This is a genomic window from Alteromonas sp. KUL150 (genome assembly GCF_009811475.1).
Lineage (GTDB): Bacteria > Pseudomonadota > Gammaproteobacteria > Enterobacterales > Alteromonadaceae > Alteromonas > Alteromonas gracilis.
The window spans coordinates 1-57,671 of sequence record NZ_BLIJ01000064.1 but is presented as its reverse complement, the minus strand read 5'-3'; the positions used below and the strand labels follow the sequence as shown (position 1 = coordinate 57,671).

Annotated in this window: 30 protein-coding genes and 1 pseudogene (1 of these 31 running past the window's edge); 22 read left to right on the top strand and 9 right to left on the bottom strand. The window is 42.6% G+C overall.

All coding sequences use genetic code 11. From position 1 onward, the window contains the following. The 6 genes from GVO62_RS14875 to GVO62_RS14850 form a co-directional block, all read left to right on the top strand. Positions 1-2,386 carry the 3' portion of an alpha-L-rhamnosidase gene (locus GVO62_RS14875; RefSeq protein ID WP_236547187.1) on the top strand. It extends 458 nt beyond the left edge of the window, so 2,386 of the gene's 2,844 nt are visible here — the last part of the coding sequence; the start codon falls outside the window, past its left edge; its stop codon occupies positions 2,384-2,386. Positions 2,387-2,440: 54 nt separating this feature from the next. After that, positions 2,441-4,798 carry an alpha-L-rhamnosidase-related protein gene (locus tag GVO62_RS14870; protein WP_159119897.1) on the top strand — a complete coding sequence of 786 codons (2,358 nt, stop codon included), beginning with the start codon at positions 2,441-2,443 and terminating at the stop codon, positions 4,796-4,798. Between the two features lie 15 nt (positions 4,799-4,813). Then, a complete protein-coding gene (locus GVO62_RS14865) occupies positions 4,814-7,855 on the top strand; it encodes a sulfatase-like hydrolase/transferase (protein WP_159119896.1) in 3,042 nt (1,013 codons plus the stop codon). A 294-nt stretch (positions 7,856-8,149) separates the two neighbouring features. Beyond that, the gene (locus tag GVO62_RS14860) at positions 8,150-8,623 is read left to right on the top strand and encodes a nuclear transport factor 2 family protein (RefSeq protein WP_159119895.1); all 474 of its coding nucleotides are present in this window, start codon (positions 8,150-8,152) and stop codon (positions 8,621-8,623) included. A 271-nt stretch (positions 8,624-8,894) separates the two neighbouring features. Continuing rightward, positions 8,895-10,154, top strand: a complete 1,260-nt coding sequence (locus GVO62_RS14855; RefSeq protein WP_159119894.1) for a glycoside hydrolase family 88 protein — start codon at positions 8,895-8,897, stop codon at positions 10,152-10,154. Between the two features lie 721 nt (positions 10,155-10,875). Then, complete coding sequence (locus GVO62_RS14850; RefSeq protein WP_159119893.1) at positions 10,876-11,112, top strand: hypothetical protein; 237 nt, start codon at positions 10,876-10,878, stop codon at positions 11,110-11,112. A gap of 176 nt (positions 11,113-11,288) precedes the next feature. Here GVO62_RS14850 and GVO62_RS14845 read toward each other — a convergent pair whose 3' ends face one another. Next, positions 11,289-11,804 carry a hypothetical protein gene (locus GVO62_RS14845; protein ID WP_159119892.1) on the bottom strand — a complete coding sequence of 172 codons (516 nt, stop codon included), beginning with the start codon at positions 11,802-11,804 and terminating at the stop codon, positions 11,289-11,291. 398 nt (positions 11,805-12,202) lie between these two features. Here GVO62_RS14845 and GVO62_RS19510 point away from each other — a divergent pair, with 398 nt between their 5' ends. From GVO62_RS19510 to GVO62_RS14820, 6 genes are all read left to right on the top strand, one after another. After that, a complete protein-coding gene (locus GVO62_RS19510) occupies positions 12,203-12,721 on the top strand; it encodes an efflux RND transporter permease subunit (protein WP_236547186.1) in 519 nt (172 codons plus the stop codon). Positions 12,722-12,723: 2 nt separating this feature from the next. Further along, positions 12,724-13,266 carry an efflux RND transporter permease subunit gene (locus GVO62_RS19505; RefSeq protein WP_236547185.1) on the top strand — a complete coding sequence of 181 codons (543 nt, stop codon included), beginning with the start codon at positions 12,724-12,726 and terminating at the stop codon, positions 13,264-13,266. Beyond that, entirely contained in the window at positions 13,235-13,684 is a 450-nt protein-coding gene (locus GVO62_RS14835; RefSeq protein ID WP_159119891.1) for an HlyD family efflux transporter periplasmic adaptor subunit, read from the top strand. The genes GVO62_RS19505 and GVO62_RS14835 overlap by 32 nt, the downstream gene beginning before the upstream one ends. Before the next feature lie 116 nt (positions 13,685-13,800). After that, a complete protein-coding gene (locus tag GVO62_RS19685) occupies positions 13,801-14,049 on the top strand; it encodes an Lrp/AsnC ligand binding domain-containing protein (protein WP_159119890.1) in 249 nt (82 codons plus the stop codon). Between the two features lie 294 nt (positions 14,050-14,343). Next, positions 14,344-18,975 (top strand): S8 family peptidase, encoded by a 4,632-nt coding sequence (locus GVO62_RS19655; RefSeq protein ID WP_159119889.1) that lies wholly within the window; start codon positions 14,344-14,346, stop codon positions 18,973-18,975. A 237-nt stretch (positions 18,976-19,212) separates the two neighbouring features. Continuing rightward, a complete protein-coding gene (locus tag GVO62_RS14820; protein WP_159119888.1) occupies positions 19,213-19,506 on the top strand; it encodes a hypothetical protein in 294 nt (97 codons plus the stop codon). Positions 19,507-20,109: 603 nt separating this feature from the next. Here GVO62_RS14820 and GVO62_RS14815 read toward each other — a convergent pair. The 5 genes and pseudogenes from GVO62_RS14815 to GVO62_RS14795 form a co-directional block, all read right to left on the bottom strand. Next, a pseudogene (locus tag GVO62_RS14815) lies at positions 20,110-21,260 on the bottom strand (IS30 family transposase). Between the two features lie 139 nt (positions 21,261-21,399). Further along, complete coding sequence (locus GVO62_RS14810; RefSeq protein WP_159119887.1) at positions 21,400-22,569, bottom strand: hypothetical protein; 1,170 nt, start codon at positions 22,567-22,569, stop codon at positions 21,400-21,402. Between the two features lie 98 nt (positions 22,570-22,667). Beyond that, entirely contained in the window at positions 22,668-23,573 is a 906-nt protein-coding gene (locus GVO62_RS14805) for a hypothetical protein (RefSeq protein ID WP_159119886.1), read from the bottom strand. A 512-nt stretch (positions 23,574-24,085) separates the two neighbouring features. After that, complete coding sequence (locus tag GVO62_RS14800; RefSeq protein ID WP_236547184.1) at positions 24,086-25,510, bottom strand: cellulase family glycosylhydrolase; 1,425 nt, start codon at positions 25,508-25,510, stop codon at positions 24,086-24,088. Between the two features lie 170 nt (positions 25,511-25,680). Beyond that, a complete protein-coding gene (locus GVO62_RS14795) occupies positions 25,681-27,165 on the bottom strand; it encodes a BNR-4 repeat-containing protein (RefSeq protein WP_236547183.1) in 1,485 nt (494 codons plus the stop codon). Positions 27,166-27,472: 307 nt separating this feature from the next. Here GVO62_RS14795 and GVO62_RS14790 point away from each other — a divergent pair, with 307 nt between their 5' ends. The 4 genes from GVO62_RS14790 to GVO62_RS14775 all read left to right on the top strand — a co-directional run bounded on the left by GVO62_RS14790 (position 27,473) and on the right by GVO62_RS14775 (position 34,653). After that, positions 27,473-28,936 (top strand): BNR-4 repeat-containing protein, encoded by a 1,464-nt coding sequence (locus GVO62_RS14790; protein WP_373996024.1) that lies wholly within the window; start codon positions 27,473-27,475, stop codon positions 28,934-28,936. A gap of 257 nt (positions 28,937-29,193) precedes the next feature. Further along, the gene (locus GVO62_RS14785; RefSeq protein ID WP_159119885.1) at positions 29,194-30,084 is read left to right on the top strand and encodes a DUF1961 family protein; all 891 of its coding nucleotides are present in this window, start codon (positions 29,194-29,196) and stop codon (positions 30,082-30,084) included. Between the two features lie 105 nt (positions 30,085-30,189). Further along, the gene (locus GVO62_RS14780) at positions 30,190-33,060 is read left to right on the top strand and encodes an alpha-L-rhamnosidase (protein WP_159119884.1); all 2,871 of its coding nucleotides are present in this window, start codon (positions 30,190-30,192) and stop codon (positions 33,058-33,060) included. A 132-nt stretch (positions 33,061-33,192) separates the two neighbouring features. Continuing rightward, the gene (locus GVO62_RS14775; protein ID WP_159119883.1) at positions 33,193-34,653 is read left to right on the top strand and encodes a tetratricopeptide repeat protein; all 1,461 of its coding nucleotides are present in this window, start codon (positions 33,193-33,195) and stop codon (positions 34,651-34,653) included. 138 nt (positions 34,654-34,791) lie between these two features. Here the strand turns inward: GVO62_RS14775 and GVO62_RS14770 are convergent, their stop codons facing one another. The 3 genes from GVO62_RS14770 to GVO62_RS14760 all read right to left on the bottom strand — a co-directional run bounded on the left by GVO62_RS14770 (position 34,792) and on the right by GVO62_RS14760 (position 42,130). Beyond that, positions 34,792-36,249: a sulfatase gene (locus GVO62_RS14770; RefSeq protein WP_159119882.1), complete on the bottom strand. Its 1,458-nt coding sequence runs from the start codon at positions 36,247-36,249 to the stop codon at positions 34,792-34,794. Between the two features lie 198 nt (positions 36,250-36,447). Next, entirely contained in the window at positions 36,448-39,540 is a 3,093-nt protein-coding gene (locus GVO62_RS14765; RefSeq protein ID WP_236547182.1) for a glycoside hydrolase family 2 TIM barrel-domain containing protein, read from the bottom strand. A 52-nt stretch (positions 39,541-39,592) separates the two neighbouring features. Then, on the bottom strand, positions 39,593-42,130 hold the full coding sequence (locus tag GVO62_RS14760; RefSeq protein ID WP_236547181.1) for a heparin lyase I family protein: 2,538 nt from the start codon (positions 42,128-42,130) through the stop codon (positions 39,593-39,595). A 246-nt stretch (positions 42,131-42,376) separates the two neighbouring features. Between GVO62_RS14760 and GVO62_RS14755 the strand changes: the two genes are divergently transcribed. The 6 genes from GVO62_RS14755 (at position 42,377) to GVO62_RS14730 (ending at position 57,241) form a co-directional block, all read left to right on the top strand. After that, positions 42,377-45,580 (top strand): glycosyl hydrolase, encoded by a 3,204-nt coding sequence (locus GVO62_RS14755; RefSeq protein WP_236547180.1) that lies wholly within the window; start codon positions 42,377-42,379, stop codon positions 45,578-45,580. Next, positions 45,573-49,166, top strand: a complete 3,594-nt coding sequence (locus tag GVO62_RS14750) for a glycosyl hydrolase (protein ID WP_159119880.1) — start codon at positions 45,573-45,575, stop codon at positions 49,164-49,166. Before GVO62_RS14755 ends, GVO62_RS14750 begins: the two co-directional genes overlap by 8 nt. A gap of 97 nt (positions 49,167-49,263) precedes the next feature. Then, entirely contained in the window at positions 49,264-50,691 is a 1,428-nt protein-coding gene (locus GVO62_RS14745) for a BNR-4 repeat-containing protein (protein ID WP_236547179.1), read from the top strand. A 905-nt stretch (positions 50,692-51,596) separates the two neighbouring features. Beyond that, complete coding sequence (locus GVO62_RS14740) at positions 51,597-53,615, top strand: PAS domain S-box protein (protein WP_159119878.1); 2,019 nt, start codon at positions 51,597-51,599, stop codon at positions 53,613-53,615. Positions 53,616-54,110: 495 nt separating this feature from the next. Further along, complete coding sequence (locus tag GVO62_RS14735; protein WP_159119877.1) at positions 54,111-56,225, top strand: EAL domain-containing response regulator; 2,115 nt, start codon at positions 54,111-54,113, stop codon at positions 56,223-56,225. Between the two features lie 47 nt (positions 56,226-56,272). Further along, positions 56,273-57,241: a GGDEF domain-containing response regulator gene (locus tag GVO62_RS14730; RefSeq protein ID WP_159119876.1), complete on the top strand. Its 969-nt coding sequence runs from the start codon at positions 56,273-56,275 to the stop codon at positions 57,239-57,241. The last annotated feature ends 430 nt before the right edge of the window (positions 57,242-57,671 follow it).

Below are 57,671 nucleotides of genomic sequence, written 5' to 3'. Positions count from 1 at the left end.
TCAATGGATAGGGCATCCAGACACCAATGAGCGTACGCAAGTGCTAAGTCCCAACGCTATTGAGCAACCAGATAACCAATACTACCCGCCACAGTATTTACGCAAAAACTTTGAACTTCATAAACCCATTAAACGTGCCCGACTTTATATCACGGCAAAGGGCGTTTTTAAGCCCTTCATTAATGGTAAGGCGGTGAGTGAAGATGTCATGACTCCGGGGTGGACGCCATATCATAAACGTATTGAGACGCTGACTTACGATGTTACTAACCTACTACAGTCAGGCGCTAATGCCATTGGTGCTGCATTGGCAGAAGGGTGGCAAGGTCGTATCTTCCATCCTACAAAGCAGGATTACGTAACACCACTGCGTCTTATTGCGCAGCTTGAAGTCACCTTTGAAGACGGCACAAGCTCGCGAATTGTAACGGATGATAGCTGGCTATCAACGGACCAAGGCCCCATTCGCACTGCGGGTAATTACGATGGTGAGCGCTATGATGCGAATTATGAGATGCCTGGTTGGAATACTCCAGAGTTTGATAGTGAGGGCTGGAAACGTGTTTACTCTGAGCCCCCTGAAACTGTGGTTAAGCTGCGGCCGAAACGTCATGCGCCAGTAAGAGTAACAAAAACAATTCCTGCTATCACACTTGTGAGCGTAAAAGATGGTGTAGCCATTTTCGACATGGGTCAAAACATGGTAGGCGTGCCCGAAGTATCGCTACCGGTGAAAAAGGGCCAACCCGTGAAAATTCGTTTTTCTGAAGCACTGCAAGGAGAGGAATTCTATGTTAAAAATCTGCGCTCGGCCAAAAGTACCGATTGGTATATTCCTAACTCTGACGGCCTAATCACCTATCAACCAACATTTACGTTTCATGGCTACCGTTACGTAGAAGTGTCTGGTTATGACAAAACAGCAACGCCAGCGCTGGATTGGCTTACAGGAAAGGTGCTTCATTCTGATTTTGATGTATATGACAATTTTTCCAGCAACCATAGCAAACTTAATAAGTTATCAAGCAACGTGTCGTGGGGGCTAAGGGGTAACTTTCTTGATATTCCAACCGACTGTCCCCAGCGCGATGAGCGGTTAGGCTGGACGGGTGACGCTCAAGTTTTTGTACGCACATCCTTATACAAAGCAGACGTTTACGCATTCTGGGCATCATGGCTAGAGAGCATGCGAGAAGAGCAGGGCATTGACGGAATGATCCCCAAATTTGTGCCGTTTCGGCCGTTTCTTACTGAGGGAACCGCCGCTGCTTGGGGTGATGCGGCAACCATAGTTCCATGGGAGTTATATCAGCATACAGGCGATTTAACAGTTCTTTCGGAAAATTACTCAATGATGAAGCGGTGGGTAAAATTCACCGAGTTTAATAGCTTTGACTATATCTCAAATATCGGTACGTACGGTGACTGGCTACAGCCTTTTACAGAAAACGGGCGTGCATCAGGTGACACGCACCCAGATTTGATAGCTACAGCCTATTACGCGCGCTCCGTCGACATCTTGGCCAAAACTGCACAGGCGCTAGGCTATGAATCTGACGCTCATCAATATCGACGTTTATTTAATAACATTAAGCAAAAATTCAGAACGTTCTTTTTCGATGATGCCCTTAATGTTGTAAGCACAACGACTAAGCAAATTAAGAGAGAAAAAGGGAAACGGCTTAAATCACCAAAAACTGTTGAACTTAACCTCAAAACTACTCAAACAAGTTATTTACTGCCGCTGGCGTTTGGTTTGTTCTCCGAGGACCAACAAGCCACTGCCGTTGAGAAGTTATTAGACTTGCTAGAGAAAAGCGATCGGCATTTACGTACCGGTTTTCTCGGCACGCCCATGCTGCATCAAGTTCTTCAGCAATATGGCCATAGCGAACTGATGTACGATATTTTGCTGCAGGAAACCTATCCGTCATGGTTCTACTCAATCAACAACGGCGCCACCACCACTTGGGAGCGATGGGACTCGTACTCTATTGAAGACGGTTTTAACAAAGCCAATATGAATTCATTAAACCATTATGCTTACGGCGCTGTGGCTGAGTGGTTTTATACCGGTATGCTTGGAATTAGGGCACTAGAGCCAGGGTTCAAAACCTTTCAAATTAATCCGCAGTTCACAAGTAAGCTGAATAACTTAAAGGGCACTGTGCCAACCATAAATGGCAATATTAGCGTGGCTTGGTCTACTGCCTCCAGTCAATTATCAATGAGTATCACCATACCTAAAAACACCCGAGCTGAATTGAAACTCCCGTTGGTTGAGGGGTTGATACTGACCCGAGATGGCAAGGAGTTGGAAGATACAGACTTATGGCTTGAGCCAGGCTCTTATCGTATCTCGGGCGAAATTACGACAACCAAGTAACGTGCTGTTGGTTAATCAATCATGCCGTTGTAACCGTTTTATGGAAAACAAATTATGCGTATAAAAGAAATTATTATTACCGGTATTGTGCTACTTGGTTCGGTTTTACCGCATTCTGCGCTTGCTGTTGAATGGACCGCTGAGTGGATTTGGGTAAAAGAACGATTTACCGATCCGAATACCTGGATGACATTTCGTAAAGAAATTAGCCTAGATGAACAACCTCAGGAAAGCTTTGCTTATATCAGCGCAGATACCAAATATTGGTTGTGGATCAACGGTGAACTTGTGGTCTTCGAGGGAAGTTACACCGGGGGGCCGTCCCCCGTAACACCTGCGCCGCGAACGGATTTCTTTCCTATTGCATCTAACAAGTACTATGACCAAGTTGATATTAGCCCATATCTCACTGAAGGCACTAATACTATTGCAGTATTGGTATGGTATTACGGTGACAACGGGCAAAAAGGCACCCATATTTCGTCTAATAAAGGGGGCTTTATCTTTCAAGCTGATATAGGTAATACTCATGTTATCTCTGACGACTCATGGAAAGTAAACCCACATCCAGCCTACGCAACTAAAGTGACAAAGCAATCTCCTTACCGCGTGGCAGCATGGAACATTGACTACGATGCTAATAACAGCATGGGAGACTGGACCGACAATGCTTGGTATAAGCCAGGGTACGACGACACACATTGGCAACAAGCAAAAAGTCTACATCGTCCGCCACGCGCGCCTTTTAATGCGCTTTTCCCCAGTGAAATACCTATTCTTAATAACTATGGATTAGCTTACTGCGAGAATTTCCCAGCCAGTGAGTTTCCCTTTGTGAGTAACGGAGAAACCATTAAATGCGTACTCGACTTTAATAAAAATGTAACGCCTTATTTTGATATTGAAGCCAAGCAGGGCCAAGTGGTCCATATCGATTCTAATATGCGACTTAACACCATTGAGACCGAGTATACGACAAAAGAAGGTCGGCAGCAGTTTGAGTCGTATTCATGGTTTAACGCCCGCACTATAGAATATACCTTCCCAAAAGGTGTCATCGTGCACGGCTTAAAGTATCGCTGGACTGGGGTTGGCTCAACGCCTGGACATTTTGAAGCAGACGATGCTTGGTTTACGCGCATTTGGCAGATGGCTGAAAATACCTTATATATTTGTGCTCGCGATAACTTTATGGATACCCCTGACAGGGAACGTGGCTTATGGATTGGCGATGTAGCCGACCAAGCAAGCTATCTGTTTTACTCAATGGATAAGCCGGGGCGAGATTTGCTTAAAAAAGCGATTAAAGTAACGCTGGCCTTCAGCGATAGTGAAACCGGTATTTTCGCAGGTTTAGGTCCTGGTCGATTTAGAGAATTGCCAGCACAGAGCTTGCAGTTTATAGAACAAGGTATTTGGCACTACTACTACAATACCGGCGATCGGGAAACGTTGGAATTTGCCTATCCATATGTGCACAACTACCTTACGTTGTGGGGAGCGCAAGAAGATGGTCTTGCCACGTTTAGAAGCGGCGCATGGAAATGGACAGACTGGGGACCACAAGACACCATAGACTACGACGTTATTCAAAATGCGCTTTACTACAGCGCACTGGTATCTGCCCGCAAAATGGCCAAAGCGCTAGGGGACGATACTCACCTGGATTTTTACAATAGCCGCATCACAGCACTCAAAAAGGCCTTTAGGGCAGAGTTTTGGCAAAATGGGTTTTACAGCAGTAACCCTCAGCAGTTTAAAGACGATCGAGCCAACGCAGTTGCTATTTTGTTCGGTTTAGCTGACGAATCACAATACAACTCAATAGTCGACAATGTATTAGTCCCCAACCACTTTTCCAGTCCGCACTTTGAATGGATGGTGTATAACGCTATGGCAATAGCTGGGCGTTATGATGATGCACTCTCAAGAATGAAAACACGTTACGGCAAACAGGTAGACAATCCGGTTCGCTCTACATTAACCGAATACATGAATGGCGGGGGAACAGAAAACCACGCATGGAATGCACCTAGCACAGTGCTTAGCAAATATATTGCCGGCATAGCGCCAACTTCTGTGGCATGGAATACGTATGAGATTATGCCTAACATGGCGCATATGAAACGCATTGAACAGCACGTGCCTAGTGTGCAAGGCGATATCGATTTTGTAATCAGCCGCACCTCGGAAAACCTTACGCTTGAACTCACTTCCCCTGTTAATACGGTGGCTACGCTCGGGGTGCCTAAAGCGTATTTTGATATCAGCAAAATATCCGTAAATGGCAGAGTTTTATGGCAAAACGGGCAAGCTAGAAACAATGTAAGCGGTGTAAAGTTTGTGTCAGAGACATCAAAATACATCAATTTTGAAGTTGAACCAGGTACCTGGCAAATAGACGCACTTTAGGTTCAAGAGGTCGAAATGAAATTTGTACTTAAATACTTAACTGCGCTTATGCTCGTGTTTACAGGTATATTATTCAGCGCAATGACTTATGCAAGTCAATCTGATAAAACTCCTAACATTGTGGTGTTCTTGATTGATGATCTTCGCCCTGACTTGGGCGTTTATGGTCATAATAAGGTGCACAGCCCCAATATCGACCAGCTGGCCAGTGAGGGCGTGAAGTTTACTCGAGCCTATGCACAACAAGCAATATGCGGCCCTTCTCGGGTTAGCATTATGACAGGCTTGCGGCCTGAAACCACGGGGCTGTATACGATTAGGCGAGACGGCCGACTTAGACCTAATCAACCTAATGTGATGTCGATGCCCCAATTGTTTAAAGCCAATGGCTACAAGACCATTAGTATTGGAAAGGTTTACCACAGTACAACAGACGATGCAGAAAACTGGTCTACTCATATCAAAAAGCTCGATAACTTTTACGCCATTGACGGAAATAAAGAGAAGCGATTTGCGTATGAAGCGGGCGAGGTAGATGACGACTTTTACAAAGACGGTAAAGTGGCCAGCGATGCCATAGATACATTGAAAGCGTTAAAAGACGATAAGTTTTTGATGTTCGTTGGCCTCAGTAAGCCTCACCTTCCTTTTAATGCTCCGAAACGTTACTGGGACTTGTATAACAGCAACGATTTTGCCGTGCCAAGCCGGAATAAGCCTGAAAACATGTACCGCCTTGCACTTACGAACTGGGGGGAACTTCGTATGTACGGTGGCATTCCTAAAGAAGGTAATGTTGATGATGAACTCACGAAAAAGCTCATACACGGATATTACGCATCGGTAAGTTATATGGATGCCCAAGTAGGCAGGGTAATGCAGGCTCTTGAAGAAATGAGCCTGCGACAAAATACCATGGTTGTGTTGATGAGCGACCATGGTTACAAGCTAGGTGAGTATGGCGCGTGGAACAAGCATACCAACATGGAGCTAGATACCCGCGTACCTTTGATTATCAGTCGAGAGCTTTCTCATAGCGCTCGCGTAGCGAACCGAACCTCGTCTGCACTGGTTGAAAATATCGATATTTTTCCGACGCTCGCCGAGGCGGCAGGTCTTAATATGCCTGAAGTAGATGGGAAAAGTATGCTGTCTCTTATCGACAATCCCGACCATTCATTCAAGCCAGCTGCCTATAGCTTGTTTAATCGCGGCAAGATTATGGGGGTAACAGTAACGGACGGTCAATGGCGATATACCCAGTGGCGAGATGCTGCTACGCAGGAAATAAAGTTCACGGAGTTATACGATCACACAGATTCCGAAATTGCACGGGTTAATGAGTCTGGACAGCCAGCTTTGCAAAAAATAGAGGAAAAGTTACGTGAACTACTGCAGGCTAAGTTTCCTCTCGATGCCTCATCGTTTTATCAAAAGCGAATCGTCAATAATACGAATATACCAGTAACGTTGGCTGCGGATTTCACGGACGATCTTTCACAAGTAGGCGAAGTGTATGATTTTTTCGATGTTGCTGTGAGAACAGAGAGAGGGAGCCCAAATTCAAAACCGGCAACGTTTGGACGCAGGCCTAAGGTGAATTCAGTTAGAATGTTAGGTGGCTGGTTTAACCAAGATTTATCGGGCGATACCTATTTATGGGACGGTGAGAAGTATATTTATAACTTTGAGGCTGCATTCGCTAAGCTTGATAGTTGGTTGAAGGGCGATTGGGATATCTTTCAGATTGTATTAGATAATCCACCCTGGGCCTTTCAGCGTGGCTATAAATTTGTAGAAGAGCCCGATGGTGAGCACTATTTATTGAAAGACAAAGTGGGTGTGTATGGAAATGGACTACCGCCGAACGATGCAACAGCATGGAACAATTACATTCGCGCCTTTATTACCGAACTGGTTGAACGTTATGGCAAAGAGCGAGTGCTTAACTGGCGATTTAGAGTGGGATCTGAAATAGATACCCGGCCACAGCACTGGGCTGCTACGCGAGAGGAATTTTTTGATCACTACCGCAATACAGTAACAGCAATTAAGACTGTGCTACCTAGTGCAAAGGTAGGCGCTCACTTCAGAGAAGCCTCTCATAAAAGCCGGTATATTGATTACACTGGTAACAAAGAAGATGCCTATGCACCGCATTTTGTCTCTTGGGCAAAAGAAAATAACGTGCCCTATGATTTCTTAGCGATTTCTTACTACCCCCATATAACCCATCCTCACGAAATGGATATGGAAAAGGTATATGCTAATCAGATAGCTCCCATTTTGGAGCACGTAGATTATAACCCAGAAGCTAGCTTTGAAATTCATGAGTATAAATTCATTGTCAAAATGAAGCGGGCAGGTTTCGTTAGTGTCGCAACGTCACATAACTCAGCGTTTTTTGCCATGCTCGCCAAAATGATGCTAACCCACAACATCAAAGAGGTGTTTCAGTGGGGGAATGTGCAAGAAGGGTCTTATAGTCCTGAAGCAATGACACAGCTTGCACTGTTTTCAATGGTGGGTAATACGCTCTACGAAAATACCTCAAGTGTTTCTAAAACGCATCAGGGAAATACGGTGAACGGAATATTCACAAAAAGAGAGGCTGATGAAGGAATTGACGTGCTTACCTTCAGCTTTAATAACGAAAACATGGTAAACCTGGCTCCAGAGTTACTTCAAATAGATGTTCGCGTTGACAAGCCTACTGGCACAAGGTTTCGATATCGTGCAGCACAAATCGATAGCGAAACAAATATTGAACAGCAGTTTTTCAAGGATTTTCCTAACGCTACTATTTTAGAGAGCAACGGCGGGTGGCGTAAAGCCGATGCTCATTCTACGGCATCTATACGCGATGCTTTAAACGAAGTAGGGCGGGACGTTTTTCGTAAGCAAAAGGAAAGATATGGAAAAGTCACTTCCTTGAAGTGGAGTGACTGGATTGAGAGAAGCACTCAAGGGAATGATCGCGCTTCAATTGTTTCTATTGATGCGTCTATCCCTTCCTTTTCAGTTCAAACATATCAAGTGCGATGGGTAAAAGAATAGATAAAACGGTTTCAACTGTGAGACGGGCGATAAAGTGCTACCTGACTACATTCAAGCCAGGTAGTTCCGTAGACAAAAAGCGCATAGAGCTTTGCTTTTTAGATTGTTTTTGCGGTGACTTAATTTAAAAGGTTGATTGGGATTAAAATATCACTGCGCGACAAGCTTTCTCCCATGCGGATCCTTCATTAAACTTCTAAATCATGCCGTTCAAAGATAATAACTATCAATCATTTCTATTCTCAGTATACCTTTGTTGTAGACACACTAAAAAGATAATGCGAGAGAAAATATATGAAACTTAAATACTATTCATTTTTGGTCATTTCATTCGTTCTGATGTCCAAACAATCATTTGCTACAGAGAATTTAATAAAGGCACCTTTCACAAACTCCTCCGAGAGTTTTGCACAAATTGAAAAGGTGATATTTGACAAATATATTGGCGGACAAATCGCTGGAGACGCAAGCTTGATTAAAGATTCTTTCAGTGAAGATGCTGTCATGTTAACTCCAGCTTTACCACATAGCCCTGACAGTGCTCTTACAAAGTGGTTAGACATGCACAGTGAGGCAGATATGTGGGGGGCTATCCCTAATACAAACCTCAATGTTAATGAAATTAAGATTCTCAAATTGGATGTTATTGATGATCGACTTGCTACTGCGCAAATAAAAATGGAAGATCGTGTGTATGAGGTTGTTACTTTGGTGAAAATTAATGACCACTGGAAAATTGCTTCAAAGGTGTTTATTCCTCAACGCTAGAGGCACTTTCAGTACTATTTGTTGTTAAAACAAATAGTGATTTCGGATTTAGTCTTAAGTTGCCGTTTAAAAAAATTAACGCTATTTCTGACCTAATTCAACTGAATAAGCGAAGTAAAGTTGATGTTTGACGTAAAGCCGATACGACAGAAGTTGACTCACTGCTTATTCAAGGAGGATTGGTGCTGACGTAATATGATTGTTTTTGATGAAATTTGTTGGATTATTGTTTATGCTGTTAAGCTAAATTAGTTATAACGGTATATATTGTATGAACAAAAAACTGCAAATGATTACCTCCATTTTGGCTGCTTGTCTTTTATATGCGTGCAGCGCAACAGATGAGCAAGCCAGCGCTACCGTAGTAAAAGAAAAAGTACCTAACACTGTCACTTATTCTAAGAAAATTGATTGGCCGGAAAATAATGCTAAGTTTTGCGAGGCAGCATTGGATCACGCAACTATTCAGTATGACGGATTCAGAAAAGCGTATACCGACCCTAAGAAAGTTCCTAGGTCTTATAGCCAAGGTAAGCCAAGGCTAGAACCCATGCTAGGTTGGACTACCGGTTTTGTTGCTGGCAGTTTCTGGAATCTATACGAGCATAACCAAAATCAAAGTTGGTTAGATACGGCCACCGAGTGGACGCTCGCATTAGAAAAAAATCAATTTAACCGTAAAACCCATGATATTGGGTTTATTATCTACGACAGTTTCGGAAACGGGCTGCGATTAACCGACAATAAAGATTATGAGGTTGTTATTGTAAACGCGGCTAAAACGTTGATGGAACGTTACAACCCCAAAATTGGTGTTACCTATTCTTGGAGCTGGGGAACATGGGAATTTCCAGTCATTATTGACAACATGATGAATCTGGAGTTGTTGTATCGTGCATCTGAAATAACCGGTGACCCAGTTTACCGCAAAGCTGCCATCAGCCATGCGACTGTCACTATGGAGCATCACTTCCGTGAAGACTACAGTTCTTTTCACTTGGTGAATTACAATAGAGATACGGGTAAACCTAATTGGAAGCAAACTTTCCAAGGTATTGCTGACGATTCTTCATGGTCGCGCGGACAGGGGTGGGGATTATATGGTTACACCATGTCATATCGATTTAGCCAAGAAGAGAAGTTCTTAGATCATGCTCGCGGCATCGCAAACTACATCCTCAGCCACCCCAATATGCCCGATGATTTAATACCTTATTTTGACTACGATGCACCGAAACATGAAGGTACGACGTTGTACCGAGATTCGTCTGCGGCTTCGTTGGTTGCAAGTGCGCTACTAGAGCTATCGACGTTTGTTGAAGGGGCCGAGTCAGAGCGTTATTACGATGCCGCTATGAAAATGCTGCGGACACTATCTTCACCTGCTTATTTGGCTGATATAGGCGAAAACGGCCACTTCTTGTTAAAACAGGCTACAGGGAACTTCCCGGCAAATGATGAGTTAAATGCCTCGTTAAATTATGGCGATTACTATTATCTGCAGGCATTAAATCGCTGTAAGGCAATCTAATACTACGAGCATCAACGAATGTCACTAAACCCGTGCTTTTGGCACGGGTTATGCAATTAAAATCAAGTGGTGAGCGTGAGCTTTCGCTCGATATTTCAGAACTGATTATAAGAACTTAAGCATAGCTGGCATGCACTAATAGAACTCAATGCGTAAAGCAGCATTTGAAGTGTGTTGAATCGACCAAACTTTGCTAGCCAGATTGGCTGATCCAACGTGACATGGACAACAACTTTCTAAACTTGCCAATCTATCACGAAGATAGTTTATTGCCCTTACAGGCCTCATCAGTCAACTATCGCATGGCAGTATGGAAGGGTCTTGGTAAGAAATTATTGCACCTTGAAAAAATTGCAAGCCAAAGACCGCAAAACTTTGACTAACTAGCAAATATAGCTTACATGCAGAGTTTTTACTGATACCCACCAAAAAGATAAACTAGAGTGATTGTATAGATATATAGCGAGGCCAGCTGTGAGTGAAAACGCTTAAGCCTAGCTACCACAGGCAACGTCAGGTATGAACTCAAAATGCCATAGACAGCTGAAACAATGCGCGTATTTTATTCACCGATTGACTTTAATATTAGGCTGGCCGCCTTGTTCTACAATCCAGGCTCAATTTTATCCGTTTTTAATGGGTATTTGCGGCCGATGCCAATGCACGAGCAGAAGTCGCGGCCTCGCGGTGTGGTAAGAATTGAATAGTCCTAGCAAAGCATATGAAAGATTCAGATAAACCATACCATGCCCGCAGTATGTCGTGGGCTCAGCGCTTAAAAAGAGTATTCAACATTGATATTTCAACTTGCGATGCGTTTTACAGCAACAATGTCAAAGAAATCGCCTGCATTACAGAGCCAGACATCACCGCGAAGATATTAAAGCACTTTGATAAGAATGGCTCTTTTATTACTGCTAACACATGCAAAGCGCCACCACGAAATGAATCTATCTAATCACCGTCATTTGATGACGTTGAGGCACCAAGTTTCACAGACAAGTTTGCAATACCAATGCCCAGCAAGCTCAACTATTTGGCTAACGTTTAATTCACCGCTTCATTGCCAAATTTCAATTTGAAGTATGCAAAACAAGTCATTAGTCCAGCTGAAAAAAGGGTGCAAAACAGCGTTTATTCTTCTTGTACGTTGTTGATACTGTGTAACTCGTCTTGAAACGCTTTAATCCATTTTCCGTCTTTTAATCTAGTACCATATTCTCTGAAGCCAGTGTTTGTTTTTTCAAACGTAAGGCGATAGGTATCATTAATTTTCACGACAAATTTCTCATCTTCCATAATCCCCTCAAATTCTCCTGTGCTATTTTTAGTAAAGGGGTGGTAATAGTACTTTCCGTCTTCAACACTGTAGCGAACAACAGTTTGCAATTCTAAGGCGTTGGAACTTACTAGAAGATTAATCAGATTACCGCTCAATTGGTAAGCTATTTTTTCCCTAACTGAAATGCTTTCACTTGATCCGTCTTTTTCATAACTGATTGAGGTTCCAACCCAGTCACCAATCATAAAGGACAGTTTAGATAAGGCTTCTTTTTCTGTAGTTTGCGCTAACACTGGAAGGCTGTGCGCACCGCTTATGCCAACTAGCGCTACGAAAAACAGAGAGCGCAACCGTAAAGAGTTCATCATTTTATTTCACCATTTTTAACATTGGCTTTTAATGTATATGAATTTCGAGAGTAGATAAGCGAGTTGAGCATCAAAATACGACCGTTCATCTTATTGTGATAAACACTTTATTTTTATAATTCAGGGTGTGCACGTATGCCCTTATGCAAGTTAAAAAAAGCCTAACCATACATTTTGAATGTAACACAAACGAATCTCTACCAATTGCATATTTCCACGATAGAGCGATAAAAGAAACATTTTATACGGCCGACTATCTTGCGGTGAGTGATTGTTTTTAGGTTGTTTACTCTTAAGATGTAATTCAACTTAAAAATCAATTCAAGCATAGCACTTATCTTTCTTAAGACAGAACCAGGCTTATAACCGCCATCAACTCCCAATCTTTGTAAATAAATATGAAAGTTATTAAAAAGGCCATAGAAAATTCTTCAGTTGTATTCATCGTCGTTGCAATAGCCGCTGTATTGGGTGTTTACAGTCTATCTAATTTACCCATGCAGCTATTTCCAGATATCGAGAGTCCCCAAATATCAATTCAAACCAGTTGGCGCGCTGCTTCGCCAAAAGAAGTAGAATCTGAGCTTGTAGAGCCTCAAGAAGAGGTATTGCGTGGCATTCCCGGCTTGCAGAGATTAGATGCCACGGCTGATCAAGGCAGAGCAACGATCAATCTTATCTTTAGTTTAGAAACGGATATGCAAAAGACCTTGGTTGATGTGACAAGTAGAATGAATCGCTTGCCGCCTTTACCCAGAGATGCACTATCACCGACTATTAATTTGGCGAGTCAAGGTACTAGCTCTCAATATCTTACCGCTTTCTTTTTGCAAATCCTTCCAAGTAGTGACGCGAATATTCAAAGCTATGTATCTTACTTTGAAAATACGATTCGCCCGACAACATTGGGCAGTTAGTATTGGAATGGCGAAATGGTAATCCCATCTTACTCAGCGATATCGCAGATATCAAAGTGCAGCCTAATAACGTGTCCTCTACCAGTATACAAAACGGTAACCCAGCTTTCGCCGTATATTTCAATAAGGAAAATGATGCCAATGCTTTAGCTACACTTGAGGCAGTAAAAACAAGAGTATCTTCTCTTAACAGTACCTTATTGGCGAAAAACAACTTAATCATGGAACAATCATTCGATGCCTCGGTATTTATTTACAGAGCGATTAATTTAGTCACCAGCAATCTTGCTATCGGTGTGTTACTTGCTGTGGGAGTATTGTGGCTGTTTTTACGCCAGATTAGAGCAACGATCACTGTTGCTACGTCTATTCCCATTTGTTTATTAAGCACTGCAATAATACTGCTGATTACCGGAAGTTCTCTAAATGTTATATCACTTGCAGGACTAGCTTTTTCAGTTGGTATGGTGCTTGATGCCGCTATTGAAAAAACGACAACAGCGCTTGTTGTCTATGACTACACTGAACAACATTTCGAAAGATAATTTGGACGAAATCGCATCTCAACTAGAAGTTGCACAACAAGAATTTGCACAAGCAGAGCTGGCCGTCGAATTAACCGCCTATCACATTGAACATAGCCAATTGACCGCTCCGTTTGACGCCTTAGTCGTTGAGCAACTTCAGTCTATCGGAGAATATACGCGGTTGGGCATGCCTTTACTTAGAGTGGTCAATCCAAATAACATTGAAGTAAGTGTAAGGGCACCGCTTACCGCGATCCCTTTTATACAAGCTGGAATGACAGTAAAGGTATCTAATAAACAGCAAACACTGTCAGAAAACATTAAAGGTGTTATCCCCATTGGCAACGGCACTTCGCGTATGATGGAAGTACGAGTAGGTTTGAAATCTTGTACTTTCGCTATAGGTAGCTTTCAATTAAGCCGACACAGCGGGTAGTACATCGTTTTGATTTTTTCATACTCCGAAAGAGTCAGAAGGTTAGAACAAGAAGGTGTGATTATGGGTTATCAGCCCATCATCAACCTCGAAAAATCGCGATTCCTATTACGGCTTTGATCGAATGTGAGGTCCATCGCACAAAAGAGCGAGCATTTAAGGCTTTGCTTCTTGAGCAAGATGAAATTATTAAAATTTATAATATCACCGGCCCAACAACGTTTATTGTCAAGGTAGGTGTTACCTCTTTGTCTGCCTTAGACAGCTTAATTGAAAAACTTATTGATTACTGTGACACCAATACCAAGTTTGTCATGTGTATGCCTTTTGATGATGTAATCCCTCAGTATGTTGAAAAATATTGACTCAGTGCGACTAACTATCAAAAAAATGTAACAGTGCTAAGTCAATTTATTCGCACCGTTTATTTCCATTAAAAATCGCGAAAAGCCAAGGTATTTCTAAGGGAATTGCCTTTTTTAACTTCGTTTCATTATGTTCTACCACAAAACTTCCGCGATATTCTAGAGAGGGTTTAAGCGTGTTTCCTTGTGGCGAAGCTGCATGGAAATATACGCTAAAAAGGCATAGTGCCTTTTTAGCGTTGGCGTTAAACATTTATCTGCTGCCAAGCAGGATATATAAATAAGAGAAAAATTATGAAAAAGCACCTTTCCAAGGCAAACACGGTCGCGTTGACCGCGTCTATCGTGGCCTCCTTTTCGATAAACTATGCTGCTGCTGACACCGCAGATGATATTGAAGCTAGGAAAATTTGGTCACCTGAAAATGTCGCACCAGTTCGAATCATCGACCCAGACACGCAAATAACAGGTAACAGAACATTTAAGATTGAGCACTATGACCATGAACTAGTTGAGGGCACGCCTTATAAATACGTCGTAAGGTTTAAAGACAAACCCGTCCCTCTTTATCAAGGCTCAGTACCAGGTTTAGAAGCAACAAACCCACATATGAAACTGATGAAAATGAACAATCGTTTTTTATCAGACAGCGCTGTCCAAAAAATTGTAAAAGATGCAGGTCATATTGAATCATATGTGCGCTATTTGAAAGGCAAGCAACAGAGTATGATGGATTCCATATACAATGTTGCGCCAGCCAATCAAGTTATTGCTTCCCTCCAGTTTGCAATGAATGGCGTGGTGCTAAAGGTCACACCAGAGGAAGCCGAAAAAATAGCGAGGCTTGATGGTGTATTAGCCGTTGAGCGTGACGTAACAGTCGAAATAGAAACTGATGTTGGGCCGTCATTAATAGGCGCTCCAGCAGTATGGAGCGGCAGCGCTTCCAACGGTTTATCTGAAATGGGCGAAGGTATAGTGATTGGTATTATCGATAGTGGTATCAATACTGACCATCCTTCATTTGCCGCGGTAGGCGACGATGGATATGCGCACACAAACCCTTTAGGTAAAGGCAATTACGTTGGGGATTGCGCCAATGGTTTTCCAGAGCTTTGTAATGATAAATTGATTGGTGTGCGCAGCTACAATCTGATTACAGATAACTATAGCGACTCCTCTGTGTTTCCACCAGGCCTGCCTGCAAATGGGGAAGACTATAGTGGACATGGCAGTCACGTTGCTAGCACCGCAGGTGGAAACGTATTGTTTGATGTTCCACTTCAAGCAACTTCCAAAGTTGAGGAGAGTGATGGTATTCCACTGGGTTTAAGCCTTGACCGCCTTTCAGGTGTTGCGCCACATGCCAATATTATTTCATATCAAGTATGCAGCCCCGGTGGCACTGGTGACACATACGGTGGGTGTAGTTTAGTGGCGAGTGTCTTGGCTATTGAAGACGCTATCAAAGATGGCGTTGACGTGTTGAACTATTCTATATCGAGTCCTCCAGGAAACCCTTGGAATAACGCGGTAGAGAACGCATTTTTAGCTGCTCGAAATTCCGGTATGTTTGTTGCCACTTCGGCAGGAAATTCTGGCCGACAAGGTACAAATAAATCAGCGCCTTGGTATACATCCGTTGCAGCAACTGAACATGGACGACAGTTTACTTTGGGAAACACACTGGGCCAATTTAGTGGTGGCGCATTCGATTTATCACCTATGGCGGGTCAAGGTATAGGTGATATGACAACCGGGAGTATTGTGTATGCCGGTGATTTTACAATACCCAATGAAACCAACGAGATTGCGGCAAAATGTTTAGTACCGTTCCCTGCTGGAACATTTGAAAATAATATTGTTGTTTGCGACCGTGGAGATATTGGCATGGTCACAAAATCTCGTAATGTCGAGGCCGGTGGCGCGTCTGGGATTATCGTTGTAAATACTGCAGAAACAGCTGACACACTTATAGCCAATGAATTCTCTATTCCAGGTATCCATTTGAGGCAGTCAGATGGTGATAGCCTGAAGCAATGGCTAACTTCGGGTTCGCAGCACCAAGGTACAATATTTGCTCCAATTGCGGGCGAGCAGTTCAACCCTGATAGAGTTGATGCTATTGCCGATTTTTCATCGCGGGGTCCCAATCAAGAGATTGATACACTATCCCCTACGCTAGCAGCGCCTGGTGTATCTATATATGCAGCCAATGCAGATCAACAATTTGGAAAAGACGGTACAGGTCCTAACGCGAGCGACTTCAGATTGCTCAGTGGTACTTCTATGGCAAGCCCCCATGTTACTGGTGCTGCAGCATTGTTAAAAGGGTTACACCCAAGTTGGACGCCAGACAATATACGTTCAGCCTTATCAATGACAGCAGAACGCACTGTGACATTGGAAGATGGTAGTACACCCGCCGACGCATTAGTCATGGGTTCAGGTCGTATTCGTGTTGATTTAGCAGCTAAGGCTGGTCTTGTTATGGACGAGTTAGATGTAAATTATGCCATGGCTAACCCAGCTGACGGTGGCGATGAGAAGACACTTAACCTGCCAAGTTTAACTGACTCCAACTGTTTGATATCTTGTTCGTGGACTCGAACGGTAACGGCAACCCAAGACGGTTCGTGGGTGGTTAATACACAAACTGAATCGAACGATATAACTGTCGTAGCGTCGCCACAGACATTCGAGCTTGATGAAGGTGAGTCTCAAACAATCAATTTTGAGCTTCGTAGCAGAACCTTAGTTGGAAAAGATTGGACGTTTGGTCAAGTAGTATTGTCGTCTACTAGCAGTCCAGAACTGCATATGCCGATATTAGTGAGCCAATCGAGTATAAGTGTTCCTGATGTCGTGAATATCAATGCGAAACGTAATACTGATTCACAAGTATTTGGTGACTTTTTTATTGGTAATCCTCAAGACCTTACTATCAATACTAGTATGGCACGACCACAATCGTTTAATATTCCCGTTCCTATTGATAGTGATAACGAATCTGTTTTTGATAACCTCGAAGATGGAACACTTGTTATTCCTATTTCCACCTTTGACGTAACAACAAGAGTCGTTTTTGAAGTAACTGAAACGACAGCTTCAGAGTATAGTCTTTACCTTATTCATGATCGTAATCAAAACGGATTACCGGAAGCATTTGAGCTTATTCAGTCTTTCGATTCTGAGTTTGGTGGCGGTGCTCTTGATTTAGTTCGACCCGACAAAGGTGATTATTGGATAGTGCTACAAAATAAAAACAACTTTATCGAAGGTGCTACAAATGATTTTGGGCTCGAATTTACCTATGTAGAGAGCTTCAACGATGACGTAGTGAGTGTAGCAAATACATTAAGTGAAGATGGTATAACGTCTAACCTTCGCTTTGTTTGGTCCATAGAAGATGACCAAAATCCATCAAAATATTATGGTGTAGTTACCTTTGGTGTCGAGGGTACAGCAGGTAATGAATTTGCGGCAGTACCGATTAACTTAACGAAACTAGAAGATGACATCTCTATAACAACTGAGCAGTTTGACAGGATAAACAAGGGACAAAAAGTTGATTACAAAGTCAAAGTGGCGACTAACTTAGGTCCCAACGATAGACGTTACAATGTTGTTATTGATTTACCAAAAGGCGTTTTGCCTGACATGCGCTCATTGCCTGACAACGCTACATTCTCAATTAGTGAAAATACACTGTCATGGGACATAGTGCAGTTATCAACTATTAAGAACGCCCCTAGCTATCGTTTTACAACCAATGAAAATGATAATATGTGTCAAACGCCACTTAGCGCTGGACTAAACGGTGGTTATATTCCCTTATCTGAATTAGGTGTACCTCCCTTACTAACCAGCGAGGCATCCGATGGTATCGTTCAGTTATTGGATATTAGTCCGTCATTTTTGGGCAGAACAGAAACACCAGAGGGTATTCCATATGTGTTGTCTATCTTTGAAAACGGGCTGATTTCGATTGATGAATTTTCTAGGTCAGTTGTTTTCAATACTTCTGGTTTATCGAATAATCCTAGAGCGATGCCAGATCAATTTATACTTAATGGCCTGATAGCTCCATTTTGGCGTGATTTAGTAATCGATCGTGAAAACGGAGGCAATATGTATTTTGGCACCACATCCAATTTTCAACTAATTGTCGTTGAGTGGGATAAAATGCGCTTTAAATCCGAAGCCGCTGGTATTGAAAGAAGCAATGATACCATTAGCTTTCAAGCATTATTTAACCAAGTACCAGCTGAAGATGAGCCTAACATTATATTTGCATATCGAGATGTAGAACATGACTTAGGCAACCAAGCGCCAGTAGTTATTGGCTATGAAAATTTTGCAGGCACCGAAGGTGAGATGTTCACTTATTCTAATGGTGAAAGTGTCATTGGTGACATCACAAAAGATGTCGTAGCAGACCGTTTCATTTGCATGTATTTGGAACAACCAGGTGAAGAAAAGGAGCTACCTTTTACATTGACTGTGACTGGGTTTTTTGAAGGTAACAGCCTTACGTTTGAAGCTTCTTCTGAGGTTATCGATGATGATTTTACGCTGATTGAGCCGGTGATCCCCAATAACGCTGTTGAAATTGAGGCTGCGCCAGAAGTAAGCATTAATGGAAAGCCTATTTTCTTTAGTAGCTTCACTACTGAAATTACCTTGACTGGTGATGCAAGTGACTCAAATGGCGATGAGCTTGAATATTTGTGGACACAAACTGCAGGGCCAGACATCGTGATCGATGACAATACTAATCCGATACTTACGGTCAACGCGTCAAATGCGTCGTTTGGCAGTAGAATTGAATTGCAGCTGGAAGCATCTGATGGAAACGGTAATACGAGTACAGCAAAGGCCTTGGTGGTTGTAATGCCTAGCTTTACACAAAGACCAAGCTTTTAGCAGAAGGTAAATAAATCGATAGGGTGCAGGTTTATCTGCACTCTATCGAAGTCAGAAAAATTGTGAGGTTTGTTGATGTAAATACTTTTATTCATTCGACAAACGAAAATCTAGCTACGGTTCGGGAATCTCTCAAAAATAGTGGGTAAATGTGTCTGCTTGTGTCTGTAGTCATATGAGAGAAGCTCCATTTGTATAATGTCTTGTTTAAATCATAATCTTTGAAAGGAAAAAACAATGTTTAAAGCTTGGACAATTGTAATTGTGTGTGCTTTCTGTAGTCCGGTAATTGCTGAGGGAAAATTTGTTATTGGCTTAGAAACAGGAGTAGGCGAATTCAAAATAGATGATGGCGTTATCGACGACATTTCTACTGATGAGATAAGTGACGTAGGTACTGCAACTTCTGCTTCGATTTCTTATAGATGGTCGAATAATATTGTTATAGAAGGCAATGTAAACGGTTCTGGTAATCAAGCTTTATCTCTGGGTTTAACAGATTTGTATGGGATCGTGGAACTTAAAGCATGAGTTGGGCGTACACTTCCAATCACAAAACGCTTCAGCATTATCCCAATGATAGGTGTGAGTAACTAGAATGCTGAAATACGTAAAAGTGCTTTCCTGAACCGCGGTCCCGAGGCAGAAGGTGAGCTTGAAGGTCTAGATTTTAGTGTAAAAGTAGTCGCCGAGTTGCTTGCAAGCGATAAGATCATTGTTTCTTTGGCCTATGCCAATACATTCAGCAGCATTGGCGATATACAAGCTATTCAGGCTGGGATTAAATACCAATTCTAGGAAAGACAGTGCACCACGTACCACCTCACACCTTACAAAATCGTTGGAAGTTTTACCACATGATTATTGAAGGATTGTTCATCGCGCTTCTCTGCTTAAAAATTCACAGATGCGGAAGGAGTATAAAAGATTGAAATGACTTAGTACTCCAGTTGTTTTACTGTCATAAAGCGGCAAGCGATGTGTTAGTATAAAATCAAGGTAACGGTTTTATATTAAACAATTTAACACCAGCTTTCGCGAGGATGGGCTACGAGCTTGGGAATTACATGCTTTGAAAATTAACGCTAACGAAATTACGAGTACAGCAACATTGCTAAGCTCGCCATTGTAAGTTCAAGTGAACACCGCAACACTCCTTTCAATCATGTGTGACGGTGTTTTAAATTTCAATGTTTTCTTGGTCGTTCATTTAGTTGAGTTGTGACTTCACTGAGTCGGTCTTGAGAGTGCAGTGATAGATCCGTCTTTTTAGGGAAATATTGTCGAATAAGACTATTAGTGTTTTCATTCGTACCTCGTTGCCATGGACATCGTGGATCGCAGAAGTATACTGGCATGCCAAATTCCGCTGTTAAAACGCTATGTTTAGCCAGTTCCATACCCCTATCCCATGTAAGCGATTGGCGGTATTTAGAGGGCATTTTTTTAAACATCGCTAACAAAACCGAATTCACTGAATCTGCGTCTTTTCCTGCTAACTTCAAGATGATTGTGAAACGCGATTTCCGGTCTACTAATGTGGCAATATGAGTGTTTTTAGAGCCTGTTACTAAGTCGCCTTTCCAGTGGCCAAGGGAACGTCGATTATCAATATGTTTTGAGCGTTCGTGAATTGAAATGCCATTAACTATATTGATAGAGCCTCTATCACCTTTACGGCTATGAAACCGACTGTGCCGCATAGGCCGCTTTCTTCGTAAATGCTCAGTCAACGAGTGATGAATGATGTTCCTCGCCCTAACGTACAATGACTTATAAATGGTTTCGTGTGATACCTGCATTTTCTTACGCCGAGAATACTCGACACGTAGCCAGCCAGATATTTGCTCTGGGGACCACTTCAACTCCAGCAGCTCTATAACCAACTTTTTCAGCTCCGGGTATTGCTCTAAAACACCTGGCTTTGGCCGCTTGGAAATTCGTTTCGCACGGTTATCAGCATCAACTGCTTTGTAATATCTACGCCCTCTATTTCTGGCGATTTCACGTGATATGGTCGAAGGAGAGCGACCTAGTTGTTTAGCTATCGCTTTAATGCTCTTCTTTGCAGACAACGAAACGCGGATTTCCTCGCGTTCTGATAGCGTTAGGTGGGAAACATTACGATGCCTTGGTCTAGGTTTAATGCCACCATCTTCACGTAAAATTGTGAATACCGATCCCGGCTTTGCCTCAATGATACGACCAATATCACTGAATCCAGCACCTTGCTTCCCTAAATCAAAAACAAGTGTTCGCTCATCTTGAGTGAACGTACGTTTTATTCGCTTCATCAGCAGTCCTCATGCAAATCAGTATTTTAGTATAACTGTTGCATTGACCACTTGAGTCTACAATGACCAACTTAGCTGGCTATGAATGCTACTTACACAGATATTTTACACTCTCCGAATCGACTTTGTCTTAAGGCTCGTTTAAAGATTCGGTTTCCTGATAATTGTTAATTGCTTCTTCACCACCTTCTAGGGCCTGTTTACTAGGAGAGTTTATAAGCCATAGTCGATACTCTTCCAAAGGTAACTTCCCGCTTAATGCTCTCTCAGCAAGTGCCGCAGATGCGGCATAATGCATATGTAGCGGAATCTCTCTGAAATTACTCCATATCCAATGGTCAGCGCGCTTTACTAAACGGACTACCGCTTCTGTAAAGCTTTGTTCATTGTTTGCTATGACTTCTCTAACTTCGGTCAATAACCGAAAAGCACCTTCGGGATCTTTCTCCACTCTTGCGTTTGCCATTGCGATATAACTAGTATTTTGAACATGCACAGGTTGAGTAGCCGCCAGCCAATCAATTGTTGTAGTCAAGTCTTCTTCTGCTTGTTTGACTGCGAGTTCAGGAACGATTTGTTCAGTGTTAAAAATTCCTTCCGACTCCATCAAAACAATGAAAGCTAAATTAGGTGCATGATTGAGATAGTGCGACATGATTTTTGCGTAAGCATCATCGATTGTGGTTTTTGGCACTGAGCCTAGGGCTGCTATTTCTCTAAGCCAGACTATTGATTGTTCAGGATCGTTATTTGCCCAACCATCAGCCACAGCAACAATTACTTCTGAGTGATGTTCAGCTGAAATATATTCCTGAAGATCATAAAATACTTTCTGAGGTGAGTGTTTAGCGTAGCGCAGAAGCAAGGCTCTCATGCCAGTTTCATATTCTGACTCTGACAGAACCTCCTTTTGGGTTTGATACCAATTAAATGCATTTTCTGGCTCTGTTAAACTCCAATTCTTAACTAAAGATAAAGTAAGTGCACCTTTTGAAGTCAATTTCATGCTGTCTAAAAGAACAGCTGCTTGTCGAGGATTGGACTCAATAAGCTGATATAAGTTTTCTAATATCGTTGTGTCATCGGACTGTTCTGTTTGCGCAGTTAATGAAACGTGCTTTGGCCCTATACCTTTGCCTAAATCAGTGTTGGAGTCATGTACAGGGCCAAGAGAGACAGCGGGACGCACTGGGTCTACCGCTTGCTGAATGTTATTAGGTATAAAGCATAAAGTGATTACTACCATACCAATGCAAGCGATTAGTAAAGGAAGCATTAATTTTTCACGAGACCACTTCATATATTGACTGAGTAAGTTGTTAATATTCCAATCTTAACGTTTACATATTGCACCCTTGGTGCATGACACAACAAGGGTGAAATGTAAGCTGGTCGGAGTTAATTAACGGTCACCCTTGCTCCACTAACGAATATGATTTGGGCGTCACTTACGAGCCCGTCAAGTACGCCGTCTTCTCCACCCTGAACATAAGCGCCCCAACGTGATACAGACTTTAAGTTACCGCGATCCCACGAGTCGTCGGCCATTTCAACGTTATCAATAAACACCTTGTAGTTGCGACCATCATCGGTCACGCGGAAGTTGAAGCTATCGCCAACATTTTTGCCTGTATCGATCTTAACCCAGTCTGACTTTCTTTGTCTGCGTTTAACGATCACCACGTCACCGTCAGCCTCTACCCAGAGCGCTACTCCCCACGCCGGATCAAACCCCCCCTCTGCGGTTGCCTTTGACTGATAAATTTTGACGTCTTTACTGCCATTGTGGGCGTGAACCCGGTAACGTGCAGAGAATGTCATAGTCTTATTATCGTTAAATCGGATACCGTCGTTTGGAGCGAAAGCTTCACTACGGCCTGCACCCTCACGAGACGTAGCCAAATTCTCGTCGCCAGGAAAAACACGAAATACCTGTGTATTTCCATCTTTTTGATACCAACGACTACTCGTCGGGTTGTCAAAACCAGTACTAAAAGGATTGTGCCAGCGAAGTTTGCTATTCGACATTGGAGAGCGAGTTCCAGTACTTGTCCGCTCAACGTCTGAATTATTCACGTCAATACGAGTGCCGCGCGTATCAATTGTGCCGTCTTCTACGGCTTCCTTTAGGGCATTTCTCTCTTCGTTGGTTTGCGGACGAGAGATACCTGATGATAGAACCGACCATCTGGGATCCCAGCTTTTAAATGACTCTTGAGCGAATGCTGCAGGTGTAGTTAGGGACAAGGAAATTGCCGTTGTAAATATGGCAGTGGTATAGCCGAACATTTTTGGTGTTTTCATTTATGCTAATCTCTTTTTGCTAAACCTAGATCAAATCTGAATTACGTTAATTGACGATTAGTTTGATACTGGTAGGGCGTTAATTTAAGCAGCGGGTATGGCCGAGCTATTATCAAAAAGTAACAACAGGCTATCGTGACGTCAGAAAAACCATCATTATTCGCACTTAAAAACGATCAATATCAATCATATTCGTGTCAAAATAAATCATTAATAGCGAGTTTGCAACGTAAATTTAACAAATCTATAACGATCTGCACGCTGCATGATATTGAATCTTTATGTTGCACCACTAGTTAGGCAATGAAGAAATAGCAGCGGTCGAACAGGAGGTACTCAATTTTTAAATCGCTTACCTTTTAGATGATGTTTATTAGGCCGTCGCATTTCATTGTTACTATCCACTCGATTGTTTTGTTGTTTAAAGCCTTGTAAGCCCAATCAATCTTAATGGCAGCTTAAATTGTAACCTACTCGCCTTGGCTGTAATAATCAGGTATTTGCTACGAGGTCTAATTCTTTGCAGCCGGATCTGGTTCTCTGTAAATCCCTGGTTCTATTCTTACATTAACTAGCTCATCGTTTGAGGGCCAGGCGAGCACAACCAGCTGCTGCCTGTCTGCATCCCAGATAAAATCACTGGGCTTCGTATTGGCTTTAGACGAATACACACGAAAACCTGTTTTCATCGGACTGTGTGTTAGAATTATGTCGTCGCCGACGTGAATAGAGAATCCATCAGGGTAGTGGCGATCAGCTGCTACGAATATTCTTGATGCCCCTTTACTATTATCGGTTTTGATATTGAGATCTAGTGTGCGGGTGGCGAAATGAAACATAAAGTTTTTAATATCGCCGGCAATATACTGCGGATACGGGCGAGCAATTATATCGGTGATATATTTTCGCTCAACTGTTCCGTCGGCTTGTTTATCCGAAAAAATCGCCCAGGTCGATTCACCTCCAGGCAAAAAATTCTGATAGCTACGATTACCTAAAAACCAAGCTTTTATTGAACCGACACCCATTTGGTCAAAAATTTTCGCTGTGCGAATATAAAACTCGATGTAGTGGAGTTGTTCTTGTACAGACTTATCGGTGGTAAGTAACGTGGGAAATCCCCATTCCCCCACCAAAATTGGTGCTTGAAGTAGGTCTGCTTCTTTATCAAACCGTTCCATGGTAGGTGCGATGTAGTCGATATACTCTTGGTATATGTGTGGAGCAAAAACAATGTTTTTGCTGTTTACTCTTTTCTTAATTTCCGCGTACTGATTTTTGTTTATTGCTTCACCTTTGTTCATAAAAATAGTTTGAATCAAGAACAACTTTTCGTCGCTGTAGGGCAGTGCGGCATCGATAATTTTTTCGTAAAGCGGAATTAAATAATCGCTAGTTAGCTCGTCATAAGACTGTGTAAGTTCTTTTTTTCTCGGCTCGTTTACCAAGTCATAGCCGATAACTGCATCATTGTCTTTAAATGCATCCCAAATATGTCGCCATGCGTTAATGTACTTTTCTTGCGCTTTATTTTGATTGAAGTATAGGTCTGGCCATGAAAAACCTTTGGCGCCATAGACCGTTAACTTAAACACGGTTTTAATACCCGCTTCTCTGCCAAGGCGAACAGCACGTTTTAAACGCGCTAAGTATTCAGGTTGAAACGTTGAATTACCGAAAGTGCTTAATTTACCTAATTCTAATCTTACCACCTGTACATTGGCGCCCATTCGTACCATGCGCACATAATCTTCTTGTGAGAAGTTAACTTCTCCACCCGCATCGTTAGTGTTTACTACAAAGCCGCGCGGGATCATGTGTCGGCCTGCTTCATCGCGCAGGCCATGTTTAATGTCTTGTGCAAGTACTACATTATTTGCAAACAGTGGAAGCAGCAAAGTAAATAGCAGTGTTCTCAAAAGGGATTGTTTCATCATAAAAACCTCTTGTTGTTTCTATTAGTTGCACGATGGCAGAGCACAAATGAACAGATTGTTCTCCATCTATGTGGTGCTATCCGTAAAAAATTTACTTCTCGTCTCAAAAGATCTGTTTCTATAGTATTCACACATCTGCTGGGCGAACTTTGAAATGAGCTAACCCACCGCTATTTCAATGAAAACACTTGTAGATACAAACTACGCGTGTCGTCTGAGCCTTCCGCGTCTTTCAGGTAGTAGTAGGCCTTATTATCTTTAAAAAAGACCACGGCTTTATCAAATGTCGGGCCTTGCTTGTGTTCGTAAATAGTAGTGAAAGTTTCTGAGTTGTCCTCAGCCTTTGCGATCACAACATGCCCATTTTCCAATCCAGTAAGATAGACATCGTCCCCATTACTAAACAGTTGACCACCAAAGGGAACCCGAACAGTGGTAAAGCTTTTTTGCCCAGATTTACGAAATGTATGCAGATTTATCTCTTCGTTAAACTCAAGGTCTTCTACTTTACTTATGAAGTGCTCATCGCCACTGTTTGTTACTGTGAAGTCAAACCCGTGAACAATGGAAACCTGGTTCTTTTTCTTTGTTTTCGCCCAATTTCCAGGCTCTTCGATTTGGATTTTTTCAGAAATAGCTAAGGGAATTTTAATCGGTTCAGCGTATGCATTTTTCCAGTCCGAGACGCCATGGGGGTCTTCGGAATACGCGTAGTAAATACCGTTTTGATATAGGTATTTGTCTGAGGTGTTTTTTGACCGGCGCTGAAACGCTATACGAAATTTACCGCCGGTGAACTTGAAGTCACCATACAAACCCCAGTTGTATTCGCTACCATGCTCTGAGGCTAAAACCTGGTTGAAATCATAATATCCATGCCATTTTTTACCGTCATAACGCGCGAAAAGCATTTTTCCATTTGCTGAAAACCCGTAACGCATTTTCATAAACAAATCTCCATCCTTTCCTGTGAAAAAAGCAGGGTAGGTAAGAAGTTTTGTTGTATCGATGTCGTCAATGCCATCGAAGGCTAAATGCTTATAGTGGCCAGCGGGTGAGTTGACGAATTGTTTCAAAGTAAACTTGTCGTCTGGCACTGAGGCTGCGCCCTCAAGGGAATAAGAGTATCGCAGATAATCTTGAGAAAAGGCTTCCACTCTACCATTGCGATGCATATCGTATAACAAGTGAATGGTGTCGTTTACGGGGCTTATCCCCACTGCAATCGTGTTATGTGTTTCGCCCAACCACCATTTGCCTCTAAATCCTGTGTGCTGGTGGGGAAACTGAATAGTTTTAAGCACACCAGTTTTCGTATTGAGGCGTGAAAGCATTACATGCCGATTGTTTTTGCCGCCTTGATACCACGTCATAAACACAAAGTGTTTGTACACCTTAATACAGTCACCGTGAGGCGATAATGCATTGCCGAAGATATAATCGTAACCATCTGAGTTATTTTCTGTGTAAGAGCCTTTGACCTTATTCCCATTGAAAAAGAGTGCGTTGTCAGTGACAAGTAATTCAGTATCTAACTTTACAGAAGCGTAGATATTAATACTGAAAGATATAGAACTAATAAGAAGTAGAGGAGCAAGGTTGTTCTTTACAAAAATACCTAATTTTTTAAAGTTTTTTGCGTGATGTACTAGCAAATTTCGGCCCTCTCTTCAAAAGCTTGTGAGCGTAATAAGCTTAACGGTTTTGCGTTATATGGATAACCTTCAGTCTTTCCTATATTACATTTATTGTTTTCTGTTGACTGAATTTGGTCGTTAATGAGTGAAAATGGTTTTAATTAAATGTACACTGCTTGTAAGTGTATAGCGAGTAATTCCGATGAAATTAAAACTAAAAATACGCAGCTCAACGCAGCAAATTAGCGCTTATGTAAAAGCTGTAGTTGCGCTTTCAATGTTAACAGCCTGCACCTCGAGCGACACTGTGGATGTATCTTCTGGTATGTACAAAGAGAGTGGGGTATTTCTCGAGAGCCAGACAAAAATAACGGATGGCGCGCTCCATTTTGATGGCAAGAAGCTCAATCATAAAACCTTTGAAAACCCTTCGTCAGGGCGCGAGTACGATTATTTCTTTGGAAGAAATATCTCGGCTCATGGTGATGCCGTAAAACCTTACAAGCATTACGTTTTTATGACCTGGTACAAAGGCGGCAAGGAAGAACGCAATGTTATGCTTTCAAGGTTTAACACCAAAACTGGCGTTGTTAAGACCATCCAGTTTCCTCATCGACACACAGGTTTTCGTGGCGATCCATTGGTAGGAGAGTCTCATAACACCATCGGTTTAGCCGTGAGCCCGTTAAATGGCACCATTCATATGGTTTACGACATGCATGCCTATGTCGACGACGATGCAAATGGCAGGTTCAAGGGACGGTTTGTTAACGACTTTTTCCGCTACTCTTATTCAGTGGTCGGTGCAGCAGATGTACCGGATGACGAATTTACATTAGAACAGTTCGTAAAAGATACCAGTGAAGTGAGTCAGGGTGCCGATGACTACAAACATTTGACCATGACCGGTAACTTGGCAGACAAAGAAAATTTTTCTGCGCTGACATACCCCAAGTTCTACACAAGTGAAGATGGCGAACTTCTGCATTACATGCGTTGGGGCGGCAATAACAATGGTGCTTATTATTTCAATAAGTACGACGCCGAAAAACAAGAGTGGACTCGTTTTACACCTTTCAATCATAAAGACCAAGAAACGCATGGCAATGCTTATAACTGGGGCTTATATGGCCAGATGAAGTATATAAACGGTAAGTTACGCGTAGGCTTTCAGCAACGCAGTGCCAACAACAATGATCGCTATAAGTATCAAAATGGCGTTTATTATGCGTATTCTGATCATCCTGATGGCTTAGGTGAATGGAAAAATGTAGATGGCGAGGACATGACTTGGCCCTTGGTTAATTCTGATGAAATAAAAATCTTTGAGCCTGGCGATTACATCGGTCATAAAGAGCCAAACTCTGTACACATTGTAACGGGCTTTGACTGGACGGTTACAGAGAATGACGATATTCACTTTATAACTCACGTTCGTTCTACCGATACTAAGCGAAGTGACTACAAGGAAGTGTCGATACACGCCTTTAAAACCGCCAACGCAGAAGACTTTACTATTACAACTGACTTCACTGGGGCCGATTCTATCTATACGTCAGGTGATAGTATTTTCATAATTGGACTCAAAAACGGTTACCCGTTTATTGAAAAAGCGAAAGGTGGTACCAACGATTTTGAAGTAGTTTATCAGCAAACATCTGGCGCTAAGTTTGATCATGGAACCATTCATATTGAAAACGGCAAAGCGTACTACTATTTAATGGAAAAAGGCGCTGGAAATGCGCTGCCGCTTTATTTACAAGTCATTGATTTAGGTGTTCAAATATAACCTAAGCGCTATGCTTATGACTACGTTGCAAAAGTTAGGTGAGAGGGTGCCATCCCTCTTACCCCTGCGGTTGCGTGTTATTTAGTTGTGCGTAAAAGCCAAATTTACTTCTCGTAGCTAGAGCGAGAATATAAGAAAGCACTGCTCGACTGTCTGCCCTCATATTTCCCTTTCAATAGTAATCAAAATATGTCAAATTGTTGCATAAATGTTACGTTAACAATCAAAAATAACGTATTTTTGCAAGAGATTCTACGATGTTGAAGCTTTCAAAATGTGCTTTTTCGCTTACAGTGATTGTTGTTGCTTTATCTGGATGTGTAAGCGATAGGCATAGTTACCCTTCTCAAAATCACGCGGCCGATGCAGATACTGTTGCGTACTTTCCTGACGCTGGATTAAATAACTCTGTTTCTGATAGTTCAGAGTTTGAAGAGTTACGGAGCCTTAATTGGCAACAGGTATTTTTCGATTCAGGAACGGAAAACTGGCGAGAAAATTGGATAAAAGACGGCTTAATTGGAACCGTTGAAAATTCGCCCGAGGGTATGCATGTCAAGGCTGGGCCTGAGGCAGATAATCATGCGCACCACATGGTGTTATGGACCAAGCGTACATTTGAAGGTGATGTAAAAGTCAGTTTCGAATACACCCGCACCGACAGTGCCGAATTATACGTGACTATATTGTATTTGCTCGCATCTGGGGAAGGTACACCAGAGTTTCCCACAGACATTATGGAGTGGGCTGAATACCGCAACGAACCCTACATGCGCCACTATTTTGACAATATGGACACTTATCATATTAGTTATGCAGCATTTGGTTTAGGTGAAGAAGATGCGCCTGACGACTACATTCGAGCCCGCAGGTATCTTCCACTTGCCAACAAACGCCTAATGGGCACTGCACTGAAGGGGGATTTCACCAACACGGGCTTCTTTGAGACTGGAGTTCCGCACCAAATAACGGTTATCAAACGCGACGACACACTATGGATGAAAGTGTCTAACGAAGAGCAAACTCAACTTTATAAGTGGTCGACGGCTAGCCACCCCAATATTAAGAAGGGGCGTATAGGGCTACGTCATATGTTCACGCGAAGCGCCTTGTATAAAAACGTTCAAGTGTCGGCTCTGTCTTCATAACAAACTACATTTTACAGATCATATAAGCCGTCACTCTGGAGCCGAAACTAATGTTAAATAACGAAAGCTACAGCGGTAAAAAATGTTCGATTGAGAATTAACCCTATGTTTAAACTTCCACTATTTAAGAATTCAACATCTTTGCTGCGTGACTGGCGAACTTATTCATTTGTATGTTTGTCAACTGTGCTATTGTTTTCTTGTGCTAATAAAGAAAAATACGTTCAAACACTAGCGCAACCTGAGCAACTGACGATCAGTGAAGGCTTTGTAGAGCCAGTTGGTTTCTATGATGCTCAGCCTTCATTTTCATGGAAACTCCCCGTTGATGCTTCTGTAAAAGCGCAATCGCAATATCGGATAGTCGTTGCCTCATCGCCAGACCTTTTGCCTGGCAACCCAGATTTGTGGGACAGCGGCGTCATTAATAGTGATACAACTAATTTCGTCCATTACGAGGGCAATGAGTTAAAATCCCGGCAACGAGTTTTCTGGCAGGTTAAATATTGGAATGAGCGTGGTTTCGACTCTAATTGGAGTGCATTAGCTTCTTTTGAACTCGGGTTGTTATCTAGTAGCGACTGGAGCGCAGAATGGATTGAGATAGAGCAACCCACACCGCTTGAGCTAGATAAATTTGATACGCCTATCCATATTCCTCAATATTTGCGAACGACGTTTACAGCAGATAAGAGTATTAAATCGGCACGCTTGTATATTACTGCAAAAGGGCTATTCGAATCATTTATCAACGGCAACCGTGTTGGAAGCGATGTACTGACACCTGGCTATACCCCTTATCACAAGCGTATCGAAACCCTTACTTACGACGTAAGCAAACTGCTTGTCTCTGGTGAAAACGCTATTGGTATTACCCTCGCTGAAGGGTGGTACGCAGGGCGCTTTGGCCCAAAACGTCACTGGCACAAAAAACGGAACATCACCCCAAAAGCGTTAGCCCAGTTAGAGATTGAATATACAGACGGTACGCGCAAAATTGTAGTGACGGATAAGAATTGGCAAGCGACTCAGCAAGGCCCGTTAAGGCGTTCTAGTTTGTACGATGGTGAAATGTTTGATGCTAACTTTTCGCTTAAAAACAACAACGCTAATTGGCATGAGCCTCAATATGAAACAGAAAACGCTCCTGAAAAATGGCGTTCAGTACAATCTTCAAACATAGATAGCGATGTTCTGCTGGAGCCCAAGCGTCATTTTACCTCTAAGAATAAACAAGTGTTGGCCCCCGTTTCCCTGCATAAAGTTGATGGCAAGATTATATTTGATTTGGGGCAGAACATGGTGGGCGTCGCGCGCGTCAACCTGCCTATGATTGAAGGGGAGAAGCTCAAAATACGATTCGCTGAGGGTATTAACAGTGACGGTAGCCTATACACCAAAAACCTCGGAAGCGCTGCACAGGAAGATACGTATGTTGCGGCTAAAAGCGGTGTTGTTGACTGGCGACCTCAATTCACATTTCATGGTTTCCGATATGTTGAAGTGAGTGGCTTCGATGAAAAAGAAGCGCCCCAACTTGATTGGATAGAAGGTATCGTTCAGTACACAGATTTTGAATTAACCGGTCATTTCACCTCGTCAGATCCCGAATTGAACCAGCTACAGTCGAACATAGAATGGGGTCTTAAAGGTAACTTTTTGGATATTCCCACCGATTGTCCACAACGTTCTGAAAGATTGGGGTGGACTGGTGACGCGCTTGCTTTTGCGCCCACATCACTATTTATTGCCGATAGTCACGCATTTTGGAGCGCTTGGTTACAGTCGATAAGAGAAGAGCAGTTTGATAACCATGGTATTCCTGTCGTGGTACCTAACGAAGTAGGCGAGATTGTGCAGGCGGGTTGGTCAGACGCCGCAGTGACCATCCCATGGGACGTATACTGGCGTACGGGAGACGAACGCGTTCTCAAAGAAAACTACACGATGATGAAACGTTGGATTCTTTATCATCAAAGCCAACTTGAGAATGGCGTAAGCAAAATGTGGACAGTGGGGGACTGGTTACAACCCTATTCAACGCGCGAGGATTCGCGTCGTGGCGAAACTGATCATGGGCTTATCTCGACAGCTTTTTATGCCCGCTCCCTCGATATAGTTGCTCGCACAGCTAAGGTGTTGCAGAGAACAGATGACGCAAAGCATTACGCTTCTTTATTTGAAGAAGTTAAAGCGAACTTTCAAGCAGCCTTCTTCGATCAACAAGGCAATATCAAACAAGGTCAACCCACACAAACCTCCTATTTGCTAGCCATAGGCTTTGACTTAGTTTCTGATGAAATTTTGCAAGCTGCCGAAGCTAACCTCATGAAGCAATTTGAAATTGCCGGCGGGCACCTAAGAACGGGCTTCTTAGGAACACCTCTAATAGCGCCCGTGCTAGAAAAAATTGGCCGACAAGATTTTGCATTAGAACTCTTGTTCAAAGAGTCCTATCCATCGTGGCTTTTCCCCGTGTCTCAGGGGGCTACCACAATGTGGGAACGATGGGATGGGTATACGCATGACAAAGGCTATGTGAAAAAGGCGGGCTCGTTAAATCACTACGCTTATGGCGCTATTGGGCAATGGATGTACGACCGGTTGGCAGGTATAACTCCCTTAAGCGCTGGTTATAAAGAAGTTCGTATTTCCCCTATTGTAACGACTCATTTGTCACACGCTGGCGCGACATATCAATCACCTCATGGCGAAATCAAATCCTATTGGTTTTTGAACCAAGGTGAATTACGCATGGAAATAACAATACCGCCGAATGTCACTGCTACAATTGAAGTACCGTCGTTTGTCTACGTTAAAAATAGTGTTGAAACAACGAATAAAATTAAGAAATTGAAGGGACTACTAACCGTTAATGGTGCAGCACTTAACGTTGATTCAGGGAATGATATACAAATCAATAAAAACCCCCAATTTTCGGCTGGACACTACGTTATCAGAGTGAGTAAAAAATGAATGAGTGGCAATATTTGCTAAAAATTGTTTCTGAACTCGAAAAACTATCCGCGGCAGATGTAATGACGTATGCGCCCTATTAATTACCAGATTGATCAACCAGGTCATTCACTTTAGAAAGGAAGCATTTTTATGCGCCTCAAGAAATGTTTTGCGGTAGTACTAGTTGCATTGGTATCTCACAGTAGTCATGGAGTAAATGTCCTAAAAGCCAATACAGAGTTTAAAAAAGGGAACCATACGCAAGCATTCTCACTTTATGAAGAAGGCGCTAAATTAGGTAACGCGCATGCGCAGTATCAACTTGGCGCGATGTACTCGAAAGGACTAGGTGTAGAGCCAAGTGCGGTTTCATCCATGATTTACTTTTCTCTGGCTGCAGAAAAGGGGTATCACAATGCGCAGCTTATTTTAGAAAAGATGAAATCGTCTTTAGACGAAGCGGAACTTTCACTTCTTATGAGGACAATAGATGAGGAAAGAGCCGCTCTCACTAGTTTTCAAAAGCAATTTTTACCTGAAATTAACCAGCATACTATTGATAAAAAAGTAACGTTTAGCGGCGAAAGCAGTCTAGAACAAAGAGTGTATTTTGAAGAGTTGAGTGAGTTTCAAAACTTTGATAATGAGCTTCAGAATTTCGATAGTGGTTTTGACGATTTGGATGGTGGGGAAGTACTCGATGTTGCGATAGTGGTTAACAATCCGGGCTTTTTGGTAGTAGAAAATGATGTAGCAAGCGACGGTTCTGTGAGATACGTTCGTGTAATCCAAAAATCCGGAAACACTAAACGCTTTCTTGATGCATACAAGTTGTTTCCGCTTAAACAGCCTGAGTTAGGTCAAAAGCCGACCGAATTTATCCATCGTGCTTCCATGGGCGCAGCAATAGATGACCAATTTTATTTGAATGACAATTTACCCCTCCTTTATAAAGAAACCCGTCGCGTTCTGCGAGAAGCTAAGAACAATCCGACGCTTGAATCACTTTACCAATTCGCAATAGCGATGGTCATTTTCCCTTGGATGGAGAGTGAGGATAATGAGGCAGAAAATTTGCTCAAAGATCTTGCTGAAAAAGGGCATCCGGGCGCTATGTATGAGTACGGCTTACAGTTATATATGCAGCAAAAAGATATACCTAAAGGAATAGAATGGATAACTCAGGCGAGTAAGTATGGTCTTTCTAGGGCTGAATATCGTTTAGGCAAACTACTTCTCACAAGCCCTTGGATAATTCACGATGAGAAAAAAGCACTGTTTTGGTTTGAGTCTGCAGCAGAGAAAGGTGATGAGGCAGCCAGCCTGCATGTTGCTAAAATAAAACTTACCGCTAATGATAAATCGCTAGTGGATGTTTCTGGCGCAATAGCGCATTTAGACGCTATCTCTAGTTCGCAAAATCTAAATCCAGAATACCACTACTTGCTTTCTATTTCTTACAGACTTCGTACAGAGCGCGACTTTAAAAAGTCTGTTGAGTTGTTAGAAAAAGCGATTTCGATGGGAATGCGGAGCAATTGGGATACGTCAGAGTGGCAGGCATTATTGGCTAAAATGCTACAAGGCAATATCACGGTAACAGACTTTTAATCGAAGTAAGATGAGTGACGATCGGTTAGGCCCTTCTGAGTAGAGAGGGCCTTTTCAATATTCACGAGAATCTATTCCATGAGAGTATCCACTCGTTCATCGAAACAATGTTTTGGTGACCGCTGATAAATCAGACTGCTAGTTAACCAACACTTTATTAATTAGCTGCTGATTTAGTACAGGATCATATTCAGGGTTGAGTTCGGTAGGAATCTCTGCATCCGTTTTCTTTTGCCATGCTTTGAGTTTTGCTTTTAATTCTGCAAGCTTCTGCGGATTCCTGTTCACTAAATTATTCTTCTCTGCTAAATCATTTTCCAAATTATACAGTTCAAACTCGTTGTTTTCGAAGTATTGGATTAGCTTCCAGTCGCCACTTCTTATAGCACTCCCTGGACGTGTTCTAAATAACGGGTCTTGACCTTGGTCAGTAGATGCATGGTGTGCTTGAAGATACACTGGGAAGTGCCAAAACAAATCGCGTTCTGCAATGTTACCTTTGCCTAATAAGTATCCACTTAAATCAACACCGTCCAAGACTTGATTTGGTAAACTGGCGTTCGCTAAGTTAACCAAAGTGGGATAAAAGTCGGCATTAATTACAGGTGTATGATCAAGGCCTGGTTTGATTTTTCCTGGCCAACTCACTATAAGTGGTACGCGTATACCACCGTCATAATAAGAACCTTTACCGCCACGAAGCGGCGAAGGAAAAGACGACATACGATAACCACCGTTGTCAGATGTGAAAATAACCAAGGTGTTATCGGCTAAACCTTCAGATAATAACGTGTTAACAATTCGGCCGACATTTTCATCCATATGCTCAACCATAGCAGCGTAAGTCGCTTGTTTTGCGTCATTAATTCCCTTTTTACGATACTTGTCTATCTTATCAATAACGGCTTGATAGGGAGTGTGGACAGTATAATAGGGAACATAGGCAAAAAATGGCTGGTCTTTGCTTGATTTAACCCATTCAATCACTTCGTTTGTTAGACGCTCGGTCAAATACTCGCCTTTGGGGCCATCTTTAATGTTAGGTAAGTCATAAGGACTAAAATAATTGAAGGTCATACCTTGGTGACTACCAGCAACATTAACATCAAAACCTTGTTCATCAGGGTCGGGGCCTAAGTGCCACTTGCCAAAAGAACCCGTTGTGTAGCCAACAGTTTTTAGTGATTCTGCAATTGTAATAACATCAGTGCTTATACCACGTTTGTTTATTATTGGAATTAACTTACGTGTTTTTGCATCGCCGCGGGTAGATGGGGAGACGGTATACACACCGTGACGTGGCCCATACTGACCTGACATTAATACAGCACGACTCGGCGCACAGTTAGCGGCGCCAGCATAGGCTTGGTCAAAAACCAAACCTTGCTGCGCTAACACGTCGACATTCGGGGTTTCAAAGTAACTTGAGGTTTGGTTGTATCCTACGTCAGACCAGCCAAGATCGTCCACCACGATCATAATGATATTAGGTTTGCCATATTTTTTATTATTGGCAGCGTTCGATGGCTCAGCGCTGATAACCCAAACAGTTATTGAAAAGAAAATAAAAGCTAATAATGAATATCTAAACTGCATTGTGGTCACTCACTTTTTTACTTATATATTTATTGCATTCAAAATTATGACTGCTGTGGGTTAGCGAATACGCTGCTCGTTAAGTTAGTGAAGTCCTACGCATTATTTCTCCACTAAAACATAGGTGGTGATAAATATTGTATCCCTTGTTGAAGGCTATAGACCACCAGAACAGTTTGTGATTGTATTGGAACACGTTTACTCAAGTGTAAATTGGTCGATGTTGGGGCCGCTTTCACCGACGGTCCTAAATTCTATATGGTTGGCACCTTTTACTAGCGTAAAGCTTACGGCTTGTTCGTCCCACTTACTGTCCCAACTCCCGGTAGGTTCAAATTCAACCATGGCCGCTTTCTTATCATTTACATAGATAGCAATAGGCCGTTTTGAGCTCTCGTCGTTGTGCGTGTAACGGAAAACAGCGGTGTATACGCCCTCAGCACCGTCGTTCTCGTGATACCAATACATTGTGCCTTCTTCGTCGTTAAATGTTCCATAAGCCCCTCCGTGGACTCCATGAGCGCCGCGCACTGCAGCGGCGCCTTGGCCATATTCTGCGTCTTCGCCCTGTAATGATAAGCCGCGACCTACCCACATATCGGCTGAGTTTTCATCGCCCCAGAAAAGGCCCACACCCTGTCCGAATTGTTGCTTCATTTGAAAGGCAAGTCGGCCATTGATAACCACATTCGCGTATACTGTGTCACCATCGTTAACTGCGAAAGGGGTCAGATAAGGTTTCATTTCTTCTTCATTGGGGGTGTTCACGCTATAGCGAACTTGAATTTGTTGAGACGCGATATTTGAAATTTCAGTGATAGCAATGGTTTGGACATCAATAGCCACCTTGTTCGAGAGCCTTAACGCTTCGTCACCCACGATAGCAGCTATAGTGACAAATTCGCGAGCATCAGGATAAGCAACTTCAACAAACGCGCGGTTTTTTCCCATAAATAAATGTCTGTAATTAGATTTAACACGATTGGTGTGTTCATAAGGAGAGCCGTTTTCAAGTGCTTTTACTTTTAATCCTCCACTAAAGTGATAATAGGTCTTATGACTCCCATAGGGGTAAAAGTTGTTATCCTTATCTACGGTTTCAGTAGTGATTACTTTCGCAGTATTGAATCCGTCCTCAGCGGTATAAGTGTCGATGCTGTGTCTCAGTCCAACAGGTGAGCCAGCGGTTTTAATTTCTTTCTCTAAGACCTTTTTACCGTTCTTATAACCCACTGCGCGTATTGAACCCGGCGTCCAGGGTACGAACCATTCTGCTTGCATCTCATCGGCTTGTTTTCCCGGTTTATCACGGCCAAGGGATTTACCATTTAGAAATAGCTCGACTTCATCGAGATTAGAATAAACCCATACTGGCACCAACGTACCTTCCTTCATCGTTGGATGTGTCCAACTAGGGAGAATATGAAGTGAAGGTTCATCTAGCCATTGGCTTCGATAAAAGTGGAAAAGGTCTTTCTTAAAGCCTGCCAAATCCAGCGCGCCACCCATAAAAGCAATGTAAGGCCAACCTCCGTGGGCTAACCCAGCTTCTCCATGGTAGTCGAATCCGGTCCAACGAAAGTGCCCCGCGTGGTGAGGCAAGTCACGTGCAAGCTCCCAGTTTTTACGCGCATTAATCCGAACTGTTGCGTTATCGTAAGATGAGTTAAGGTGCTGTTTTTGATTCGACCAGTCTTTGGGATCCTTCCAATCGTAAAAGAAAATTTCCTTCTCTGTGATATTAGGTAACTCGAACGTGTCTCCCTTAGGGCCGTCTCTCCACCATGTTTGAGTACGATAGTATCCACGAGTTTGCCACGTGTGAGGGGCTTCCGTTGATACGAAAGGGCGGTCAAACCGTCGTTCGAAGAAACTTTTGCTCTCAGACCCTCCGTTAATGCCTATTACATCTAATCCTTCTTTATTGGTAGAGCCAGAGGTAACAAGTCGAGTTGGGTCATGCTTTTTCACAGCAGCAGCAAGCTCAGTGACAATTTCACCGTGAGTCTCATTACCTACACTATAAATAATGATTGAAGGGTGATTTCTATTGCGTGTAACCCACTCGGTTAAGTCTTTCTCCCACCACTCATCGAAATGATATCGGCCGTAGTCGTGACGTGCTTTTTGTTTCCATCCGTCAAATACTTCATCCATCACCATTATGCCTAGTTCATCACAAAGCTCATAAAACATGGTGGGATAGGGGTTATGCCCGGTACGAATGGCGTTAACGCCCATTTCTTTTAGAAGGTTTAGTTTCCATCGTAGAAGCGGTTTTGTCCACGCGCCTCCAACAGGGCCACCCTCATAATGTTCGGCTACGCCCTGAATCTTTACATTTTTGCCGTTTATCCAAAAGCCGGTATCTGTTTTCCATGCGATATCACGAACGCCAAATTTCACGCTCTTTCGATCAATCTCAATGTTGTCTTTAACCAGCTTTAAGTCTAAATCGTATAAATATGCGTTATGGGGCATCCACATCTGTGCGTTTTCTAAATCAAAAGCAAACGAATAAGAGGCGTTTTCTCCCGTTATCTCAAGAGGCGTCTTCTGAGATAAAAGCTGTTTACCTTCTTGATCGTAAACTCGATACTGAATCGCGTAATTGTCACTGTCGCCAGGACGCGTATTTAACTGGAAGCGGGCCTCAACCTTTGTCTGTTCGCCCACTTTTGGTGTGCGGATAAATAGAGAGTTGTGTTTTATGTGAGTAGAATTCAATATGGCAAGCTTTACTGGGGCGAAAATACCCCCTGGGTGATACCAACGCGTGGAAGGCTGCAGTTCATTATCAACGCGGACGCTTATAACATTGTTTTCTTTTTTCAGATATTTACTTAATTCATACTGAAAACTGATGTAGCCGTATGGACGTTTACCTAAAAAATGGCCGTTTATCCACACCTCGCTGTTCATATAAACGCCTTCAAATTGAAGCCAAACCTGCTTATCTTTCCATGCATCGTCAAAGGCAAAATGCTTTCTGTACCACGCCGTGCCCCCACCATGATATCCGCCAGACTGGCCTTGGGAACCGGCTTCACTAACACCTTCTTCGTAGATGTAGTCGTGCGGTACCTCCACGGTAGTCCACCCGCTGTCATTGAACGTTGTTTTCTTATAAATATCATTGTCGCCCAAAGTGAACTTCCAGCCGTCATTGAAATTTATATATTGCCTAGTCGCACTTTCAGCACGAGCGCTGGCGGCCATCAGTGCGGCTAACATAAGTAGCGCGAACACAAGGTAACTATACATTTTTGTGGGGCGTGATATTGGCAACATCTTGAGTAATCCTTGCAGAAATCTAATATGTTCTTGTACGTTATTTTTTGGGCTATCTGGGTGCAACATCGTTGTACGATGCTTCACCTGAGTCAGTCATTCGTATTTCATCTAAATACAGGTAGTGGTCATTTTGCATACCACTAAGATCGCCGTTGAAATACATGCCCCACGATGGATAAATTCCTTTGTCGTCGTTATATCCAAATTGAATATTGTGTTTATCTAGTACCTTTTCTTCATCAACCCAAAGTTCTATAAAACCGTTTTTATTGTCTGAATAATCCACTTTTACATGTAAGACGAAATCTACCCACCGATCTAAATAGTCCGATTTTAATCCGGGTACTTCGAAATGCTCTGTGCCGTGGCCATTTCGAGTTGGACTTAGTTCATGTGGGTCCCATTTCCATGCGCCTCGCAGACCGTCTGGGGTTAGCGTTAAACTGAATGGTGGATTTCTAGAGTGTTCCTTCAGACGCTTATCTGCGCTTCCGTGTATTTGAAAAAATAGCCATGGATTAGGTTCGTCACGCGTTCCTTCGCTAGGAAAAAAAACACTAAAGCCATACCATGCCTCTGCGCCCGCTACTTTCTGTGTTTTAAACCCGTGAAACATCGCCTTGCGGTCAACATTGTCAATCTTTGTGTCGTCTCCATTGAAAGCCGCAGGATTATTATGGTCCCAAAACAGTTTAGCGGCATATTTCCCGCTTCTGACTATGCCTTCCTCAACAGAAAAGGCACGTTCGCTTTGTAGCTGATTAAACATGAAATTTTGCGGTGCTGCCTTTTTTAACCCAGGAGCAAAGCCTCGTGGGGATGCTGCATTCCAACCCTGATTTTCAAAAGATTCATAGGTAATATCCATATTACTTTCACCGGCACTTGGAGCTTGAAATTTGCCATCGTGCCATAGATAGAGCCGCTGAGATGCGCCCTTTCTTAAATTCAAAATGACACCGTGATGGTTGCCCTTTTCGTCTTTAATCGGGTCCATTTGCATACGCGTGTTTTCAAGCGAGAGATGCACCTGTTGAATAGTCCAGTTAGTCCCGTCTGTACTGGTAACTGAAGCGAAATTCATGGTGTTATTTTCATCACGATAAGTGACCACTGCCTCAAAACTATTATTCCGTTGTGCCAGTTGAACCAAATCTGTGACAGAGGATACCAGGGCACCCTCTTGGTTTTTAAGTGTGCGATTTGCGGTATCAGGCATTGGTAGGCTGTGTACCCATTGACCCTCTTTAAATGCGGTCATTCGCCACTCTCGATAGTCTTTTGTACGAGCTTCATAGGCAACAGCAGGCGCGCCACTGCTAAGTGAAAGGGGAGAAGTACCAAAAGGTGTTTCCTCTCTATTTGTTGAATCGAACGCCAGCATCTTGTCGTTCGCCACGTCAATTGTGACCGGAAGCTCAATGTTCTCGCCTTGCGCGTTATAGAATAGCCCGCTTGTTGTATCTAAACGCATGTAGTAGGCGTTGATACGGGCATAGGTTTCCTTATCGTGGACTTCTAAGAAGTTACATTCATGCCAGAGAAAGCTAATGGCTATCTCGGTATCTGAGATTTTAAGAGGGTTGATGTAAAATGTATCAACGTTAATAGGGTCGTCTGATTGCGGTGTTGGCCAAGTAATGATGACTGGCTCTTCAAATCGCTTTGAGCCTGCTGGCATTTTGTAATACACCCACGGGGACTTATGGGTTCCAGCCCGCGTAAATAGGTAGATATCGCCATTCCCCATTTTGTAGCTTTTCGTGTATGAGGCAAAAGGCGTTATATCATCTACGTATTCGAACTCGCTAATGTCATAGGGTTTTCTAGATACAACATGCAACATTCTGCCGCCAGCATGAGGTGTGTCGATAGAAAGCGGATTAAGCCCATCCTCTCGCTCTCCGCCATGCCCGCCATAAACTATGTGTAGATACCCTTGCGTATCCATTTCTATGGTTGGACGGCCGTGACTGTCTATTTTCCTCTCGCCTTTTGAAAGTGTGCTGTCAGCGGCTTTAATTGGTCCTTGCCATTGATGCGATTCAAGGTTATAGGCGGCAACATAGGGGTCGGTAAGATGGCCTTGGTATGTAATGAATACGGTATCTCCATCAACATAGTGCCAACCCCGGTGGGGATTACCCTGCAAGTTATCAGTGAAATAGCCAGTGGGCAACTCATTGTCTTTTTTAAGCACAGTAAGCTTAGAGCCCAGCCCTTCTTCTGGTATTGAGTAAATATCTTCGAAAGCTTTACCTTCTCTGTAATCGTCATAGATAGGTTGGTAGTCAGGGTATTGACCATACATATATTGGTCTATGCGCCAGCGCCAGTAATCAACGCTTTCAGGATCTGATGGGTCAACCTGAGCTGCTAGCGCTTCGAACACGTTATCTGTTTGAGAGTATCGTTCTATCAATATCTCGCGCTGAGAGTAAAAATTGCTTCCCTCGGCTATGCCCATTTCTTCACTATCAGGTTTGCAAGCTGAACCCAGAATACCCACTGTGAGCACTATGGAAAGGGCGCGACTAACTTGTGTCTGAAACTGTTTACTAAAAAAAGACTCTGCCGTGTTATTCATCGTGTCATCATTCTCATTACTTATAGAGCCGCTAATAGATTAAGAATTTACCCTTCTTTTAAACCGTATCTATGTCGTGTATATTCAGTCATATGTAATCATGATGTTACAAAAATAATCAATATGAATCAAAACTTAATTAATAAATTGTTAGTGTGTACTAGGTTTTTTCTCCCGAACATGTTCTTAGTCAGCGTTTTTTTTTCGATTAGTGCATTCGGCGACACACTGTCGTCTGATGCGTTTATGCAACCTAATAATGATTATCTGCCCAAAACGTGGATGCACGCCATGAATGGTAATTTGACAAAAGAAGGCTTTTCTGAGGATTTCAAAGCACTCGAAGAAGCCGGCATCGGTGGTGCAATATTTTTTCACGTACATCGACGTAACTGGCCTTACTCTTCTCGTGGGCCAGTTAGATTCGGTACTGAAGAGTTTTATGATCACCTTGTCCACGCCGCGGCACAGGCAGATAAGTACAATATTGAGTTCGGCATTCATAACGCTGACGGATGGACATCAAGTGGTGGACCATGGGTTACGCCAGAGCAGTCAATGAAGCGGGTAACGTGGTCTGAGCAGTCTGTTTCTGGCGGAAATAGACATTTACCTTTGAAACCAGGTTTCGCAGAAGGGCTTTATAAAGATATTGCAGTAATTGCTATTCCCCAAGATGAGTATTCCAGTCACAATTTATTTTCGACCGGAAGAATAAGCTCATCAGATTCGACATTAAATGCTGAAGTTTTGTCAGACAGAGACTGGGATACAGAATTTATTTTCGAGAAAAATGAAAACGATGAATATTGGGTGCAAGTTGAGCTTGATGATGTTGCTACGTTGAGAAGTTTGCAAATAGAAACACCAGACCGGCATGGGGACGCCGCACTACTTATTTCAAATGACGGTATTAACTTTGAAACAGTGGTTGAAAACCTACGTCGGCCCAGAACCGGTGCGAGAATGTGGGCGTTTAGTCCGCAACTTGTTAATGAAAGCCAAGATGGATTTACAGCCAAATATTTCAGAATTTCATTTACCAAACCTATCACAATAAAGCGTTTTGATCTGTGGTCAGTACCAAGGATAAATGATTGGTTATCCATGAATTCCATGGAGCGTGGGAAGCTGAGTATGACGCCGACTATCGCAGAAGCCGCCATAGTCGCATCAAGAGATATTCAAGTTCTACATCGTGGAGTTATGCCCCCAGAGGGAATAGCAATACCCGACGGAGACTGGCGAATTTTACGATTTGGTTATACCAGCACAGGTGCCTTTAATGTCCCTGCGACAATTGAGGGCGAGGGATTAGAAATCGACAAGTTCGACGCGAATGCACTGGAGCATCACTTTGATAATTACGTAGGTAAGCTGGTCAAAAAGGTGAATGAGCAAGGCATAAAGTCACTGAAAACCACAGAAATAGACAGTTATGAAGTCGGAGGCCAGAACTGGACAAGAGGAATAGAAAAAAGCTTTAAAGATAAATTTGGGTATGACTTTATTCCATGGTTACCCTTACTTACAGGGCGGGTTATCGAATCGCCCGCTCACACGGGTGCTGTGCTTCAAGAGTTTCGGCAGCATCTTTCTGATTTAATGGTAGAAAACTATTTTGGCGAATTCACCAAGCTTTCGAATAAACATGGCCTCGAATCTTATATAGAGCCTTACGGCTGGGGACCTTTCGACGAGTTAGCAGCAGGTGGAAAGGCAGATCGGTTAATGGGAGAGTTTTGGGTAAGAGATCAACAGTACAACGGCAGAGTGATGGCGGCTATTTCGTCAGCACACGTCTATGGAAAGAAAGTAGTTTCAGCAGAATCCTTTACCTCAATAAGAACGGTCAATTGGTACGGCCATCCCTATTTTTATAAACACTACGGCGATGAAATGTGGGCTAGGGGCATTAATGAAACTATGTTTCACCGTTTTGCTCATCAACCCAATAATCATGTAAAACCAGGCATGACAATGGACTCCATTGGCTCCCATATAGATAGAACACAAACGTGGTGGAGTAATGGTGGTACTGAATGGTTTAAATATTTAGCTAGGGGGTCTTACTTGCTGCAGCAAGGTGTCCCAGATGCTGATTTTCTTGTGCATTTGGGAGATATAGCTCCTCTACGCGTGGGTAACGCAAACAATACATCAGTACCAGATGGATTTGGGTACGATTATGTCAATACAGACGTTCTAATTAACCGAATACAAGTAGAAAATGGTCACTTAGTGTTACCGGAGGGCACGCGATATAGAGCATTACATCTTTACAAAACTCAGTACTTACACCTAAAGACGCTACGTAAAATAAAAGAGTTGGTGTCAGATGGCGCCACTGTTATTGGCGATAGGCCCGAAAAAGTCATTGGTTTCAGTGAGTGGCCGGAAAAACACGAGTTTGACACAATTGTTGATGAACTATGGGGCAAGCCTTCTTCAGATGATCGTAAGGTATTGCACTACGGGAAAGGCACAATAAGTACTTACGATCTCGAAGAAACAATAAAAGTATTGGGTTATGAGCCCGATCTGTTTATCGATGGCAAGCCTTCGCATGCATTTGCACATCGCCGAATAGATAACAACGATCTCTATTATTTTTATAATGACGAACCATCATTTAAGCCTGTTGAAATAGATATTAGAGAAGGTGATGGCGTACCAGAAATTTGGCATGCTGATGATGGAACTATAGAGAAAATAACAGATTTTGTTCGCAATGAAACGCGTCTTGTGACAACAATCCCACTGGAACCTTTTGGATCGCGTTTCGTTTTGATAAGAAGAGATGACGAACAACCACCTTACGACGGTTCAAGGAATCAACTGCTAGTCGATACTTATGCAAATAAGCATAACATATTGAGCAAGTTTGACTCCCCTTGGGAAGTTCATTTTGATCAGAAATGGGCTGGTCCAGGTGATGTCCGTTTCGAAAATCTCATTGATTGGACGACGAGTGATGTATCGGGCATTAAACATTATTCCGGTAAGGCGGTGTACAAAAATACACTTGTTATCGATGAAGCGTTTATAAATCAATCGCAGCCCCTCTACCTTAGCCTTGGAGACGTTCAGCAAATTGCTGAGGTTTCTTTAAACGGTAAGTCTATCGCCACGCTGTGGAAGCCCCCCTTCGTTCTAAATATTCAAGATTATGTAAAAGCGGGACACAATGAACTTGAAGTGAGCATCACAAACACGTGGGTTAATCGTTTAATAGGTGATGAAGCGCTTCCAGACACCAGCGGCTATTCAATGACGGGAGATACGGTTCCGTGGATTACTGAAAATACTCCCCCTCCGCCTAGTGAACGCGTTACTTTTACAGGGTATAACTTTTTTGAAAAGCAGCCTAAGAATCTTCAGCCCTCAGGGCTTATAGGCCCTGTGACCCTCTACACCATTCAAAAAGCAAGTAGACCAGAGCATGATTAGATTTATTTTTAAGTCTGCTAATCTGCTCTTGGTAACTCTAGCTTTGGGAACACCTCTGCTAGCTTGTGCACACAAAACCCAGACTGAAACAAAGTCGATTCACATACCCGATGCGCCCATGCCTGAAGAGTTCTACGATGCTGATGCCAAGGAGTTAGCTCAGAATTTTATGAGCCCTCCTGATGCAGTTAAGCCATGGGTATATTGGTATTGGGTAAATGATCACATAACCAAAAGTGGTATTGAAAACGACTTAGCCGCGATGCAAAAAGCGGGAATTGGTACTGCGTTAATCGGCATTATCCATCTAAATCCAAGCAATGGAAAATATGGAAAAACCAGAGCATTGAGCGATGTGTGGTGGGAGCATCTTTATTTCGCTATCGAAAAAGCCGCTGAGTACAATATTGATGTTGGGATCTTTAATTCACCGGGCTGGAGTCAGTCTGGAGGGCCTTGGGTAGCCCCCGAAAAATCGATGCGTTATCTAGACAGCAACGAATATCAGTTTAGTGACATAAGTAACAAACCGCTTGAGTTAACTACTCCTGAAGGGTTTCACCAGACAGTAAGTTTAATAGCATTTAAGACGCCACAAGCTGAACTCATGTCGCACAAGGGAAAGGGTTTTCTAGCAACAGCGGCGACTTTATCTTCAGAAGAGAGAAGTATACCTACTGATGTATCAGTGCTTGTTGATGATGATTTGAGTTCATCCTGGTCATTTCCCCAACATGCGCTAGACAAGTACAGCAGACTGCAAATAGATATAAGTCATGAAAAACGTCAGGTTGTAACGTCGCTTTTAATTTATCCAGAACACGCCTTTTCAGCTGAAGTTGACTTACAGTACATGAATAGAAACGGCGAATTCGAGACACTCTCGACGTTCTCGATGCAGCGACCACCATCCAGGCCGGAGCTTGGACCTGAACACGATGCGCCAATAGCTGTTTCTTTTGCAGAAGTAGAATCAACAGAGTTTCGGATTTTAATTAGTAATATAAAGCGCGGAAGAGGCCCTGCTGAGCTGTCTCCGGGTTTGAAAGAGATAAAGCTAAGCGGTCAGTATACGTTAGAACGCTTTGTTGAAAAAAAGCTAGCTAAGGTTCATCCAACGCCTCAGCCCAAACATGATAGCTATGTATGGGAAAAGCCGGTGCCTAATCAGAATGCAGAATTGACCATTAAAGCCGGTGACGTAATTGACGTTACAAAGCTCTTTGACGGTAAAAAGCTTAACTGGGAGGCGCCCGAGGGTAATTGGACAATTGTTCACTACTTTATGCGTCCCACGGGGGCGACAAACGGACCTTCGAGTCATTCAGCAAGAGGCCCTGAAGTAGACAAGCTCAATAAGCAACTTGCGCAGCACCATTTCGATGCTTACGTTGGAAAAATACTAAGTGCTTTGCCACCCGAAAAGCGAATTGCGCTCAAGTATGTCGTGGTTGATAGTTACGAAAAAGGGGCGCAAAACTGGACAGATGATTTCAAGCATCAGTTTAAGCATCAATATGGCTACGATCCAACCCCGTTTTTACCTGTTTACACTGGAAGAATTGTTAACAGCGCTGATCAGAGCGAGAGATTTTTATGGGATGTCAGACGCTTAGTTGCTGATAAGGTGGCGCATGCTTATGCTGCGGGCTTGAGAGAACGGGCGCACGAGCATGGCTTGAAATTATGGCTGGAGAATTATGGACACTGGGGTTTTCCCGGCGAATTCCTGCAATACGGTGGGCAAGCCGATATTGTGAGTGGCGAGTTTTGGGCTTCTGGCAATCTGGGCGCTATAGAACTTAAAGCCGCTTCGTCAGCCGCTCACATTTACGGGCATAGAACGGTCATGTCTGAGTCCTTTACCTCTGGAAGAAGTGAATCGTTTAAAAACCACCCATGGAGTTTTAAAAAACGAGGCGATTGGTCGTTTGTCGAAGGTGTAAACCACACGCTTTTGCATGTCTACATTCAGCAAGCATACGAGGATAAAAGACCGGGCGTGAACGCATGGTTTGGTTCGGAATTTAATCGAAACAATACTTGGTTTAGCTACATGGGAAGCTGGCTAGACTATGTTAAACGTTCAAATTATATGTTGCAGCAAGGCCAGTATGTTGCAGATATCCTGTATTTTATTGGTGAAGATGCACCGAAAATGACTGGTGCCATTGGGCCAGAAGTTCCATCCGGTTATAGCTATGATTTCATCAACGCTGAAATTATTCTAAACAAGCTCAGCGTTGAAAATGGCCAGTTCGAGTTACCTAACGGTAGTGTTTATAAGCTGCTAGTACTTCCTGACGTAAGCACTATACGCCCTGAGTTGTTGAAGAAAATTTCAGAGCTCGTTAAAGCTGGAGGCAGCATATACGGACCTAAACCCAGCAGTTCACCAAGTCTAGAGAGTTTTCCGCATGCTGATACTGAAGTGCAGCACTATTCAAATCTATTGTGGCAGGATATAAACGGCGTAGATATCACGCACAGACAATATGGTTTGGGTAATGTCTTCTACCAAAATTCTCAGCAGACTGAATTTAAGCAAATCTTAGCAAAGATAGGTTCTCCGCCAGATGTGGGGAATTTACCCGATACCGTGATTTGGAGCCATCGACGTAGTAAAACCCACGATATTTACTTTGTGGCGAATCAATCGGACGAGCCACAAAAGATTTCTCCAAGTTTCCGCTTGCATAACCCAAATGTGACCCCTCAACTATGGGATCCAATAACGGGTGAAATTGTGAAGATTGCACGGTACACATCCGGGGAGCATAAAATAACAGTACCCTTGTTCCTTCAGGGGCTAGGTTCAGCGTTTATCGTTTTTGAAAAAGAAAAAAGTACAGAGCGCCAGAGCAGTATCAACAATAAAAATGTAAGCAGCGTTCAGTCAAAAATCTCTTTTGACATGGATGACAGTGTTCCAGCATCTGTATGGGTAGACAGCACTATCGACGCCGATGGCGCGCTTATTTTTACATCGCCTAAAAACGGCAAATACGAAGTAACACTTTCAGATGGCTCAGTCAAAGACGTGTCAATAAGCTCGATACCCTCTGCTTTAGTGGTCAAAGGCCCATGGAATGTGTATTTTGAAGATGAGCGAGATGTTGATACATCGCTAGTGCTAGAGCGCTTAACCTCGCTGACAGAACTCTCACCAACTGCGCTACAGCATTATTCTGGTGAAGTTATCTATCAAACTACGATAACCATGAATAGCGAACAATTGCATGAAGATTTACGTTGGTTTATCGATTTGGGCGAGGTAGGGGTAATAGCGCGGTTGTTCGTTAATGGCCAAAGTTTCGCAGAGCTATGGAGTAGGCCTCTCACCACCGATATTACCAAAGCGCTGCGTGTAGGCGACAACGAAATAAAAGTCGAGGTTGCAACAACCTGGTTAAACAGGCTTGTAGGTGACTTAACGTTTCCCGAGGCGTTCCCTGACTCAATTAAACCTAAAGCATTCAATACCCAAATCACATTTGAAACCCGGTTAACCGAGACAACAGAGCTTCAGCGCTCAGGGTTAATTGGACCAGTGCTGCTAAAACCAATAAAGAGGGTCAAGCTGTAAAATGAGAATAGCTAGTTTTATATGCATCATAAGTATCTTACTTTTTCTTCAAGGGTGTCTTTCTACGCGTGAGGATAAATCAGCCCCTAGCCAAACTATGTTTTTAGAAAAAGAAGTGAAAATCACCGATAGCGCCTTATTTTTTGACGGCAAAAAAATGGGCAACGTGCACCGATCTTTGGAGACAGAGAACAATCGAGACGGAGGATATAACTACCAGTATGGCTCGGCGATATCCCCACATGGCGATGCCATCAAAACATATAAGCACTACGTCTTTATGACGTGGTACAAAGGCGGAAAGTACAACCGGCACATGATGTTATCGCGCCTAAACCTTAAAAATGGTCAACTCAAGCATATAGAGTTTCCTCATAGGCACACAGGTCTGGTCGGTCGGTGGTGGATTGGTGAAACACACAACACCATTGCTGTTGGAATAAGTCCTAGAGATGAGTCTATTCATTTAGTGTTTGATGTGCATGCTTATAGCAAGCACTCAGATACAGGCGGTAACGGTAGTTTTGAGAAAGACTATTTTCGATACTCATACAGTGTGCCAGGCGCAGCATCTGTGCAAGACGATGCGTTCAGTCTTGACCTATTTGTAAAGGACTCGAGTGTTCATAGTGAAGGTGATAGTGACTATAACCACATATCGATGACGGGAGAAGAAGACCACGCTGCATTCTCCAAACTTACTTACCCAAAGTTTTTTCAAAATGGTCAAGGTGACTTGTTTTTCTATATCAGGCAGGGGACTTCGCATGACGGGAAAGGTATTTTCAATCGATACATAGGTAATGGTATTTGGTCACCGTTTAAGAGCATAAACAAGCTTAACGTCAAAGAGGATGGATTACCCTACACGTGGAGCAACTACGGAAACATGAAGTTTGCTAATAATACGTTAGGGTTTGCCTTTCAACGACGACTAAATAATAAGGAAGACAAGTTTCGCTATCAAAATGGCGTCTACTTTATGTATTCAGACAATCCACTGGGTTTATCTGACTGGAAAAATTACAAAGGCGAACCCATTCAACTTCCATTAATTGATGCATCTCCCGCTTTAGTTGTTGAAACCGGAGATTGGGTTAAAACACAGAAAAAAGACAGCGTACACATTGTGGGTGGTTTCGATTGGACCATCACAGATAAAGGAGACGTTCACATCATTAGCCGCGTTCAAGACAAAGAAAATAAAACTGTAGTCAATCTTCATCATTATAAGCCAGTTGGTTCCAAAGAATTTATTACGTCTGAAGATTTTGTTGGCGCCAACAATATTTACACGTCAGGAGACAACATTTACATCATTGGCTTGGAAAACGGACAGCCCTTCATTGAACAGGCTAAAGGCGGAACGAATGGTTTTACGAGGGTGTATAGCGGTATTAAGCGTTCAGCTAAATTTTCAAAAGGCGTCGTTTATATATCAGAAGGTAAGTTGTTTTACTATCTTCTCGCCGAGGGAAGTGGTGATAAACGCACCACCTATCTTCAGGTGATAAATCTGCAGTAACACAAAGCCCCTGATGATGCTAATAAAATTGCGAATGATCCGAATTACTCAGATGTTAAGAGTAAGCTATATAAATTACTAACAACGTCTATGAGAGAACTCGAGTGCCAAACTAAGTAAAAATAATACTAGTGTCCGTGACGCGAAAACAGCCTAAAGCTCGCACAAACCTTGTATTGAGGAAAGGTTGGTATCGATAGAAAATCTATACAATCGAAATGTATTTTATATAGAGCGCTAAGCGCAATATAGTAGGTCGAGCAACATCGATTTGTATCTTGGGCAAATGAAAGTGGCTCTAGTTGTAGAAAAGCGTAACAAAACAACTAAAAAGATTGTTTTGTTACGTGAATCAGTCTCAACTTGATCTGCCAGATTCAAATGATTGAACTCAAGTCCAATAGCTGCCGTTCAAATATTAATATTTAAACGGCAGAAACGCGCGTATTCCGGTCGTTTAGGGTTATCTATTACGCATTAGATAGATTGAAAGTATCTCGAATTCACAAAATTAGCCGTAAAAGATTCAGCCGTTTTCCTTCCCGAAACTAGCTGTTGAAAACTGCTTGTTTACAGAGCATTGGATGCAAAAATACCTCTTGCATCGAATAGTACTTTTTTGTTTTATCTCTAGAGGTTGCTGAGTGTGAGTCAATGCTGCCAACAGAAACTAAATAACTATCAATCTAAATGTTTCACTTTTAGTTTTATATTGCGTTGACTAAGAAGCTTAGCTTTTTATGGTTCTTTGCCTAAGTGGTATATAGAAGCAGTACGTCGAATATCCCGTACAATCGATAAATGCAATTGGGCTTTCGAAAATAGTAAGTTGATTAATTGCATTTACTTTATGGGCAAGTACACTAAATTGTACGACTACAGATGTTTGAAGGATTGTGCGGTTAATGGATAGCTACAGTGAGGGTTCGATTGAACAAGAGAATGCAGCTCTAAAGCTTGAGTTATCTAGCCTGAAACGTGAACGAGATAAGTACAAAACGCTTTTTGACACTTCAGCTGACGCACTTTCAATCATAGACTTAGCTACTGGAAAGTTTATTGAGTGCAATGCTTCCGCACTTGCGATGCATGGTGTTGATAGTGAGCAAGACTTTTTAGCGGTCAGTCCTGCCGATTTATCACCTGAATTTCAGCCATGTGGAACGCGCTCTACTGAGCTTGCCAATACCTACATTTCCAAAACGGTCACAGAAGGCCCCCAGTTGTTTCGTTGGGTGCACTCAAAGCTAGATGGGGCAACGTTTCAATGTTTAGTATCACTTAGCGCGTTTGAAGTGCCGGGAACCACACTTGTATTAGCAATAGGTCGCGATATTTCAGATATCATTCAATCGAAAGAAGCAGTGGCGAAAGCAAATATCGAAATAGAAAAATATGAGTCCGCTATTCAACTCCAGAAAGAAAGGTTTAGAGCGTTTGTAGAGCAGGCTCCTGTTGGAATTGCAATTAACCGACTTACTGATGGCGCATTTTTGTCAGTCAACAGGGAGTTTACTGAGTTTTCTGGGTACAGACTAGATGAAATAAACAAGCTCAGTTATTGGGAGCTGACGCCATCGAAATACGAAAAAGAGGAGGCGAAACAACTTTCACTTTTAGATTCTATTGGCCGCTATGGGCCTTACAAAAAAGAATATATTCATAAAGATGGACATTGCTATCCCGTATTACTCTCTGGCGTAAAAATCATAGACGAAAAAGGTGTCCCCCTAATTTGGTCTGTTATTCAAGATATCACTGAACAGGAGGAGGCAGAACAGGCACTCCGTGAGGCCAAAGTGCAAGCTGACAATGCTAATAAAGCCAAAAGTATCTTTCTGTCTAACATGAGCCACGAAATAAGAACGCCAATGAATGGCGTACTTGGTATGCTTCAGATATTAGAACGAGAGCCACTTTCTGATAGGCCTAAAAAACTCGTTTCAACAGCAGTTTACTCAGCCAAAACATTACTACGCATTTTGAACGATATTTTAGATTACACAAAAATTGAATCCCATTCGCTAAGTCTAGAATCAACAGAGTTTTCTATCGAAAAGACAATCGAATCAATTTTGTCGAATGAACTTCCTAATGCTTTTGAGAAAGGTATCAAGGTGAGTGTTGATTATCAATCCACGATGCCAATCTATTGGTTTGGTGATGCTGTTCGTGTTCGCCAAATTTTTATGAACCTTACCTCCAACGCAATTAAGTTTACAAGACAAGGTAGTGTAGATATTCAGTTGAAAGCAGAGCAGCGCAAAGGAAAGCACGGACTTGTCTTCACTATTGTCGACTCTGGTATTGGTATGGGTAAGCGTGCATTAGCCACCTTATTTGACCGGTTCACGCAAGCGGACATTTCTACAACTAGGGAGTTTGGAGGTACCGGGCTGGGTATGTCAATAACTCACGAATTAGTGGAATTGATGGGGGGCCGCATCAATGTTGTAAGCGAAGAGAATAAGGGAACAAAGTTTGTGGTATCTCTCCCCCTTCTTCCTTCTACTAACACTCTCGATTCAACCCCAGAATCATCAGGACAGGTAGCGCCAAACTTGAGTGGCCGCACTATTTTGATCGCTGAAGATAACGAGATAAACCAAGAAGTAGTTAAGTCGATACTGGCAGACACGAACGCCACACTGCTTGTCGTATCAAACGGCCAATTCGCTGTAGAAGCGTACGAACAGTATCAACCTGATATCGTCTTTATGGACATAAATATGCCTATTATGGATGGCAAAAAGGCCTGTCAATTTATAAAGCAGCGTTATGGACGCGCGCGCATTATTGCACTAACCGCCAATGTTATGGAGCAGGACGTGCAGGACTACCAAAAAATAGGCTTCGAAGGTCACTTAGGAAAACCTATTGAGGTTTGTGCCCTTTATTCTCTTTTAGAGAATTGTTTTCCATAACGCCCTTTTATCTTTCTGTTTTAGACAATTCATTAATCACTGCTAACGAGTTACATCCTGCAACGATCCCCGTTGGGTTTGGTGAGCTCAAAAAAACGCTCACCGAAAATCGTAAGCAACTAGCCAAAAGTATAGGGTGTGCTACGCTTGTCGCGCTGCAAGGCAGTAAAGATGCCTTTATGGCCCGCATTGTTGATGTGCGGGCTTTTTTTAAAAAAGCTTTTTGACTATGCACTCTTTTATTGCGCTCCTACGGAGTAACGTAAACCTAAAGTGCTTAGCTGTAAATCGTCATGGTCTAAGTTTGCGACTTCCAATTTAATCCAAAATTGCAATATTAATAGAATCAGAGCTCGACAATACTTTTGTCTAATAGATGTAAATCTTGTAATACTGCTAATTTAATTGAACAAAGCATTCACGGCGTTAGGTTTTATTTACTATTTCTAGGGCTGCGTTGATGGGCACGATGAAACGTTTTTAGGGATATAGCGCATGTCGTCAAATTGCAATAATAGAGCAATGATTCTTGCCGTCGATGACGAAGCTATTCAGCTTGAGGTTATCAAAGGTGCGCTGAATGCCCATTATCAGGTCATAACGACCACTTCACCTCAACAAGCCTTAGTATTGGCAGAGCAATATACGCCTGACATTGTTTTGCTAGATATCGATATGCCAGAAATCAACGGATTTGATTTATGTAGATTGCTCCAAAAAATCCCCGCATTACTTTCGACGAGTTTTGTTTTTATAACCTCTCACCATGATGCTGAGATAGAAGTAGAAGCACTTGAACTCGGTGCGGTAGACTTCATTACCAAGCCCATCCACACCAATGTGTGCCTAATGCGCATTAAGAACCAAATGGTCATAAGGCAACAAGCTGAATCGGTCAAAGAAGCGCTAAATCAAACCCATGCTGAGAAAACACACTTACAAACAATATTACGCTCAATTGGTGATGGCGTTGTTGCCACTGATATAAATAAAAAAATAACGTTCATTAATCCAGTTGCCCAGCGACTTACCGGCTTTCTCGCCTCTGAGGCGATAGGTAATGCAATAACAGATATTCTTAAATTAAATTATTCGAGTAACTCGTCTACGGCCCTTGCACCATTAGATATCGCTATGTCTCAAAAGCGCGTGATTACGATGTCTCTCGATATCGAACTTTGCAGTCGCTCGGGTAAACAATATCAAATTGAGCTGACCGCGAGTCCGCTATTTGACATTGAGAATGTTAACCTCATTGGTGGGGTGCTAGCGTTTCAAAATATTAGTGATGTCGTCGCCATGGCAAATCAGATGACTCATCTTGCAAACCATGACCATCTGACAGGGCTCCCAAATCGAGTCTCCCTTAATAATCAATTGAAGCAAGAAGTTGCGCGCGCTCGGCATACTAACCACCTTGTGGCAGTACTTATGTTTGATATTGACAACTTCAAATACCTTAACGACACCATCGGACATAACAAAGGTGACGAGGTTATTAAGACGGTCGCTAACCGTTTACAAATGGTATGTAATGACACCACTATAATCTCGCGTGTTGGAGGTGACGAATTTGTTGTACTCCTAGTTGATTGTGCAGGTCACGACCAAATCAATAAAATCGCCTCTCAAATATTTGAAGAGATAAGCAAACCTTTCGATGTATTAGAAGAGCGCTATCGCTTAACAATGAGTATGGGAATTAGTATTTATCCTAGCGACGCTAATACAGCAGACGACCTAATACGACATGCGGATACCGCTATGTTCAAGGTGAAAAGTGAAGGGCGCAATGCGCATGCCTTTTATAACGAAACCCTTTCTGATGAGCTTAGAGAGCGCGTCAATATTGAAAAGCTTCTTCATCAGCGCCTAGATGAAAACGCATTAATCATTCACTATCAACCTAAATACTCATTAACAACAGGTGCTATCAGCGGCGTTGAGGCACTTGTTCGAATGTTAGGGCATGAAGAACAGTTGATACCGCCAGATCAATTTATTTCAGTTGCTGAAAAATCAAACTTGATACAATTATTAGGCGAGCAAGTACTCACGAAGAGTTGTTTGCAAGTGAAAAAGTGGTTAGATGGCGGCGTGAAAATGGGTGTTGCCGTTAATATCGGCGCATCTCAATTCAATGCGCCGGGCTTTGTAGCGCTGATTGCGAACACCCTTCAAAAATGCGACATACCCCCTCATTTACTCGAACTTGAAATTACAGAGTCAGCGCTCTTACAGAACGTAGTTAATGCAAACAAAACGATTTCTGCACTTCAGTCACTGGGCGTTACAGTGGCGTTAGATGACTTCGGCACTGGTTACTCGAGCTTGTCCTACTTAAGAAGTTTCAATTTTGATTTGTTGAAAATTGACAAAGCGTTTATAAGAGACATTTGCGAAAACAAGCAAGCATTTAGCATTTTTACGGCAATCAAAAACATGGCAAAGTCGCTTAACTTACGATTAGTGTGCGAAGGAATTGAAACAATACAACAACAGCAAATGCTTAAAGCGTTAAAGTGTGAACAAGGGCAGGGTTACTTGTTTTGTAGACCGCTCCCACCAGTCGACCTCGAAGCTAGCTTTCCTGAAGTGTTTAGCTCATAGTATGTGAAAAGCCGCTCGCTATTTCAACAATTCCCAACGGTAGCCGTATGATAAAAACATTGATTTCGCAACATGCTGCATTTGATGAAAGCGATATGAAACGGTGTCGCGTTCTGATTGTGGATGATGATGAAATAAGTGCTCTAGTAGTGTCGACCATGCTAGCAAAAACAGCAATCACCGAATTTTTGTGCAAGAGTACCCTTGTACTGGAGAAGTGTGTTTCGATGCAGCCGGACCTAATTCTTCTTGACGTGAATATGCCAGTGAAAAATGGTCTGGAAGTCTGCAAAGAGCTTAAAGCCTCACCTGCCACGGAAGACATTCCCGTTATGTTCATGACCGGAAACGTAGAGCACAGCGCTCAGGAAGCGTGTTGGAAAGCAGGCGCAACAGACTTTATTGTTAAACCAATACTTGCCATGACGTTGGTGCACCGTGTTAGAAATATTCTGATGAACGGTCTAAGGATGAAGTTTTTAAGCCAAGTGTCATTTCGCGATCAACTTACAGGCTTATGTAACCGTCATTATCTAAATACCGAAGTCAACGCTGCATTAAAAAGCGCCGCTAGAAGTGGCAAGCCTTTTAGCGTAATTGTTATAGATATCGATCTTTTTAAGAGCTATAACGACACCTATGGCCATTTAGCAGGCGATACTTGCTTAGTAGCCGTAGCTAAAGCGATAAAAAGTTCAGTGCAACGTCCGAGTGATATCGTGATCCGATTTGGTGGAGAAGAATTTGTTGTCGCCTTGCCAGATACTGACGTCCGTGGAGTAAAACTTGTTGCAAGCCGTATCTTAGAAAACGTTGAAGCACTGCACATAGAAAATCTAAGCAGCCCAGGCAAAAGAGTGACGGTTAGTGCCGGTTACGCTGGAGTCAGTACAAGGCAATTAACTACTCTAGACAGTATTATTAACCAAGCTGATTTAGCATTATTCGAAGCCAAACAAGCTGGTAGAAATACATTGAGAGGCTTTGACGACTATAGTTTGCATCTAGATGAATAAATACATCTGAACCAATGCTCAGAATCCTTTCGATTAGCATAGCAAAACTCTTGCCGCCTTTAAGATGTACCGCTTTTTTTTAAAAACCATACAAAAAGTGAAGAATTCGGGCTTGTCGGATTAATTTAACTGGGCTCAACTTTATTAGTGACGATGCCTAAGAATGATGAATATCATTTTTGCAACTCTTGCGAACGAAGCAGAAGTAGCTAGTCAATAATCTGTTCATTCGCAACTTGTCTGAAACGGACCAGCGCATTGGTTGTGGTCAAGGTCCGCTTAAGGCTCAAAGCGGCTATTAAATTCGTGATGAACCAACGACAGCAATACGTACAGGCTGTGTGAAAACTATTGATCACCTTTTGGTCTAAGTACTTACTTAATATGAGCAATCGGTCTTAAGTATCGATCCTCAATTAAGGTGATAATC

Bases quoted from the DNA above. Each gene is read 5' to 3' on its own strand.
- GVO62_RS14870 (WP_159119897.1), top strand. From the start codon at position 2,441: ATGCGTATAAAAGAAATTATTATTACCGGTATTGTGCTACTTGGTTCG.
- GVO62_RS14865 (WP_159119896.1), top strand. From the start codon at position 4,814: ATGAAATTTGTACTTAAATACTTAACTGCGCTTATGCTCGTGTTTACA.
- GVO62_RS14860 (WP_159119895.1), top strand. From the start codon at position 8,150: ATGAAACTTAAATACTATTCATTTTTGGTCATTTCATTCGTTCTGATG.
- GVO62_RS14855 (WP_159119894.1), top strand. From the start codon at position 8,895: ATGAACAAAAAACTGCAAATGATTACCTCCATTTTGGCTGCTTGTCTT.
- GVO62_RS14850 (WP_159119893.1), top strand. From the start codon at position 10,876: ATGAAAGATTCAGATAAACCATACCATGCCCGCAGTATGTCGTGGGCT.
- GVO62_RS14845 (WP_159119892.1), bottom strand. From the start codon at position 11,804: ATGATGAACTCTTTACGGTTGCGCTCTCTGTTTTTCGTAGCGCTAGTT.
- GVO62_RS19510 (WP_236547186.1), top strand. From the start codon at position 12,203: ATGAAAGTTATTAAAAAGGCCATAGAAAATTCTTCAGTTGTATTCATC.
- GVO62_RS14835 (WP_159119891.1), top strand. From the start codon at position 13,235: ATGACTACACTGAACAACATTTCGAAAGATAATTTGGACGAAATCGCA.
- GVO62_RS19655 (WP_159119889.1), top strand. From the start codon at position 14,344: ATGAAAAAGCACCTTTCCAAGGCAAACACGGTCGCGTTGACCGCGTCT.
- GVO62_RS14820 (WP_159119888.1), top strand. From the start codon at position 19,213: ATGTTTAAAGCTTGGACAATTGTAATTGTGTGTGCTTTCTGTAGTCCG.
- GVO62_RS14810 (WP_159119887.1), bottom strand. From the start codon at position 22,569: ATGAAGTGGTCTCGTGAAAAATTAATGCTTCCTTTACTAATCGCTTGC.
- GVO62_RS14805 (WP_159119886.1), bottom strand. From the start codon at position 23,573: ATGAAAACACCAAAAATGTTCGGCTATACCACTGCCATATTTACAACG.
- GVO62_RS14800 (WP_236547184.1), bottom strand. From the start codon at position 25,510: ATGATGAAACAATCCCTTTTGAGAACACTGCTATTTACTTTGCTGCTT.
- GVO62_RS14790 (WP_373996024.1), top strand. From the start codon at position 27,473: ATGTACAAAGAGAGTGGGGTATTTCTCGAGAGCCAGACAAAAATAACG.
- GVO62_RS14785 (WP_159119885.1), top strand. From the start codon at position 29,194: ATGTTGAAGCTTTCAAAATGTGCTTTTTCGCTTACAGTGATTGTTGTT.
- GVO62_RS14780 (WP_159119884.1), top strand. From the start codon at position 30,190: ATGTTTAAACTTCCACTATTTAAGAATTCAACATCTTTGCTGCGTGAC.
- GVO62_RS14775 (WP_159119883.1), top strand. From the start codon at position 33,193: ATGCGCCTCAAGAAATGTTTTGCGGTAGTACTAGTTGCATTGGTATCT.
- GVO62_RS14770 (WP_159119882.1), bottom strand. From the start codon at position 36,249: ATGCAGTTTAGATATTCATTATTAGCTTTTATTTTCTTTTCAATAACT.
- GVO62_RS14765 (WP_236547182.1), bottom strand. From the start codon at position 39,540: ATGTTGCCAATATCACGCCCCACAAAAATGTATAGTTACCTTGTGTTC.
- GVO62_RS14760 (WP_236547181.1), bottom strand. From the start codon at position 42,130: ATGAATAACACGGCAGAGTCTTTTTTTAGTAAACAGTTTCAGACACAA.
- GVO62_RS14755 (WP_236547180.1), top strand. From the start codon at position 42,377: ATGCAACCTAATAATGATTATCTGCCCAAAACGTGGATGCACGCCATG.
- GVO62_RS14750 (WP_159119880.1), top strand. From the start codon at position 45,573: ATGATTAGATTTATTTTTAAGTCTGCTAATCTGCTCTTGGTAACTCTA.
- GVO62_RS14745 (WP_236547179.1), top strand. From the start codon at position 49,264: ATGTTTTTAGAAAAAGAAGTGAAAATCACCGATAGCGCCTTATTTTTT.
- GVO62_RS14740 (WP_159119878.1), top strand. From the start codon at position 51,597: ATGGATAGCTACAGTGAGGGTTCGATTGAACAAGAGAATGCAGCTCTA.
- GVO62_RS14735 (WP_159119877.1), top strand. From the start codon at position 54,111: ATGTCGTCAAATTGCAATAATAGAGCAATGATTCTTGCCGTCGATGAC.
- GVO62_RS14730 (WP_159119876.1), top strand. From the start codon at position 56,273: ATGATAAAAACATTGATTTCGCAACATGCTGCATTTGATGAAAGCGAT.